This is a genomic window from Bacillus aerolatus (genome assembly GCF_009183655.1).
GTDB classification, from domain to species: Bacteria; Bacillota; Bacilli; order Bacillales; family Domibacillaceae; genus Pseudobacillus; species Pseudobacillus aerolatus.
Map to the genome: position 1 here is coordinate 115,344 of NZ_WEIO01000003.1, position 57,671 is coordinate 173,014.

A 57,671-nucleotide genomic window follows, 5' to 3' on the forward strand; every position below is an offset into this window, starting at 1 on the left:
ATTATCCGGTTTCTTAACTTCTTAGAAAAAGACTTACAGCAAAACTACCGGGATGATATGCTGTTTTTTCAATAAATGAAAAGGACGAATATAGATGACTGTTTTCAAAAAAAGGACTGTTTGTCTTCTTCTCATTCTGCTGCTTATGGCATCGGCTCTAGTTAGCCATACAAGCGCAGCAAGCCTATTCAAGGATGTACGAACTGACCACTGGGCTTATCCATCCATTGAATGGGCGGTCAAAAAAGGATTAGTAAAAGGCTACTCAAACGGCACATACGCGCCGCAGCGTGCTTTAACCGAAGCAGAATTTATTACAATGCTGATCCGCTATGATTGTACAAATAAAAAACTAGGCCACTCACAAGGAACTCCCGATGAGCATTGGGCTTCTGACAACTATCGTTATTTAAAGAGTAAAAACATCCCTCTGGCGGGCTATTCAAATATAAAACTTCGTGATCAACCGATAACGAGAGGGCAAGTCGCGCGAATTGTGGCTGCCTTTGAAGGTATTGATCTAAGCGAGCCTTATGCCGTTCAATACATGTATATTCAAAATTTATCAAGTGGAATGACCGGCAAGAAGGATTATAACGATTATGGCGTGAACCGCTCATTAACCCGTGGGGAAGCAGCCGTTTTTCTTAACCGTCTGTCTAAACGCGGCAATTGCCAGATGATTGGCTTAAGCGCTCCAGCCGATGGACGGGATGACGATCGATATGAGCTGCCTTTGAATTTCTTCGGGAATAAAACCATTGTATTTCCAACACCGGAAAACTTGGATCAGCCGCCAGCAGCACTAAAGCCTATTGATTCACGTCTAGAAGAAGTCGATATTGAAAAAGAAACGTTGATTGCGAATGGGATGGATTCCACGTTTATTACTCTGAAGCTGAAAGACTGTTACGGGAACCCAATCTCATATGATGAGCTTCTTTATTTTCAAGTTTCTTCAAACGCGGGAACTATTTCTAAAGAAGACTGGGCAGAAGGATATTGGAACGAGAAAGCATACTCACAGACAGATGGCCCGGAGCTGACAGTTAAAGTGACTGCTCCAAAATCGAGTACGGTTCAACAAGATACCATTTCTTTTCAAATAAGCGAATATGACGAAAGCAAGATTAATATGGCGTGCTTCCGGCAGCCAGTCACTGTTCCATTGACCTATGTACCGAAGGCAGAACTTCAAGTAAAAACAGACAGTAACTCCTTGTCGGCAGACGGTGTGACAACGACTCAAGTAACGGCAACAATCGTCCGCCCCGGCGGTCAAGCGATCACAGATTTTAATGGAAGAGTCCGCTTTCGCTCAGCCCAAGGAGCTTATTTGTCTGCCCAGGAAGCCAACTTTTTTAATGGAACAGCCAGTACAACCTTAACAGCAATTTCGGCCTCTCATCCCGTGACGGATGAAATTTTTGCTGAAATTGTGCAAGTCGATTCCCGTTACAAGGTGGATATCGACTCCGTTCTTGGTAAAAGCCATAGCAGTGAAGTTGTCTATGATCCGGGCCTCAAGGTAGATAACAGCTGTCCGAGAGACGACCTAGAAGTGGCGTTCATTATCGATTCCTCCGGGAGCATGAAACGAAATGATGCCGAGCGGCTGCGAGTATCGAAGTCAGAAGAATTTATTTCAACTTTAAATGCACCGAGGAACATTGCCGCTCACTTTAACTCGAGAGGATATCTTCTAAGCGGACCAGACCTTCCAGCACCGGTTAGTACAACATTTAAATACGTCTTCCAATCAGGCGGGACAAATATTGGTGAGGGATTGGAGAAGGCATTTAATCAATTTTCCAGCCAAGGTCCAAAGGTCGCGATTCTTTTAACAGATGGCCAATCAAGCGAACGCAAAGCACTCGAGATGATAGATAAAGCCAATGATAACAATATTAAAATTTATACAATTGGACTCGGAGATAAAAAACGGTTAAACGAAGCCCTGTTACAAAGAATGGCCAGCGAAACGGGCGGACAATATTTCCACGTTCAAGAAAACATTAATATCGGTACAGCTTACCAATCTATCCTTAACGACATCTCATGCGGCATTCCGTACCCGAGCTGTGCACAATCCAGTTACGTATTCTCTGCACCTGCAATAGAACTAACAAGCACAAACTTCTATATGAACACGTATATAAATAAAAACTGCGGAGAAATAGCTAAAGTAGTCGTACGCTTCCATGCAGCCGGTGGCGACATTGATTATGAACTCATCCCCCGTGGACAAAACTATTACGCACTAAAAAAAGGAAGATATGAAATTTCAAAGCTTGATTTGTTTAAAGAAGGCACCTTCCTCGCCTACGACACAGCAGGAAGACTCGTCGGACAAAGACTCATTTCTATGCGGGATAAATAAAAACAGCCTTCAGACTTGAATTGAGTCTGAAGGCTGTTTCGTTTTATAAAAAGGCAGTGTGCATATTATGTTTGTTCACGATTCCTAGTTGTTATTCGATTGTATATATACATCATACTTAATTCTATACCATATTTAACACCCCCTTTCTTACGGGGAGCGCCAACCGTCCATCCGCTTTATGTAGTTGCTAGTTTAATTTTATTAGTTCAATTCCGGAAAATCTATGAAATAAAAGAAGAGAGCCCATCACTTTGCTTAAATGGCTCTCTATCTCTAGTTGGATTTCTACAAAATCTATCAAGCTTCGGGGGAGTGACACCCTATCCAATGCGCAGCCGAGGGGTTTTGTGTATGGATTATGCTTCCGTGTCGAACGCTGCCTTTTCAATAGGAAGCACCAATTACTCATTCTCTTTATATATCGGGGAATGATAGGCTTCCTCCTTAAAATACACCTATCAAAATAACAAAAAAGAAGAGCTATTCACTTATTATGTGATTGCTCTTCTTTTTTGTTACTATTCTGTTGAGATATATCAAGAAGTAACAGCCACTATGATTATTTCCGCACTCACCTTACCGATCTTACTGAAATATTTCCTTCTGAGTCAACTTCAATTACGATAGAATACTCGTTCTCCACTTCTTCTGCCTTAACCCTTACACCTAAGATCCGATAAGCGTTGATTTCACCTTTATCTGTTCCTTCACTTTTGAAATGAATTTTCCACTCACCGTTTTCTTCTTTTACTTCACTGCTGATGGTCACGCCGTCAATTGTTACAGTTTCCGACCAATTTCCGTAATCTTGTAAGCGAACTCGAATATTTTCAGAAGTAATTTTCAAGTCTTCCAAGCCAGTAATCTTTGCTTCTGTATCCGGATTAGCCTCAGCATCTACGACTTGGAAGCTTCTCCAAATGATTTGACTAGGACGCGAATTTTCAAAATCAACTCGATTGTTCGTGCTATATATATCATAGAATACATCCTTTATAGCTTCAGGAATAGTGACCTCATAACGATTCGGTATAATATTTCCATTTTCATCTTTCTCTTCTTTTAAAATGAACTCTACATCGTGGCCAATATTTGAGCCAGAAACTCGTTTTAGCATATGAAGTAATGTATTTAGTTCTTTTATATTCGTATTCTCCGCTTCAAATGTCAGCTTACCGAGTCCTGTAGTTTTCAGATTTTGGATAACAACAGGCACTTGAATCTTATAAATTCCCTTCGACTGGCCGTTTTCAGCGGTAACAATCAAACGATCGCCGTGCTCAATGATTCCACTGCCTTTTACTTTTCCATCTGCGCTTTGTACTTGATAAGATTGCACAGAACTATCTGCTGACTGAATGCTTTCCATTAATTGATCCACAGACACACCGGATTTTAGGCGAATGGTTCTATTAACAGGATAATGATCAATATACCGAATATACGAATTATCTACTTTTGGATGAAATTTTGTTTCACTGCTTGTTGTGTCAGCACTTGTCGAAGTAGGAATCACAACAGCTACTATTTCATTCCCCACATAATAATTTCCAACTCCAACATTAATAACAGCATATTCTTTAATCGATTCCCCGCTTGTATTTAAACGATTTAAAATTAACTTCCCCGAGGCATCTACGCTAAGGTACTTAGCGGCTCCTGTCACATAACTATAGTCCTCACCCTTTTGCATTTCGTTGCCCAAGTCGCTTACTTTCACTTTTAAATTTTCAGACTTTTCCTTATAAAGTAAATCAGAAATCGAAAGACCGATCGTAGGATCAGTTATTTCTACTTCTTTCTTCACCTGTCCGATAAATTCCTCGGCTGCCTTCTTGTTGAATAAATAGTCAGCGTAATCTACTCTATATTCCAAGTGTTCCTTTTCAGTGAACTCACTGCTCAGTGATTGTACGAGTGCTCTCGCAGCATCAATTTCTTCCTGAGTAAGCCCCTCTTTTAACCTTTCTTCCGATTCTTCATAATCATACCAGTCTTCTTTATACAAACCGTCAACTGCTTCTCTTGCCTTTTTATACGCATCTACTTTATCTTTTAATTCAACATTGACAGCTGCAACAAGTTTCGAAATATCTGCGCGAGTATTCAAGGAATCCTGCTGTTTAATGACTTCTTCCCGGTATCTCTTCATGCTGATCGAATCTTGTTCTGTTATATTTCTATGATTCTCTTTTATACTTCCGTCTTCCCTTTTTATTTCCTCTATTTCATAAGCAGCTCTCGGTAAATACCAGCCCAATTTATCTCCCATTTCATTTGCTGCATACTTAATCATGAATACATCCAGGCTTTCATAATTTTCCGGTGTATGTTCACCTTCTTTTATCGTTTCGTACAGTCTTCCCGAGAATTGCCAATCTATTTCCACAAGAAATTCATTTAGCTTAGCAGGATCAAAATCATCGCCATAACTTAACTCCACTGCCGGAATTCCGTCTATCCAATTCCATTTAACGTCCGAGAAATCATATATTTTCGTAGCTTTGTCCACATTGAACAAGTAAACATTTTGGAACATTTGCTGTACTGTCTTGCCTTCAGGATTCATGAGTGACTTTATGGTTAATGTCTTTTTCTCTTCATCCACAAGCATATCTACTCCGTACCAATGCCATACTTCGTTGATATCAACGAGGTCGACAATTTCATTCTTGTCATTCACTTGATACATAAATATTTCATGGTTGCTCCATAAAATAAATTCTTCATCAGCTTTATACTCTTTGGCATTGGCCGGTACTTGTTCCCCAACTTTAGGCTTTTTAAATTCGTGCATATTATTTCTGTTCACTGTTAAATATTTAACTTTATGCGCACCCGGGTTTTTAACATTTAATTTCACATAACCAAACCGTTCAGTGCTTAGTAAACCAGCATCAAAGAAATCTTCTGTTTCATTTCCCGGTGGTGTTGGATTACTGTCACCGCCCCCTGTTCCAGGAGTTGTTGTACTACCGCCACCTCCAGCTGAATTCGGAGGTGTCACAGGCTCCGCCGGCTTATAGTCTGGATTCTTCGTGCCTCCGACCTGTTCTACCCGGTCTTTCACCTGATCGTAATTCTGTACCACATCCTCTGCTTTTTTCCCCTCTGGAACAGTGATGTTTGTAATCTTCGCATTATCGCCAATCGTTACTTTTGAGTTTTCATTTTTCGATTCAAGGTTTTTAATTTGGCCCTTAGTGTCGAGTGTGACTGTTTTGTCAGTGTTGATAATCACATTCTCGATATTTCCTTTGCCGGTCACTTTAATGTCATCGTTTGATTCGATGATGATGTCTTTAATGGTGACGTTCAGTTCCACGAGCGTCACGCCTTTTTTAATGTCGACTTTCGGAATGATGACGTCCGGATCAGCAAAAATATTAGCGTTCGCATGTAAGGATACAGACGTAACTTTTGTGCTGCCCATTGCTGAGAAATAGACATCTTCCTTGGCGATTTCAATCGTTGCAATCGTTGAATCTTTAAAAATGATCGTAATCTTCGTTTTTGGGTTTTCCGCAGCCGCCCGGTAAGAAGCAGCTTTTGCCGCCGCTTGATCTGCCACACGCGTGTTGCCTTTCACCGTCAACTTTTCGGAGATAAAACTGTTTTGCACTTTTTCCGTCAACGCCAAATCGCCATTAATAGTCAAGTTTTTCACTTCGTAATAATCGCCCTGCACTGAAACGGAACCATCAATCACAGCCCCGCCTGCGTCAAGCAGTGCATTCGCCGAAGCCGATCCACTGCTGTTGAGCGTAAGTGATGTAATCTTTTCAATAGCACCGTTTTTGCTTTCAAATGCAATGACGGCTCCCTTTAAAGCTGCACTGTTCTTTGCAGTGAACAACCCTTTCAAAGAAGCAGACACCTGATACGTTTCTCCATTGATCGTTACAATGCCATCTTTGACAGATTCAACTGTAAATGACTTTTCTTTGACTTTCTCAGTCGCTTTCTTGGCACGACTCGCAAAAGCAACAAGCTCACCACGTGTCACTTTCGCATCCGGCGCAAAACTGTCTTTCGTTTTTCCAAACGTCACTTCGTTTTGCACTAATGCCTGAACGTATGTATAGTACCACTTTTCTTTTTTAACATCTTTAAATGCAACAGCTGTTGCTACACCGCTTTTCAACTTAAACGCTTCGCCGATCAAGCGTGAAGCTTCCGCACGCGTTAATGTCTGATCTGGACGGAATGTCTTGTCTGTAAAGCCGCTCATTACTTTGTTTTGAACGAGCGCTGCCACCGCTTCGTAATACCATTTTCCTTTTTTAATATCTTTCAAGCCTGGATCTTTCAAAGATTTCATATCCAACTCTAAAATGTCGGCCACCATTTTCGCTGCCTGTCCACGTGTAACTGACTCCTGCGGGCGGAAAGTCCCGTCCGTAAATCCATTAATCTTCCCTTGGTTATAAAGATCTAATATTTCCGGATACAAGACGTTGCCTTTCTTGACGTCAGTAAAGAACTTTTCCGAAGCTGCATCAACAGTCGGCGCTGCTGAGCTAACCGCTACTGCCGTTGCAGCGGCCGTTAAAAATAAATGAGACTTGTTTAACTTTTTCATTTGGACCTCCCTAATACTAAAGTTTTAAGTTTGTTTTCCACTCTAATAGAAATAGGTAAATAGAATTAAACGCAACTTAATATTACCATTTAATCTAATTTTTCAATAGACTTTCGGCTAATAAAGGTGGTGTTTTCTGAAAGTTAGATAAACCAGATTACCGGGCTCCAACCAAAACGTTGCAAATAAGTTTACTTATCGTCGTTCTCTACATACCGGCGGTAATTTAAGAGGCTTTTACCTTTTGGCTGTCGGACAAGTCAGTGCGAGTTACAAATGGATAGGGCGAAGAATTGGCGTGTGTGTAATAGTGGTAGCTGTTGCTTCCATTTTAGTGAACATTGGTTTTCTTGTGCTAATCGGATTCCGATGGATATATGAAGGTCTTGGGGAGCTAGAACAGGAGAGCTTTAAAATCGCTGTTAAAAAACATAGCCTAGGTGCTGACATTTGCAATTGTAATAATCGCTGCAGTATTTGTTGAAAATGGTCATAACTGTGGATATAGAACATTCTTTAAACTTTAACAGAAGATGACAGTGATTGGTCACTGTACAAAAAGCATAAATGGAAATCGGAAAATCAATATATGTATACTGTTGAAGGAGATGAAATATTAAAAATAGCAGCTGCCTTTCTATGAGACTCCCTAGTGTCATTCATATACTTTAGTACGTCCATTTTAAACTCTAAAGAATAATCTGTATACCTTGGGATTAGCCCTTCCACTCCATGTAACTCATATAACCCAACCCATTTCATAATAAATCGATGATCGACCCCGTTTCCTCTTCCAGCAGCCCGTAGAATTTAAACTCTTCAAGGTATCCTTTGACGACAGCTAATTTTGTTCCTAATGAATATTTCTCCATAAAAAACTGCACCTCCAATTGTTAGTTGTGTCTAACAATTGGGGTGCAGTTCACTAGTGGCTCTTTGCTTTTTCAGATTTTATTGCTTTAGAGCAATAAAAATCCATAAACTTTATTAATTATTCAGTTTCTGAACCAGTAGTTGGAGCTGGTGTTTCTGGAACTGGAGTAGCCGGGACATCAACTGTAATAGATGTTGTAGCAACAATGTTATCGTTTTTGTCTTTCAAAGTATAAACTAATATACCTTTATCTCCTGCAACAGTAGTTGTTCCAGTAATAGCATTAGTAGCTGTTTTTAGGTTTGCACTAGAGTTAGAAGTTGCTTTGATTTCAAGAGCGCCTAAATCTACATCTTCTCCGTTAAATGTGCCATTTCCATCTTTATCAAGGTAAAGATCGCCGGAATTTGAGTTGTCTTTGATACGCACTTGTCCAACTGAAGCTGGAGAAAGCGTAATACCTTTTACAACATCATCAGAGTTTTCTCTTTCAGTTACTTCTAGGGCATCCAAGAAGTTAAGTGTTTCACCTACATAGTTAACTGTTCCACGATTAACCCAGTCAACTTTAGTGATTTTCGGTGCATTATCAACAACAGCTACTGTTACTTTTCCAACATATGAACCGTCGCCTTTGTAAACAGCGATATCAGTAGAACCAGCTTTTACAGCAGATACTTCAATTGTATTGCCATTAATTGCTGCACTAACAATTTTGTTGTCGAATTTCAATGAGTATCCAGTTAAAGGAGCCACACCGTTCTTAACGTTTTCGGAAGTATAGTTAACCAATTCTAATTCTAAAGCAGCATCATCAGTGCTGTCTTTAACAATAGTAAAATCTTCAGATTGGCTATTTTCTGTTAATTCAAGAACTTGTTTCGCAACATTATTTACTTTTGTTACTTCAAAGCCAAGATTACCAAGGAATTTGTCATCTTTTTTGAAGTATACAGTTCCTGAACCAAGTTTAGATCCTACAGTTAAAGCAACTTCTCCTTTACCTTCATTATCGAAGTTAGTTAAAGAAGATGAAGTAAAGTAATCAGCCGGTGCTACAACAGTAACCTCTGCATCTCCAACAATTGGATCACCATATTGGTCTACAGCTGTAACTTTAACTGTGCGTTGTCCACCAGTAAGTAATTTCACAGGTGAAACTTCAGGAGTAACTTTTGTAACTTTACGCTCTGCAGCAGCAACTGTCATATTGATTTCTTTAGTCAAAGTACCATAAGTTACAGTTACTTTTGCTGTGCCTGGTGCCTCAGCAGTTAGCACTCCGTTATTTACAGAAATTACAGACGAGTTAGAAGACTGAACTTTATATCCAGTTTCAACTTCTGTTTTATCAGAGCCAGAAGCAATCGTAACTTCTGAAACTTCAGCAGTATCTCCAACCACTAGTGTAGCGCTTTTTTGAACAAAAGAAGCTGCCGTAGTATTTGTTAATTCCACTTCACTAATTGCAGATGCTGCGTTGTCTAGATTAACAATTGTAATTGTCGCTCTTTCAGAAACAAGTACGGAACCCGCTTTAGAAACAGTCGCTTGTACTTGATATTTAAGAGCTCCGTTTGGAAGATCACCAAAGTCAGCTTTAAGTTCACCAGTGCTTGCATTAATAGTACCTGTTGGAGCAGCTGTACCATTCTCATTGAAAGCAGCAAATTGTACTGTATAGCCATTAGCAGTTAAATAGTTATAATCCGCTTTTTCGTTATTTACTAAAAGGGAAACTTTTTGCCCTGGAGTATCATTGTCAAATGTTCCATTTTCCACATTCACAGTATTAACAGTGTATGTGTAAGTGAATTTAAATTCTTTTACATCTTCATTGATTGTTGTTTTCACAACTGTTTCTTGGTTTGGAACAAGGTTAGCAGTAAGTTTTACTGTTGCTTTTGTTCCATCATCATTTGCAGAAATTGTTGCAACAGAGTTTCCAGCAACGCTGATATTTTCAGCTTTTAGGTTTTGAAGATCTGTACCAGTGAACTCAAGTGTTTGAGCTCCTGTAGCTTTAACAGCAGTAACTGTTGGGGCTACTACTTCTGCAGTTTCAAGTTTGTGTACGAAAATCGCGAACTCACCGCGTTTAATTGCATCAGCTGTACCGAAAGATGTTGGTGTTTTACCTTTAGTAACGTCAGCTGCTACAAGGGCTTTAACTGCTGCATCGTAACGTGAAGATACGTCAGTGAAGCTGTGAGAAGCTGTTCCAGTAAGGTTGTAGGCTTTAGCAAGAATTAATGCCATTTCGCCACGAGTCAGTTGGTCAGCAGAACCATATGAAGTTTCTGATTTACCGTTTACAATCCCGGCTGCTTTAAGAGCATTAACCGCACCTTGAGCACGCTCAGGAACGTCAGTAAAACCTGAAGCTGGAGCTTTTTCTGTGTCTAATTTAAGAGCTTTCGCAAGCATAACAGCTGCGTCTACACGTTTAATTTCAAGAGCAACACCGAATTGAGTTTCAGTTGTACCTTGTGCAATTCCGTTGTTTACAAGGTAATCAACTGCTTCTTTGTAACGATCAGATACATCTGTGAAAGATGCTGCAAATGCAGGTGTTACTGCTGTTGCTACTAATGTAGCTGTTGCTGCTGTAGCAACGAATTTACGATAAGACTTTGGTTGGTAAGCCATGTAATAGTTCCTCCTGTTTTGTAAAGTAATCTTTTAATTTATGAAACCAAACAGCAACGCAACGAAGCCGCTTGTTTCTTACATCGGTTCTTGTTGAGAAATCTTTAGTGCTAATCTTCACAAATATTATGTAACATTTGGGCCGATTGCCAGATTTAAACTCAAGTTCCATTCTATCAAAATGCTACTTTTTTTCAACTCTTTTTTGTTATTTCCATATTTTAATATATTCGTTATATTTGACATGCATATGAAAATAGTTTGACGCTTTTTCGTTAATTAAATAGATAATATTAACAAATGTCCCGCTAAAAACCATAGCTTTCTCATTATATACCAACCGATCAGGAAATTCAAAGTGTTTTTACCAATTATTTTTGTCATTTCCATGTTATTTTTGTAGAAAACAAGGGCAGAAGATTTGGTTTTCATGGGATTTTCATTCCAAACTTCGCACAAAAAAACCCAGAAAGATGTCTTCTGAGTTACTTTTATTTCATCTATAAAGGGGTTATAACCTTTTATATAAGCTGCGTGTCGCTTCTTCCAGCTGTTCCAGTGAATAGCGCTGAGAAGAATAGAAATATAACTTTTCACCCATTTGGGCGAGCCTTCCTTCCCCACGAAGGTGGATCGCCTGGCGAAGAGCCTTCGCATAAGCTGATGCGTCTCCGACCGGCACAATCCAGCCTGTTTCTTCGTTTTGCACTAACTCCCTCACTCCGCCGACATCCGTCGTGACTATTGGCACGTGCTGATTAGCCGCTTCGAGGAGAGCGAGCGGGAAGCTTTCGCTGTAGGAAGCAAGCAAGGCGAGATCAGATGCCGCATATATTTGATCGACGTCTGACCGGAAACCGAGAAAGTGGACGTGGCTGTTTAATTGCCGATTAGCCGCTTCCTTTTCCAGCTCCTCTTTGATCGGTCCATCTCCTACGAGCAATAAATGCGGGCGTTTTTCTTCTTCGATTTGCTTCATCGCTTCGAATACAATCGTATGGCCTTTAATCGGGTGGAGCCTGGCGACCATCGACATGACGAAGTCTTCCGGTTTGAGGACGAATTCGCTGCGGTTGATTGGCTCGGCTTTTTCTTTCGTAAAATGAATGCCGTTGTAAACGGTCTGAATCTTGTTGCCGCTGACGCCAAGCTTCATTAAGTTTTGCTTAAACCGCTCCGACACAGCGAAGTAGCCGTCCATTTTTTTGACGGCGTACATGCTGAGTGACGTAAAAACTTTGCCTTTGATACCGGATTTGACGAAATCGAGTGATGGATCGCTGTGAACCGTTGTTACCCAGCGAATGCCCGTTTTCTTTTTTAAGTAAATGCTGAATAAATTGGCGCGCGGGCCGTGTGTATGTAAAATATCAAAGTTTTCTTCTTTGATGAATTGAACGATTTTTTTTAAGATCGATAAGTCGTAGCGCGAGCTTTGCGAGAACACTTCGGTGCGGATGCCTTTTTCCCGTGCTTCTTCTGCAAACGGACCTTCCTGCATGAGAGCCAGCACGACTTCTTCTTTGGAAAACTGTTCAAGCAGCGTGATGACGTGCTTGCGCGAGCCGCCTGTTTCGCCGCCGCTGATTAAGTGAAGTACTTTCACGTTTACACCTCTCTACATAGAAAGAGGCTGTCCCAAGTGCCAGGCTCCTCCTCCACTATGTTGTGGTTTTCCTGAATATAGCGGGGAGGTGCCTGGCACTTCCATGAGACAGCCAGCCTTCTTTATTTTTGTAATAAGATTTTCAATAAAAATTTCGGCAGCGCCATTTGCCGTTTGATCCGCTTCGGATCTGTCAGTAAGCGGTACAGCCACTCCAGACCGAATTTGCGGTAAAAAGCAGGCGCTCTTTTTACCTTGCCGGAATAGACGTCAAAGCTGCCGCCGACCCCTTGGAATACTTTCACGTTCGGCAAGTTGGCCATGTTATCTTTAATCCATAGCTCCTGACGCGGACTGCCGAGCGCGACGAATAGGAGAGCCGCTCCCGATTCACGAATTTGCTCCACGAGTGCTTCCTGGTCTTGGACATAACCGTTCGCATAGCCGGCGACGCGGAGATTCGGAATTTTTGCTTCCAGTTTTTCTTTTGCCGTGCGGACGACGTCTTCTTTCGCCCCGTAGAAAAAGACACCGTGCCCTTCGTCAGCTGCAAACTGCAGAAGCCGCCCCATCATATCGACTCCTGTCACACGTTCGCGGATGCCGCCTTTTTTTAACTTGGAGGCAATGATCATGCCGACGCCGTCCGGTATTTGATACGTGGAGTTGTTGACGAGCTCTTTCACGAGCGGGTCGCGGCCGGCGGTGATTACTTTCTCAGGGTTAACCGCAATGACTGTCGACTGCTCCCCGGCTGCTATTCTTTTTTTCAAATCGGCGATGATTTCTTCGTATGTGTACGGCGAGACGGAGACGCCTAAATATTGTTCTTTTTCCATTACAGTCATCCTTAGCTGTTAATCCGTTTGACCGCAATGGCTTCGAGACCGGTGACGTCGCCAATGCGATAGACGGTGAGTCCCTCTTCTTGCTCCAGGTTCGTGCAGTTTTTCGTATCGAAGACGACCGGCGTTTCCATTTCGGATACTAAGACATTTTTATTGATCATTTTAAATTCATTGTGATCTGTTAACACGACGACGAGGTTCGCTCCTTTGACCGCTTCTTCAAATGAAACGAGCGGGAACGGCACTCTTTCGTCGCGGACGTGCGGATCGTGAACGCGGACGTTATACCGCGGGTTCGCGAGCACCTTTTCCACGATATCAATTGCCGGGCTTTCGCGGACGTCGTCAATGTTGCCTTTGTACGTTAAGCCAAACAAGGCAATTTTCGGTTCTTTCAGCTCGGCCGTCAGCTTAATGATTTGTTCGATGACAAAGTCAGGCATTGAGTTGTTAATGTCACGGGACAGCTGAATCATCAGCGCTTCTTCCGGTGCTTTTTCGACGATGAAATACGGATCCACCGCGAGACAGTGGCCGCCGACGCCTGGTCCCGGCTGGTGAATGTTCACGCGCGGATGCTTGTTGGCCAGTTCAATGACTTTATGGGCATCGACGCCGAGACGGGCAGAAATTTTCGCGAGTTCGTTCGCAAGCGCAATGTTGACGTCACGGAATGTATTTTCCATAAGCTTCGACATTTCCGCTGTGACGGCTTCTGTTTCAACAACGTCACCTGTGACGATTTGACGGTACACGTCCGCTGCTTTCGTCGCCGCTTCTGGTGTAAGCCCGCCGACGATGCGCGTGTTTTCCACGAGTTCGATTAAAATGCGGCCCGGCAAAACGCGTTCCGGACAGTGGGCAATCGCCACATCTTCTTTCGGGTTAAAGCCGGCTGCTTCGATGATCGGTGCGACGATATCATCGATCGTGCGCGGCGGGATCGTTGATTCAACGATAACGACGTTGCCTTTTTTCAAATAAGGGACAACCGCTTCTGTCGCACTTTTGACATAATCAACGTTTGCCGTGCAGTCTTCGTGAATCGGTGTCGGCACAGAAATAAGGAACACATCCGCTTCTTCCGGCTCGAGTGACGCACGCAGTTTGCCTGATGCGACGACTTGTTTAACAACTTCCGGAAGACCGACTTCTTCTATTGTAACTTCACCTTTATTTAAACGTTCAACAACTTGTTTATTCACATCTACTCCAACAACTGAGAAACCGGCGCGGGCAAAAATGGCCGCTGTCGGCAAACCAATATATCCTAAGCCTATTACGCAAATTTTTTGCATGTAAAAAAATCCTTTCTAGTATGCGGGTATGGTTGAATTTCTTTGCTTTCCATAGTATAGCAAATTCACTTTCCGCTTGCACTAATTTCGTTGAATGTGCCTTGTATCAATGATAAAATGAAACTTCCATCAGTGAACGTTTTCCCCACTGATGGTTAGTTAGATTTATCGGGCGTTTACTGGCAGTTGATCCTCCACGATTGATCGGGGTCTTACTGCCAGTTAAAGCGGGGCAAAATGTACTTTAGCTTTTTAAGCATTTGAATTGCGAGGAGGATACCTGTTTGAAGGTTGTTGTTTCGGGATTTTATGGATTAGGCAATACTGGTGATGAAGCGATCCTGGAAGCGATTGTAGATAATTTGAAAAATGAAATTGATGGCGTCGATATTACGGTATTTTCGTTGTCGCCGGAACAGACGGCGAAAGATCATAATGTGAAGACGGTGTACCGCGGCTGGCGCCATGACAATAAAGGCAAAATCCGGGCGCTGCGTGAAGCGGACTTGCTTATAAGCGGCGGCGGCGGACTGCTGCAAGATACATATCCGACGAAGTTTTTATTCGGCCCGCTTCCTTACTACTTGCTGATCGCCTTTTTAGCTAAATTGTGCGGCGCAAAAGTAATGTTCTTTTCTCAAGGCATTGGTCCGGTGACGTCGACATGGGGCAAAATTTTAATGAAGGTGTTCGCTAACCGCGCTGATTTTGTGACGGTGCGTGACCAGTATTCGAAAGATTATTTGCATAACCTTGGTGTGAAGCGGCCGGAGACTGTGGTGACGGCTGATATTGTGTTTGCTTTTCAGAAAAAAGAAGATGACACGTGCATGAAGAGCTTGCCGCTTAACGGTGATGAAAAGTTAGTGGCGGTGTCGACACGTCCGTGGTTTGAACATGATGATTATTATGAAAAGCTTGCGGGTGTGCTTGATGAACTGATTGCGACAGATGGCATTACGCCGGTGTTTGTGCCGATGGAAGGCCATCATGACGTCGATGCTTCGAAGCGCGTGATGAAGCATATGAAACGGGCGGACGATTGTTTCCTGCTCGGCGGTGACTATACGCCGAACCAATATTTGAACTTTATCGGCGCATGCGACATGACGATCGGCTTGCGATTGCATTCATTGATTTTCTCAGCGCTGACGGCGGTACCGCATATTGGCATCAGTTACGATAAAAAAGTCGAGAGCTTGCTGAAGCGTTCCGGCATGTGGGACTATTCTTTTCCTCTCGAAGCGTTTGATCCAGAGATAATGAAAGAGAACGCCCGCTACGTGCTTGCCCACCGCGACGAACTGAGCAAAGTCGTCGCCGGCAATGCCGCGAAGATGCGCAAGGACGCCTTAGAGAATATTGAACTATTAAAGAAAAAATTTATGTGAAGCGAGGTTCTTTTCAATGAAGATTTTGCTTGCGACAGTGTACCATTTTCCGCACGTTGGCGGCTTATCGGTACATATGGCGACGCTGAAAGCTGGTTTGGAAGCGCGCGGCCACGAAGTTGATACGCTGTCTTTTACCGATATTCCTGAATTTGAACAAAAAGCGAAAGTGCGCGGCCCCGGCTTTTTAATGAATAAAATGTCAAAAGGAAAAGGCTTCGTCTACGGCTTGAAGACGCGTAAAAAAATGCTGCAAAAGCTGATGGAAGCAGCGAAGCATAAAAATTACGACATCGTGAACGCCCAGGAAGTGTACGCGACATTCGCGGCGCTCGATGCCGGACTTCCGGTTGTGTCGACTGTGCATGGCTACTTAACGTACGAAGCTTTGAGTGCCGGCAACATTTTAAAAGACAGTCCGGAAGAACAGTTTTTAATGGAAGAAGAAGTGAAAGCATACCGCAGCACGCGGGCGATCATTACCGTTGATACGCGTATTAAAGATTACGTGCAGCGTGAAGCCGGCATTACCGGCACAGCAATCCGTAACTTTATTAACGTCGACGACTTCCGTCCGGACAGCGAAAACAAAGCGGCGTACCGGAAAAAGCACGGCGTCGATGCCGATGCACCCGTTTTCTTCGTCCCGCGCCGCTTAACGAAGAAAAACGGCGTGATCTATCCGATTTTATCCCTGCCGGCTGTGCTCGAGAAGCATCCGAACGCGCAGTTGATCTTTGCCGGAACAGGCGAAGCAATGGACGAAATGAAACGGTTGATCGCAGAACACAAGTTGGAAAAGAATGTTCACTTACTTGGTGCCATCCCGCATGATGTCATTAAAGAATATTACGCTTTGGCTGATGTCGTCTTAGTGCCAAGCATTCACTCCGCCGGCGTGGAAGAAGCGACTTCGATTTCTGCACTCGAAGCGATGGGTTCTGGCCAACCGCTTATCGCCTGCGCTGTAGGTGGATTGAAAGAAATCGTCGATCATAATGTAGATGGGTTGTTAGTTGAAGAGAAGAACGTAGAAGAATTGTCTGCGGCTATGACTGAGTTATTGGATAACCCGGAAAAAGGCAGACAACTTGCCGAGCGGGCTCGTGCGAAGATTGAAGCCGAGTACTCACATTTGGCTGCGGCTGAGAAATATGAAGAGATTTACTTGAAAGCGAAATGATGATCCCCCTGTCGCCTTTGGCGGCGGGGGTTTTTGTTGTTTGGCTGGGGACTAGGAGCTGGGAGTGTGCATATTCAAGTCGTTTTCGCGCATAAACCGAGCGTAGCCGTGCAGAAAATCTAGTTAACCGTTTACAACTTCTCTCGAGCCGCGCATAAGCTTGGGTGGTGCGCATATTTTGACTATCTCCGTGCATAATGTTTCGGTGCCCGTGCAGAAATTAGGATTATCCGCGCACAAAATACTCCCGCCTCACCGCTCTTAATTAAAACATCCGGTCAATGGAATTGGCCGGATGCAGTGTATCTATTATTTGGTTATCGGGCGGTGTGCATATTCAAGTCGTTTTCGCGCATAAATCGAGCGTAGCCGTGCAGAAAATCTAGTTACCCGTTCACAACTTCCCTCGAGCCGCGCATAAGCTTGGGTGGTGCGCATATTTTGACTATCTCCGTGCATAATGTTTCGGTGCCCGTGCAGAAATTAGGATTATCCGCGCACAAATTGCTACCATCCCAACGCTCTTAATTAAAACATCCGGTCAATGGAATTGGCCGGATGCAGTGTATCTATTATTTTATCGTTGGCAATTGATACGTGCGGTTTTTTTGACTTCCGGAATGCTGTAACTTTAAAGTTCTTAGTAAATGGGTTGCTATGGAGCGGGAGTCAATTTGCAAGTACTCGCGAAATGTCCGGTTTGTCATTGTGTTGTTGTGCAACAGGGCATAGTCAGTAAGTGCCTGAATGTGGGCATCACTTGAGCGGTGATTACAGCGAAGACAGTGCCATTTTCCTTTCATTCGCTTCATCGGGATGTGTTGACAGGCCGGACATTGGGCACCTTTTAGCAGTTCGGCTTCGGAAATTTGAAATTGTTTGAGGAGATCAGGATTATGAGGAACGTGTTGGGTGACGAGTTGGTGAGCAGCTTTTTTCAGATCTTTCGTCTTTAGTATGCTAGTTTGGTGCAGTTGGTGGAGGCGTTCGATTTTGTAAGGTACAGTTGCAGCATGGATGACTTTTTGTAGTACTTCTTTATGTTCGGGGTCAGTAGTAATTTTCGTGGTTGGAAAGCTGATGACAACAAATGGAGCGATGGGTATATCGGTAATTTTACGATTGGCAAGCCACGATGTGAGCTGGCGCTTTTGACGGCGGATTTGCAATAAAGGGTCCGAAAAAATGTCTTCGCTGTCTTCTTGGGTACGTAGAAGCTGATGGAAGAACTGGTCAAAATATAGCGTGCCGGCAATATTTTTCGTTTCGAGAATAACTGCCATGTTGGCGCAAAGGATCAGTGTGTCGATTTGAAAAAAGTGGCCATTTGCGCCAGGCAGTCTCAATCCATGAAAAATCATGTGCTGGCCCTCTTCCAGAAACGTCAAATGATAGTCAAGCGCCTCCTCACCACGGTGCCCCGCCCAACTTTTTGCCAACTCCGCTTCGACATCCGGCCGCTTTGCGTGTAGCTCTGGCAGACGCCTAGCCAATGCTTCCAGCTTATGAATCTTTAATGGAACTTCCCGCTTTTTTACTATCAATGGATCTGCTCCCTTCCTATATAAATGGCTCCGGAAGATACTCTCTCCCGGAGCTTTATTTAAAATTTGATCGCCTGCGACAATGTGCTTGCCGTTTGGAGCGTGTCAAAGTTCAAGCCAAGCTGTACAGCAGTTTGGGCGATCTCGGGACGGATGCCTGATAATGTGGATTTAACACCGATCAAGTCGAGCGCATCGATGAGTTGGAACAGCTGATAAGCAACCATTGTGTCGATCATGACAACTCCTGAAATATCAATGAGCAAATGATCGACCCGCTGTTTAGCGCACTGCTTTAATGTATTTTCCAATATAAATTTGGCACGCATTGTATCAATGTCACCGACTAAAGGTAGGAGTGCAGTCCCGCTTTTTAACGTAATGACTGGTGAGCTTAGCTCGTTGATCATTTCGCGCTGTGCCTCCATTAATTTCTCTGAATAATTTTCCATTTCCTCCGTAACTTTCAAAATAACTTTGTCAAACGCCTTAATAATGACATCTTTCCATTTATCGATGCGTTTCTGATGGATTTCCTCTCTATTTTCATCAGAGAACTCTTCAATATAGTACATATATTGTGCTCGGACTCTCATGAACTCGCGAATAATAAAATGGAGCGGTGTATTTAAATGTTCCGGGCATCTTGATATTTCGCAAATCCACACATCAAATTTCTCATAAAACACAGACTCTTCTTCAATCAAAACGTTACACAAAAACTTGTGGAACTCAAGATTTTGTTCCTTTAAATCTTTAATCACTTTCGGGTCTTTCGAAGCGTACACACCTGAAGGATCGCTTTTGTCCAGTGATTCATACCACTGGTCCGTCAACAACTCCGCCCGGTCTATTAAAAAAGCATGCATCTTTTTATTTAGTTCCATTTCTTCTCCTCCTACTTCGCCCACTTATCTATTATTCATTATACACCTAGCCTGCAAGCGAGTTGGGAATATTTTCATCGATGAAGTTATTTTAACGAACAAGAATGTTAGTCGGCCTGTTCGCTTCGGGAAATACAAAAGAAGTTTTGCAATTTGCTAGATTTGCGCACCGACTCATCTGTTTTCTGCGCGGAGACTCCAAGCTTGTGCACGCCACCTCCCGAGAAGATCCTAATGACAGCCGGCTGGCGCCGGTTTTCGAAAAAACGGGGCGCGCACCGGCGTATCTCAGCTTTTGCGTATGATAAGCGTGCCAGCTTGGCTTGTGCGCGGCTAACCGCCATTTGTGCGCGAACTTTTGTCGATTGTGCACGGGTTTGCCGAATTTATGCACGAATCCCCCGGTTATGCACCGACTCACCTATTTTCTGCGCAGAGATTCCAAATTTATGCACGCCGCTTCCCCCTCGCTCCTAGGGAACACACCCTTAACTTCCCACCTATTTTACGGTATTATTAAGTATTGAGTTTTTCATTCCAGACTTATATTGAGGTGGGTTTTGTGTCGTTGAAGAAGACGGCTCTCTGGCTCGGATTGCTTGCGCTTGTTGTGAAGTTTTCCGGCTTTTTGAGAGAGAGTATTATTGCACGGGAGTTTGGGGCAAGTGATTATACGGATGGATATTTGCTGGCGTTTTCGTTTATTACGCTTGTGATTGCGATGATTGCCGGCGGGTTTAATAATGTGTTTTTGCCGCTGTATGTGAAAAATCGCAAGGATGCTCCGGAGAAAACGGAGCGGAATGCGAGTGCGATTATGAATGTGACGGTGCTGCTGTTTATCGGCGTATCTATTCTCGGGTGGGTGCTGGCACCGTTCTTCGTTCCGCTCATTTACGGAAATATGAATCCGGCCACAGAAGAAACGGCTGTGGCGATTACGCGCTTTTTCTTCCTATTTATGAGTGCGATTGCGCTGAACGGAATTTTGGATTCTTATTTACAAGGGCGGCGAATTTTCGTACCGTCGCAAATATCGAAGCTTTCAGCGACGCTCATGGGTGCGATATTCGCTCTGCTTTTTTCCGATCAGTGGGGCATTAACAGTTTGGCGTACGGATTTATTTTCGGAACCGTGCTCGGCATTTTGATTCAGCTGTTCTTTTTACTGAAAAAAGACTGGCGCTGGAGTCCGGCGCTGAAAGTAGAAGAAGACTTTCGCCGCGCATTTATTGTGCTGCTCATTCCTTCTTTGCTGAATTCAGTAGTTGGCCAGATTAATATGTTCGTCAACAAAGCGTTTGCGGCTAATACGGTCGAAGGTGCGGTGACCTATTTAAACAACGCCTCCTTAATTACGAGCATTCCGCATACGATTTATGGCACGACGATTGCGGTCATTATTTTTACGTTATTATCCGAACAAGTTGATCAGCCGAAAAAGTTCCAAGAAACGTTTTTCATGGGCATGCAAATTTCCTTGTTAACGCTGGCGCCGATTGCGGCTGGATTATTCCTTGTCGGCCAGGAAGCGATCGCGTTCATTTTCCAGCGCGGGAAATTTACAGCGGACGATACGTACAACACGTATTTGGCACTTATGTTTTATTTGCCGATCATCGTTGCTCAAGGGCTGCAATACATCGTGTCGAAGTCGATGTATGCCCGCGGGAAAACGAACATTGTTTTTCGCATCAGTGTGACGACGATTGCTTTGAACGTGCTGCTAAACTGGCTATTCGTCGGGCCGTTCGGCTACCCGGGTCTCGCACTGACAAGTTCGTTCGTTTCTATTTACTATTTAACCGTCAGTACGATTTTCGTGTATAAAGATTTTGAGAAAAAAGAAGCGACGCGGCTGTTCGGTTTGATTGGGCGTGTTGTGATTGTTACAGCAGTCATGGTCATTCCCCTTTACTTCTTGAAAAAATTCACGCCGATTTCCGATTTGTATTCACTTTGGCAGCTGCTCATTATCGTTCCGCTCGGCGTTCTGTTATACACATCCGGCTTGTTCCTCTTTTATAAAGAAGGATTCCGTCAGCTGTTGAACCTTGTGAAAAGAAAAGCGCGGGCGTAAGGCAGGTGAAAGAAAATGAAATACTGGATGTTCATGATGCTGGCGGCTGTTTTTCTGTTGGCAGGCTGTACGGAAGAGGATAATGGCAGCAAAACAGCCGCCAGAGAAACGGTGTCGCTCGGGAAAACAGCGCTTCATCTGGAACAGGATTTACGTTTACTAAAAAAGAAAGAGTCGAGTTTGTCTTCCTTTTATAAAGACGTTCTTTATACGTATGAATGGAAAAATCAAGGGCAGTTGAAAATCAAGGTGCGCACGATCAACAACGGCGACCGCTTCGTCATGATGCAGCTGAAAAATATATCTACTGAGCCGCTTACATTGAAAGCGGACGTGCCGCAGCCGGAAGCAACCGATTATTATTTTATCGACTGGCATAAAGAAACGGAGCCGCGGGAGCATGATCCGGTCATCGGCATCGATGCAACAACACCTCCGTCTGGCTTGCTGCGCTACTCGGCGGACGGGCGCTTTCTATATGAAGCAGTCGTGAGCAAGCAATATCACTCCAAGAGACTGACTAAGCTCTATGACAACGGTCAGCAGAGCACGATTCGCGATCTGACTACAGAAATGGAAGCGCTGAAGCATGACGAGTCTGGATTTTCTTTTACACTCGAAGCGCCGCCAAAACAAATTGCGGAGCAGTGGTTTTTGCTCGCGGGCGAACCTCTTTTTAAACATGCCGATCATTTAAGCAATTGGATCGATTTTCAGCACAATCATTTTAAAGAGGTAAATAACTGGTTCACTGTGAGCGGCGCGTTGAAAAAGCTTCCTTGGTCGACCGAGCCATTTACGAAAAACGGCTACGGCCGCCATCTCGGCACGCTCGTGGAAAAAGAAGCGATTGATCGCTATTTTAAATTGAAAGACCGCTATTTTTATAATTTAATGGCGCAGTCGGTCGCCAACTTAATGGAATACCGCCATCAGAAAAACCATCCGATTTGGAAAACGGAATATACGAGCACATGGCTGAAGCAGAAATATGAAATTACTTCTCCTTACCTCGATACACGGCATAATGAACTGATTGCTTTATACTTATACCGAATTGGCAAGGAATTTGATGAAAAAGAATTGATGAACGCCTTGCCTACTTACAGCGACTACTTGCTGAACTTAATTGCGATTGATAACATCGTGCCGACCGAAAAAGGCTTTCTTCCGGCCGATTATTACTCGCCGCATCAAGGCAAGCAATTCATCCATACATCGCTCAACCACGCGCTCGGTGAAGCAAATTTGCTGATCGATGCGTACGAAGCGACGGGACAGAAAAAATACTTGCTCGCCGCCCGCGAGATCCGGCTCGGCATCGAATCACTCGGCACGAAATGGATCCGCCCAAACGGCGACCTTTGGTATCAAGTGAACCGCGACCTCACCTTCGACGGCAATGACTACGAGCAGCTCACACTCGACGACCTTGAGCGTCACGAGAAAAAATGGCAAGCACTCGGCGGCAACAAAAGCCCGGTGCTCCAAAAACTAATCGAAAGCAAGAAGAAAGCCATCCGCTAGCGGATGGCTTTTCGTTGTGGAGCGGGGTAACTGTTGCAGTCGGTTGGGGGATTATAGACAGCTGGCATACATTTGCAGGCAGTTAAGAACTAATTACAGTCGGCTGACGCCGATTTACAATCAAAACCGCTGCGTTTGTGCGCGGCCTACTAGTTTTTATGCACAGGCTTTTGTCGATTATGCGCGGCTGGCGGTGATTTATGCATGGGCCAAGGGCTTATGCGCGAATTCTATGAGTTTGTGCGCCGCTTTACTCGATTTATGCACGACAATCATTAATTTGTGCACCGACTTGAAGCATTTGTGCACGGCCTCAGATCCCGGCGCCCATCAAAAACCCCTCCAGGCACGGCCTGAAGGGGTCTACTAATCAACTTATTTCGCAATCGGCAACGGAGTCACGTATTGGGAATATACGTATGCTTCGTTGTATGCCAATTCGTCTGAGATGACTTTTTGCCAGCCTGAGACTGGGTTGCCGAGCATAGCAACTGGCATGCCAGCTTCTCTGTAGGCGAATTGGATGGTGCCGTTTGGCAGGGAGCGAACGTTTAAGTTTTCTACATTCGTCAAGCCAATTTGGTATTGGCCGAAGTCTTTTTGGCCGAGGGCTTTGTCGATCCGGTACATGTGACCGGCAACTTTAGCTCCCCAGTCAATGTCAGACGCGTACCTTACATTAATGCCGACGCCTTTGTTTCCTGGTGCGGCTCCGTTAGCAATCGTCTGTTTCCAGGCAGTAGCCGGATTCGGAATGACGTAACGGTCGTTTAAGTAGCCGTCAGCTAAATGGTATACACTGTCTTCTGGAGTCGGAAATGACTTTCCTTCTTCCGGTTTGCTGTCATAAACGGCAATTCCGAACAGGTTGTTGTTTTTATACGCATGCCCGCTTGTGCCGTAGTCACTTTCATGGATGGCCATGCCCAACATCATGAGTGCGTTAATGCGCTTTTCTGCTTCAACCTTTTTAAGGGTTGCGCCCAGGCCTAGCAGTTTGCTCTTTTTCGTCGCGTCTTTATATTTTGCAAGACCTGTTGCTTCTCTTTCAGCGAGTGCTTGGTTAATGTAGCTGTCCAGTTCATCCGCTGTATAGTTCGTTGTTGACCGTGCAGATAAAAACTGGAAGTACTGATAAGCGGTTCCGGCTACGCGGCCTCGGTCATTATAAAACGTGGCATTGTCCCAGCTGTAGTACTTGTTTCCTGCAGTCATAAAATCTGGTGCCGGTCCAGCAAGAAATGAAGCGTATCTATTCGCTGAATACAAATAAATATGATAATACAATTCTCCATTTTTCACGTTGTAGTAGCTGCGTCCTGGTGCGCCTTCAAAAGGAACTAAAATGCTGTCTTCGTGTTTCATGTAAAATTCTTTTCCACCAAGAGAAACTTTCACAAAGTTTTCGTTCGATGTAATATATTTCACTTCATTGTTGAATCCGGCAGATGTAGGCATGTACGCTTTTAATGTCTTTAACGTCGAGTCACTAAACAGGGTGACTGTCGCTTTCGTACTGCCGGCAAACACCATGCCTCCGTTTGTTTTCATGTGAATGATTTTGTTGTTTTTCAAGATCAATTCTTGACCACGGCTGTCCATTGCCTGCTTTGCAGTTTCGTACGTGCTGTATGACAGAGACGAATAAGTCAGCTTGCCCGTTGAATCGATGTCAGCTAATTGGTAAGGCTTCGCTGGCTCTGGCTGCGGCTGTGGTTCCGGCTCTTCTTTCGGCGGTTCAGGTTCTGTCACAGGCGGTCCAACCGGATCCGGAGATGATTCTCCGTTTGCTTTCGCCGCTTCCAGCAGGCGGTAAATGAATGCCGCTGCGTGGTCGCGTCTGGCATTTTCCGCCGGGTTAAATATTGTGCTAGAGTAGCCTTGAATAATTCCAAGAGAGACCGCTTTACCGATGGCGATTTTATGGGCAGAGCTGAGTCCTTCCACGTCGGCAAAGCCGGATGGTTTATACTCAACGTCCATGCCTAAATAATCAAACGCATTGCTAATCATCAGTGCCATATCCTGTCTCGTAATTAAAGCATCCGGATGGAAACGGCCGTCTGATCCGCCGTTGACAATTTTCGCGGCTGCCGCTGCATTCACGCCAGGTGCCAGCTTTAACGTTGACGGCACGTCTTTAAAAGTGGACGGCCCTTCTGGCAATTTCAGCGCACGCGTTAAGAAAGTGGCGAATTCTGCGCGAGTGACATTTTGTCTCGGCTTGAGATCACCGTTGGCGTAGCCTTGCATGACTCCCGCCTCGACCATCGCCTTCATTTGATCTTCTAATGTCACTGCTGCTGCTTTCGTGTTTAAAGGCGAAAAAAGTGGGAATAACAAAACAAATGACATAAGTAGCGCAACAATTTTCTTTTGATTCAATGTGGTACTCCTTTCGAGAACAAAATTTCCTTTTTTACACTCTTTTATTCTATCGGATGAAGCGCGGGAATTTAATAGATAAAAAGGATAATTTTTATTAAGATTTTATTAAAAAAGTAGCCTCGGAACAATTTCCAAGGCTACTGATTCTATTATTTATTATTTTGCGTTCATAGAGTTATAGATTGCTGTCGTGAATACTTCACGAGTGGCACGGTGGTCACCGTAGTATTTATCTGTTTTGAATACGCCTACTTTGTCGATAGCGCTCATTGTAATGATTGGCTCATATGCCCAGTACTGATTGCCAACGTCTGCATAAGAGTTAGACGCTGCTGCTGCGTTACCCAATTTTAAATCAAACGCTCTTTGAACGATGACAGCCATTTCCGTACGGCTCATGTATTCATCAGGACGGAATGTTTTGTCCGGGAAGCCGTTGATGATGCCCGCTTCGCGAATCGCAGCAATGTCTACTGCAAAACGGTTGGATTTTGGCACGTCTTTAAAGTGGCTCATAACGACCGGTTTGCGATCAAGTACACGGTTAATAATCGCTGCCGCTTGTCCACGTGTAACCGGCTGATCCGGTCTGAACGTGTAATCATCAAATCCTTGGATGACGTTTTTATCAGTTAAAGCAGTGATTGCTTCATATGTTGCGTCTGTTTTTTCGACATCTTTAAAGCCGTCAAAATGCTCGACTACGCGTTTCGCACCCGCGTATTTTGGACCCCAGTAAGAGTCGTTCATTGAAACAAGGGCAATCCCTTTGCTGCTTGTTGCATTCAATACCATGTTGTTTCCTGCATAAATACCGACATGTGAAATTCCTTGTCTGTATGTGTTTTTATAGAAAATTAAGTCTCCAGGAACTAATTCGCTTTTTGAAACTGATGTCCCAATTTTATATTGCTGGTCTGTCGTTCTTGGGATGGAGACTCCTTCATTTTTATATACATATTGAGTAAACCCTGAACAGTCAAATCCGCGCGGCGTTGTGCCTCCCCATACGTAAGGAACACCCATGAATTTTTTTCCGAAGTCTATCATTGATTCTCCAATTGATGCCGCTTGTACTTGTGTATGTGAAAGTGTAGGTATTGCGACTGGTGCCGTTGTCATTAACATAAAAGAAGCTAATCCACTTGCTACAATCTTTTTAAATTTACTCACGGTAAACCCCCTGAAATATTGAAAAAATTTCTCTCTATTTTTTCTCGATGAAGCTATTGTAGCAAAAATAAACCTACTATTCTTTTACGTTTGCATTACATTCACGTTTCGCTATGTAACTTACAAAAAGACCGACATTACAACATTTCCAACCTTCCCATACATTGGAAAATACACAGATTGATATAATCCGCCCGTTTTTCATCGAATAATACATAATGGTGTAACATTGAAACAAAACAGTAATATAACAGAATTTACTGAAAATTAATTTTGGATAATGATGAGATTTGTTGAAATGTGTTTCTGTAAAAGCAGGATGGTCCTGATTCTGACAGATTTGGCCTGTAATACTCCGTTTCCAGTCAATAAACGAGTTTCCTCGCAAAGAAGGCTGCCCGCTTCATACGGGCAGCCTTCTTTTTTAGTTTGATCTTAGTTGTTCGTTTACTGTCTTCGCCAGGAAAGCGGAGAAGCTGGCACGATTAATTGTCGTATATGGACGGAATGTGCCGTCTTCGTAGCCGCTGACGATGTTTTTGGCAGTGAGGCCGTTAATGTATTGATAGCCGGTCACTTTTGAGTTGATATCTTTAAAGGAGCCGTTTGTCTGGCCGGCAATGTTATAAGCTCTGGCAATCAGGATCGCCATTTCTGCCCGGGTAACTTGTTCGTTCGGACGGAAAGTGTTGTCCGTAAATCCGGAAATAACTTTCTTTTCGGCGAGTGCTTCGACATAGCCAGACGCACTGACAGCAGCGGTGACGTCTTTAAATCGTGTGCTGCGCTTCGTGCCATCCACGCCGAGTGCCTGACCGAGCAAAACAGCCGCTTCGCTTCTTAATATTGAACGTTCCGGCCGCATTTCGCCGTTCGTGTACCCTTTCATTATGCCTTCGTAATATAAAAACGTGACGAAGCGGTTATACCATTTATTCAAGACAACGTCTTTTAACGCTGGCGCTGCATTGTTCACTTTGAGCGAAACAAAATCGTTGCTTTCTTTGCCTTCAACGACGGGATGAACGTAATAATTAATCGTTCCTTGTGTAGCATAGTCGGTTAATTCTGCAGCGGTCGCATGTTTAGCGATTAACGAGTCGAAACGGTACACGTTGTACGTTGTAAACTTTGCAGCCGCTTCGCTTGTGTCAATCGTGATCTTTCCTTTCCCGTCTGCTTCGTATGAGAGCGTGACACCGTGGTCAACCGGATTTTTATCTGTCTGTGCGAGGCCATAGCCAAAATAATCGTCCTTCCCTGCTGCGCCGAGATCAACGGCGTTTTTTTGCAGGAGCGTGCGGATTTGTTTGTTCGTCATTTCCGGATACTTTTCTTTGTACAAAGCGGCAAGACCGACGACATAAGGTGAAGCCATCGACGTGCCGGAAAGAGTTTCATAGCCGCTTGCCTTTAAAGCAGTTGGATATGTACTGTAAACTTTTTCCCCCGGGGCGGTAAGTTCCACTTCTTTGCCGATCGAGGAAAGTGGACCGTGCATTCTTTTTTCATTGATAGAAGCAACAGCGATGACTTCGTCAAATTTTGCCGGGTATTGAACTGATGACGGCTCTCCCGTTAACGGCGGACCTTCATTCCCTGCCGCTGCTACAACGAGAATGCCGCTGTCGTAGGCGCGCTTAATCATCCGCCTGAGATTGCTGTCTTCATATGGTGAAGTAATACTAATGTTGATGACATCGAGCTTATTTTTAATCGCCCATTCTACTCCCGCCATTATCGTTGATGTCGTGCCTTCGCCGAACTTGTCAAGCACTTTAACGGAATAAACTTGGGCGTCAGGCGCTACACCAACGACACCGATCGAGTTGTTCTTAGCAGCGATGACGCCGGCTACGTGGGTACCGTGGCCGTTATCGTCGTTGTAGGAGTTTTTGCAGCCATCCATGCGGAGAATGGTCATCAAGCATGCGCCGCCGGCCACTTTCAGGTCTGGATGTTTCGTATCAATTCCGGAATCCAGAATACCAATTTTTACTCCTTTGCCAGTCAGTGCACTTGGCACGCGCTTGTCTACTTCAACAGCTTTATAGCCCCATGGAACCGTTTGAGCGCTTTTTTGTACGGGTTTGTCATATTCGATCGACTGAACGCCCGGGTGGATCTCCAAAAGTTTCTTCTGGGCATCTGTCAGTTCGACAGCGGCGGCCGGTAATTCGTCAAATATGTAGTTAATATCCTTCGTATATTCTTCTAATAAACTACGATCTACTTCTTCATAAAATGAAATGACAGCTCTTTTTTGTTCGAGCGAGTTTGCATGTGCAGCTGTAGGGGAAATATGAAGAAAGAGAAGCGCAGCAAACATAAGAAGAAAATATTTAATCGTTTTACTCAAAGCGACCACCTCTCTTTTTACAGAAAATAAAATAAAGGAGACAGCAAGCTGCCTCCTTTCTATTGTAACTTTTATTTTATTAGAATTCTATTTTACTATTTACCTATTTTGCTACATCATACAAGGCATCGACTTCGTAGCCTTTAGCTTTGTAATAATCCAAAGTCCCGTAGTAAATCGCTTTTGCTGCTGCGTTTCTCCAGTAGTCGGAACGAAGCTTGTCATTGTCGCCTTTATTGTCGATAAAACCGAGTTCTGTCAAAACCGCTGGCATCGTATTTTCACGGATGACGTGGAAGTTGCCGTGCTTCACGCCGCGGTTCGATAAATTCAACGCCGTGAGCAGACGGTTTTGAATTTTCGTTGCAAGCAATTTGCTGTCATCCACGTTCGGATTGCTGTAAGCAGCATTATAGAAATATGTTTCAATGCCGTTCGCCGAGCCGTTGAACGCGTTCGCATGAATGCTGATAAATGCATCGGCACCAACCGATTTCGCATAGTCGACACGGCCGCTTAAGCTGACATATTTGTCTGTTGAACGTGTCATTCTCACTTGGAATGGCGTTTGCTTAAACAGGTTGTTTACTTTTAACCCTGTATCAAGCACGACGTCCTTTTCTCTAATTCCGTAACCAGCCGCACCAGGATCGCTTCCGCCATGGCCTGGATCAAGGACAATCACTTCTTTGGCGATGCGCGGATCGACGTTGCCGGCATTATTCGCTTCAGCTGTGTTACGCAAATAAGCACCATGCACAAACCCTTCAATAGAACCATATTTAATATAGTTCCATGAACCTACTTTATAGGCACTTAACACTTGCTGGTCTTGCTTAACTGCTCCCACTTTCGGATATACGTCACTCGGACCTGTACGGATATTTAAGCTATCTACATTAATCCAGCGGGCGTCCTTAAAGCTGACTGTATTCTCTTTTAGACGGAAGTCAGGGTTAATTGCGCGCGCCAAAAAGACTGAGAAATCAGCACGGATAATTAATTCTTCCGCACCGAAAGAGCCGTCTAGTTTCCCTTGGGCAATGCCGCGGGATTTCAGCGCATTGGCTGCACCAGACAGCTTGTTGTCATAGGCATATCCAAATGCTTTACTGATCATGACAGCCATTTCGCCGCGTGTTACTTCTTGATAAGGGTGGAATGACTTGTCACTGTATCCAGAAAGAATTCCTTTTTCAGCAGCAGATTGTATGTAGCCTGAGGCAAACATACCGGAGCCTACATCCTTGAATGTTGTAACACGTTTTGTGCCATCAAGTTGAAGAGCACGGCCGATAAATGTAGCTGCTTCTGCGCGGGTCACTCTTTTATTCGGGCTGAATTCTGCAGCGGAAGCACCTTTGGCAATACCGCCGTCAGCTAAATAATAAATCTCCTTCATTGCGCGGTGGGAAGCCCCCACATCTGTGAAATTTGTTGCAGCCTGGGCTGTATGTTTAACTCCGAATAGAGGAATGGCCAATACAAATGACAAAAGAACCAAAATTACTCCTTTTTTCATACCTCTACCTCCCTTCTTATTTTTTTCCATTTTAACATATCGGTTTGAAAACAAACGTGAATCTCCGAAACTACTTTTTAAATTTTATTGAACAATATTACTAATCAATTAAATAAATGTATATTAACCCTAAAATTGCCATAAATACGTAATGACTGTAATCTAATTGAAAAGAGTCTAAATATTCGAATTCTTGCTCTTTTTGTCGTTTTCTCTCTTTTTTTAATTGTCCAGTTCGAGAGACTGAACAGGCGCTTCCGCTTTTCTATTGTCCAGCTCCAGGCGCCTAACCCCTCGAGGTCAAATAACCTTTCCCAATGAAGTCAAAAAAGCGACTTCTTTGGGAAAAGAACATTTGCTTGTTGGGGCTGAACAGGCGCTTCCGCTTTTCTTATTTCACCTTTTTTCTCTTCTCTTTTTGTTCTATAATGAAAGGATACGAAATTTTGCGGGGATCGCTCGGTGCAGACGGAGCTTCTTTCGATTGCCCTTCCCCTGTTCACTATAAAAAAGACCCGGTGCGGCCGGGTTAATCGATCAAACGGAGGTTTGCCCAAATGCCTGTTCATTCAGAAGCACTGAAAAGCCAGCTAGATTCTTTCGGAGCAAAGTTAAAGGCGGGATTAAACCCGGCTCTTCCCAGTGACAAACTCATTATGGAAAACGGGTTTCGTCTGTATTCCGTTGGGCGGGCAACGGTACAGCAAACAGACAGTGGGTTAATTGCCGGTTCGGTGGAACAGCCCGATGGCTCATCATTTAATGTGCATCTCGACCTTTCCTTCCCTTCTTCCAGCACATGCACTTGTCCGGCAGAGCATTGGTGTGCCCATCAAACGGCCCTTTTCTTTGAAGCGTCCCGGGATTTTATGGAGCCAGTGTACGACTTTCTGAATGACTGGGTGACTACGCCGCAAAATCCGGCAGCCATTCCTGGTGTCATGCGGGCGAGTGATTTGCTGAAAACGAGAACGGCTACGGACGATGGGCCCGATATGTGGATGAAGAAAATAACAAACACGGCACAAGAGCGGTTAGCCGCCCGTTCTGTTCATAAAAATCCGTATATTATCGAGTATGAAGGCAGAAATTTATATGAAGATTTATTAAAGCAGCGGCCTGCGAAACGGGAATGGCAGCCGCTCTATGAACTATATGTAAGCTTCGGCTTGCTCACTTATATGACAGACTTATTTAACGAGACGCAAATTTCCCGGGAATTATTACACCGGGCTTGTTCATCTTTCTTATTTTATTTAGTAGAAGAAGCTTCAGGTGCTGCCGAAGACATCGGCGTGCATGCCCTGCCATTTGAGTTTGATCAATACATTGGTTATTTGCGCCGGGAAACGGCTGCGCTGTTAACACCTGAGAAAAAAGTATTTATCGGGCAGCGAATCGACCTGTACCGCCATTTATGGACATCTCTTTTCAAACGGGAAGCGTGGCGTAAAGAAGAGCGGATGAGACTGCAAACACTTATAGAAGAAAAACATGATCTCGCTTTGTCGATCGGTTATTTGCATCAACTTTATTTAGCGAATGAGCTTGAAGCTTTTGCTGCAGCGGCGAAAAGCATGCCGGACACAGGAGTAGATTTGTACTTGTTCTGGCTGATGGAAGCATTCAGCGCCAAACAATATGAAAAAGCACGGATGCTCGTCAAGATCGCCGATGAAAAGCTGGAAGGCTATATGCAGCAGCTGGAAAAGGGCGACAGCATGCAGAGCCGCCGGTTTGCCCACTGGTTTTTAACGTATATTGATACAGACTGGCTCATGGAAAAAGAGCCGCTCCTTTATAAAAGCCTGCTTGAGCGGATGCTGCCATACAGCTACACAGATTTAAGCTTATATTTCATTCAAATAGACCAATATCGGGAATGGGTGGAGCTGCAGCTGTGGATGGACAGAGAGCTGCCGGAGCTTGACCGGAGCGGGCTGAAGGAAGCAGTGAAGCATGCGCCTGAGGAAGTATTGCCGCTCTTCCATCATGGCATTCTCCGCTTGATTGATGAGCGCAACCGCGCGAGCTATAAAAAAGCGGTCCGTTACTTGAAACGGCTGCGAACGCTGTATAAAAAGTTAAAACGGGTTGATCGTTGGGAACTGTATATAAATGACTTGCTGGAAGAAAAAAAACGGCTGCGGGCTTTCCAGGAAGAATGTAGAAAGGGTCAATTAACGGATGCTTAAAACAAGAACGATCATGATTCAAATGGAATGGACAGAAGATAAGCAATTTTTTCTTTGGGCAACAACGGCGGAAGACACCCCTATTCCACCAGCCGTGTGGGTGAAGCAGCTGTTTCTCGGTCATGAAGAAAGCTTTTACGGCTCCCAGCTGCGGGACGTTTATTATAATGGCAAAGATGGCGTTCTTTTGTCCGCCTGGCAATGGGTAACTTTATTTAAAAGCGAGCAGTTCAACCGCTTTATCCGCTGGGAATGGGATGAACTCGGAGACTTCAGCCTTGCTGCCGCTCCAACTGTGTACGACGCGGTGACAGATGGCAGTTTTTTGCCGGAATTTAAAGAAGAAGGATTGTCTTTTCAAGTACCGGAGGCTGTCTGGGAAGAGTTCTCTTCTGATTTCTGGGACGATTCCGTCGTTCATATGAGCAACCGCGAGCTTGTTGCTTCTCTTTTTCAAACGTGTGCGGAACAAGCATTTGCAGAAGCAGGAGCGGTTCGTACACAAGTCAGCCGGTTAGCAGGGGGAAAGCTGACGCCGGAAGAACTGAACCGTTATTTCGATGCAGCCCGCTGGCGGGAGTGGCTCGGTTCGGAAAAAAGCGCCGCTCCGTTTGCAACCGGGCTCCGGCTGACAGAACCGGCAGAAGACAATGGCGAGTGGACGCTTGAAACGGTGCTGATCAATCAGAAAAACAGTGAAAAAGTGTATCCGCTGAACGGGAAGGTCCTGAAAAGCTGGATGCCGTTCCTTGCAGAAGCAGAAGCCGAACAGGCGCGCTGGCTGCGGCTGTTTCCATGGCTTGAACAAGAAGGTTCACTTCGTTCTAAGCTGCCAGAAGAACAAGCGTTTATATTTTTAACGGAAGCAAGTGAAAAACTGATTCAGCTAGGCATCCCCATTCTGCTCCCGTCATGGTGGGAATCGATCCGGAACGCATCTTTGTCGCTGTCCGCCAAAGTATCATCAGCGGGCGCAACCCGCCGCCCTTCTTTCGTCGGCCTGCAGGCAATTCTCGACTTTAACTGGCGGCTGTCGATGAACGGCGCCGATTTGTCGGAAGAAGAATTTGCGGAGCTGGCTGCGAGTAACCGCCGCCTCGTAAAAGTGAACGGCGAGTGGATCCAGCTCGACCCTGAAATGGTGCGTAAAATTCAAGGATTAATGAAAAAAGCGAAAAAAGAAGGACTGCGCCTCCAGGACTTGCTGGAACAGGAACTCGCTCCTGAAGAAGAGCCGGTGGATGACTGGACTGATCCGCGGTTGTTTGCCCATATTCAAATTGAACTGAACCGTTCGTTCAAAAAAATGATTGCCCAGCTAAAAGACGTCTCCTCTCTTCCGCTCGTGCCGGCTCCGGCTAATTTGCATGCGGAACTTAGGCCGTACCAGCAATTCGGCATGAGCTGGCTGCTATTTTTGCGCTCGTGCGGTTTCGGTGCTGTGCTGGCCGATGATATGGGGCTCGGAAAAACGATTCAGCTCATTTCTTACTTGCAGCATGTGAAAAAGCGGGAGCAGCCGAAAGCAGCCGCATTGATCATTTGTCCGACCTCTGTGCTCGGCAACTGGCAAAAAGAGCTGGAACGCTTCTCTCCCGACTTGCGGGTGGAGCTTCATTACGGAAGCAGCCGGAAGCAAGGAGATGACTTTCAAAAATCGGCCCGGGAAGCGGATGTGATCTTAACAACGTACGGCCTTTCCCATCTCGACTTTGAGACGATCTCATCAATTGAGTGGAGCACCGTCGCACTAGATGAAGCGCAAAACATTAAAAATGCGCAGACGAAGCAATCAAGAGCGATCCGCAAATTAAAAGGCGGCCATCACATCGCTTTGACCGGCACACCGATGGAAAATCGGCTCGCTGAACTTTGGGCGATTTTTGATTTTACGAACCACGGCTATTTAAACAGCTTGCAGCACTTTCAAAAACATTACATTGTGCCGATCGAGAAAGACGGCATGAAAGAAAAAATTGAAAAGCTGCAAGCAAAAATTCGCCCGTTCTTGCTGCGACGGACGAAAAAAGATCCGGAAGTAGAATTAAACCTCCCGGACAAACTTGAACAAAAAGAATATTGTCCGCTCACAACAGAACAGGCGGTGCTTTATGAACAGCTCGTTAACGAAACGATGGAAGAGATCGGAAAGCTGGCTGCTTTCGAGCGCCGCGGGCTGATTTTACAAATGCTGAACAAAATTAAGCAACTGTGCAACCATCCTGCTCTTTATTTAAAGGAGCAAGAACCGGCGCATATTATCGAACGCTCCGAGAAAATGAACAAACTGATGGAGCTGGTCGGCAATATTATCGATCGTGAAGAGGCATGCTTAATTTTTACCCAATACATTGGAATGGGCGAAATGATCCGGCAGGAAATCGAAAAACGATTCGCGGCCACCGTTCCTTTTTTAAACGGCAGCACGTCTAAAGAACAGCGCGACCGCCTCGTTACCCAATTTCAAGACGGTCACTTCCCTGTCTTTTTGCTGTCGCTGAAAGCGGGCGGCACCGGGCTGAACTTAACGGCTGCGAACCACGTCATCCACTTTGACCGCTGGTGGAATCCGGCTGTTGAGAATCAAGCGACGGACCGGGCTTACCGAATCGGGCAAAATCGATTCGTCCACGTTCACAAAATGATTACGACAGGGACGCTCGAAGAAAAAATTGATTTAATGCTTGAAAAAAAACAAGCGCTCAACGACGAAATCATCAGCAGCGACCAGTGGATTACAGAAATGAACGACCACGAACTAAAAGAACTGCTGCAACTAGGAAAAGCGTAAGCGCCTTGACCAGCCCCGACAAGCATAAGACGAACTGGTGAAATGGCGTTTTTCAGCCATGCAGCCAGTTTGGCTTATGACCTCGAGGGGTTAGGCGCTGAAGCTAGACAATAGGAAAAGCGTAAGTGCCTGTCCAGCCCCGACAAGCAAATGTTCTTTCCCCAGAGAAGTCGCTCTTTGACTTCATTGGGGAAAGGTTATTTGACCTCGAGGGGCTAGGCACTGAAGCTGGACAACTGGAAAAGCGTAAGCGCCTTGACTAACCCCGACAAGCAAATGTTCTTTCATCTTCTTATCAATATAAAATAGCCCATACGAAAGAGCCGGTTCAGAGGATGAGCCGGCTCTTTTCATGAGGCAGTCTTTCGTGGTTTCGTTACTTGTGGAGCCTGTTCGGCTAAAAGGAGTGGACAAGCGCAGGATGTACTAAGTATCTTTTAACACGGGATGGTCGATTGTTGAGCAGATGGCTGAGGATGTTCCCGAAGTTGTTGTTGTTCCCATTTCTTTAATGTTTCTTCTACTACGCGAAGTCTGGCAAGTGTTTTCCCAAGGCAATAAGTAACTTCTTCCAGTCTTTTTTCTAATTCTTCGTTTATCATACTTTGTTTCGCCCTCTTCTTCCCTTCTTTTTATGGAATCGTTAAAATCGGCAGCAGCTCAGAAGAATCAGAGCGCTTCTTATCCATAAACCGAACCGTATGAACGCTCACTTCCGTTACATATATTTTTTTGCCTTCTTTATCTTCATAGTTCCGTGTCTGGATCGTGCCGAGCACGCCGACGAGTGATCCTTTTTGACAGTACTTTGCCGTGTTTTCCGCCGATTTATTCCAGACGGTACAGTAAATAAAATCGGTTTCCGCCACTCCTTGCTGATTCCGATACGGCCGGTTAACCGCTATCGTCATATTTAAAAATGGCCGGCCGTCAGCTGTATATTTCACTTCAGGATCTTTCGTCAACCTGCCAACGAGCGTCACTTGGTTAATCAATCGGCTCCCTCCTTTCCGTAAAGATGAGTTCATCATAATTGAGGAAAGAACGAGAGTAAAATTGACATTTTTCTTCAATTCATGCCAAATTCTACAAATAACTATTGTTTCTGCATAGAAACTGTCAGATTAGCGCTGGAATTGTTAAAAACCTACTGATCCAAGTTTGTATAGTTCTTCTGAGGAACGTGCTATACTTTTTATTGGAAGCAATTGAAAAGGAAGGGAGTTCAACCTGCATGAAAACCTTTAAAATTGCCGGCTTTTATTTCGCCGGGCAAAACGACGCCCAAGAAATCAAGGTAATGGATGGACTGATTATTAATAGAGAAGACGACAAGCGGTCCTGGCTCATTGAACTATTCGTTGATTCCGCGTATGAAGGCATACTCCGAGAACACGAAAATCATGAAGACGACTTAAAAGTCCAAGTGATCATCACTCACCCGGACAACGATCCCGCTCTCTTCTCCGCAAGAATGAGAGAATTAAACAAACTTGAAAACGGTATCAGCGTCCTCTTCGAAGGAAAACTTATGCAAATGCGCACCGAATACGCCAAGCAAGTACTTTCCGACCTCGTCCAGGAAGGCCTCGAGGGAGACGATCTCATCGACACATTCAGCACATACTTAAAGAAGCGGATCAACACCCCGTCCGTAAAGAGGACATGATGAACGTCCGGCTTTGTATTTTGGGGCCGGATGTTTTTTTATGGAGCGCGACGAATGGGCGGTGTGCAGGATCCAGGGCCGGCGTACATAGTGCTCTGGCCTCGCCAGCATGCATAGCACAATTTCATTCGGCCCGTACACAAATCACTCATGCTGGCACACAAACTCATGAGGCCCGCGCATAGGCCCCTCTGCCTGACTCAACACAGCCATCCAAATAAAAAAAGCAGTTCCTATTTTCGGAGCTGCTCTTTAGTGAATGATGCCGGATTCGAGATCGTCACGGCCTGTGTCAATTTTGTATTGGAGTTTTTGGATTATATATTGAATGTCCTGCTTACGGTAGTCGCGAACTGGCAATTCTTTTTCATAGGCATGGTAGTAAAGAAGGGCAGCCAGGGATAATTCAAATTCGTCTGCCGGCGTCAGTTGCTCTTCTTTTTTTTTAGTTGTTCGCTTAAAAAATCGATATAAAATTTCGCTTCCGCTCTGCAAGAAAAGTCAAAATCGGTACCCATTTCTTTTTGCAATGCTTCCAACTCCTCCAGCTGGCCGGACGTTGGTTCTTCCGAAAAAATTCTTTCGATGACTTCATTAATTTTTGCGGCTAATTCTTCGTGAAATGCCGGGCTCGTTTTGATCTCTTCATCGACTTTGTCATACCATGACGCACTCGTATGAATGTATGTTCTCCATTCATCAAGAAAGTCTTCAAAACGATACGTTTTTTCGTCCCATAAAATTCTAGCCATATATTGTTCAAATGCTGTCTTAATTGATCGAGTGATACTTATTTTTATACCTTGAGATAAGTTGCTTAACATTGACAATAAGTACCTCCTAGAAAGTCCTGATGAAACTTTGTAAAAATGATAACATCTAATACTTTAACATACTTATACAGGAGTTGACAAAGTTTTTTCCCAATGAAAAAAACAGGGAGCGGCCCCTGTTTTTTCATCTCGCATTGACTGGAATAAGTGCAACAAACCCTCAGCAGTAAAAAGTGGCTGAGGGAAGTTTTCTTTATTGGTCTTTATTGTTATCATCATTCATGTCGTTTTGGTCTTCAACCGGCTCTTCTCCTGGCGTGTTTTCATCTTCAGCAACGTCACCGTCTCCCGGTTCATTTGTGTCATCTGTCATGTTGTCATCCGTACCATTCATATCGTTTTGTACGTCATTCTCGGCGTCGTTCATATCATTTTGCACGTCATTCTCAGCGTCGTTCACATCATCGTTTACGTCTTGCTCTTCTTCTGTCACTGGACCTTCGTTGTCTGCAGGATCATTATCATTATTACCGCACCCCATGAGCAGCATAGCTGCCAAGGCAGATCCCCCGACGATTTGTAAAAGTCTTTTGTTCATTCAAAATAACATCCTTTCTTTGTTGGCATCCATTTCCTCTACTATCCTTTCCGTTTGCAGGAAAAATATACACAAAAAAAAACCGCCTCAAAAGAGACAGTTATTTTAAAGCAAATGTAATTTCAGCTTCACAGGCAAGTTCACCGTTTACTGTAGCAACGGCTTTGCCTTTTCCGACCGGACCGCGCAAACGAGTCATTTCCACTTCGAGGCGGAGCTGGTCGCCAGGTACTACTTGGCGTTTGAAGCGACAGCCGTCAATTCCGGCAAAAAAGGCGAGCTTGCCGCGATTTTCCTCTTTGATCAGCATCGCGACCGCTCCTACTTGAGCAAGCGCTTCAACGATTAAAACGCCGGGCATAACCGGATAATCCGGAAAATGGCCATTAAAAAACTCTTCGTTAGCCGTTACGTTTTTAATGCCAACCGCTTTTTTTCCTTCTTCTAATTCAAGGATTTGATCGATAAGCAGAAAAGGATAGCGATGCGGAATGATTTCTTTAATTTGCTGAATGTCCAACATTTTTTTCCCACCTTATAATAAACTTTTATAAAGGACTTCCATTAAGTGTATCCACGTTCGGGGCAGGAAAATTTCAAACGGATTTCCATGCCCGATAATGCTGTAGCCAACAATGGCCCCCGCTGTCGCAAAGAGCCCGATTAGAAATAAATTGACAATGAATCGGCCAAGGGGTGTCAGCCGTGTTCGTTTTTTCTTTCTTTGCAAGTCTTGCGTCAAAATGTCTCGTCCCCTCTAGCGTACGCCGTTTATAAGCCCCATCATTTGGTCAGCCAGCGAGATCGAGCGGGATTGAAATTGATAGGAACGCTGTACGTTCGTCAACTCAGCCATTTCTTTCGCAAAATCGACATTTGATTTTTCAAGCGCGCTTTGCTGCATCGCAATATCTGTACGCCCGGCAGCTGTTATCTCTTGTAGAATTTCGTTTTCGGGAACAGCCGGATCATCAGGAAGAGTCAATAAATTCGATCCTGCCTGAGTTAAAAATTGCGGCCGCCTCAATTCGACAACGCCCAGGTTAAACGTTTGACCGCCGATACGCAGCCTGCCTCCGTCTTCAAGTGTGATGTCTCCGTTGTTTGAATTGAACGTAATCGGCTGGTTGTCCTCTCCAAGCACTGGCCGGCCTTCTGTCGTCACGAGCATCACTTCATTCGCATTAACCGGCGTTACCGCAAAAGCACCGTCGCGAGTATAGTGAATCTTCCCCTGGCCATTTTCTTGTACAAGCACTTTGAAAAATTGGTTTTCTTTCGTAAAAGCGAAGTCCAGCTTGCGCCCGGTCGGCTGCACACTTCCTTGCGCGCCTGTCATTTGTGTCTGGCCAATTTTCGCGCCAGTTCCGATGCGGATGCCGCTTGGCGTCAAACGGCCAACCTCTTCGTTTGCCCGAAGCATGTTCGTCACGTTCTGATTCATCAAGTCCGTAAAAGAAGCTTCCCGGCGCTTATACCCATTTGTATCGAGGTTCGCGATGTTGTTGCTGAGTATATCCAGTTTCTGCTGCAGTTGGCTTAATGTGTTTACAGATGTAATCAACGTTTGGTTCATTCCATATCCTCCCGGGAAGATTAATTCACTCGGCCAACTTCATTGGCGGCTTTTTCCATGCTGCGATCATAAGCAGTCAATACTTTTTGGTTTGCTTCAAATGTTCGGTAAGCCGACATCATATCTGTCATTGTCCGGGCTGCGTCTGTGTTTGAGCCTTCTAGAAAGCCTTGCTGCATCCGAAATTGTACATCGTTTCGGGCAGCGGCATCAGGAAGTTCACCGTTTTCCAAACGAAACAGACCGTCCCCTTCTTTAATGAGGAGATTCGGGTTTTCCGCAAAAGCCACGCCAATCCGGCCGGCTGGTGTTCCGTCTTCCGTGATCTGGCCGTTTTCGTCAATAGCGATATGTTCTGAAGTCAGCTGAATCCGATTTCCAGCTGGATCAAGAACGTAATGACCGCTCGCGGTCGTCATAAATCCGGCGGCATCCAGTGTGAAGTTCCCGTTGCGTGTATAGCGCTGAATGCCGTCCTGAGCTTGTATTTTAAAGAAAACCATTCCTCTTTGTCCAGTATCTTCGTTCACAGGCATATTTACATCGAAAAGAGCCGCATCTGTCTTCAGACCTGTTTCGCGTAAATCTCCTTGTGTAAAATTAGGCATTGTTTCCTGCACGTACACACCTGTGTTCAAAGCACCGATGCGCGGCTCAAACGGGAGATTCAGCTTTTTCCGAGCCGGCACGGACACTTTATCCATCCGCTGCAACAGCATTTCCGGGAAAGCCCGCAAGGAAGACTGATCCGCTTTATAGCCTGGTGTATTAGCATTTGACATATTATTAGAAAGAATCTCCGTGCGGCGCTGCTGCGCAATCATGCCTGAAGCTGCTGTGTAAAATCCGCGAAACATATACCCACCCCGTTTAAATTAGCTTTGTTTTTGATAATTTATCCATATTATCGAGCATTAAACCCGTGCCTACGGCTACACTATCCATTGGATTTTCTGCGATTAAAACCGGTACTTTCAGCTCTTCAGCGAGCAGTTGGTCAATGCCGTGGAGCAGCGCGCCGCCGCCTGTTAGAATAACGCCGCGGTCGATGATGTCGGCGGACAATTCCGGCGGCGTTTGTTCTAGTACATCTTTTGCTGCTTTCAGGATGACAGCGATCGATTCTCTAAGCACTCCTTCAATTTCTGCCGAATTCACGCTTAAAAGGCGCGGAAGCCCGGTTACCATGTCGCGTCCGCGGATTTCCATTTCTTCGTTGCGTCCGCCCGGGTATACACTACCAATCGTAATTTTAATGTTTTCAGCTGTTCGTTCACCGATGAGCAGCTTATACTCTTTTTTAATGTAATTTAAAATTTCATTGTTAAAGTTGTCTCCGGCCACTTTAATGGAAGCCGCTGTGACGATAGATCCCATAGATAGAACAGCCACATCCGTCGTGCCGCCGCCAATATCAACAACCATGTTGCCGCTCGGTTCGAATATATCCATGCCTGCTCCGATCGCTGCCACTTTCGGTTCTTCTTCTAAATAAACAGTTTTTCCGCCGCTTTTTTCTGCTGCTTCACGAATCGCTTTTTGCTCGACACTCGTAATGTTCGTCGGGCAGCAAATCAAAATGCGCGGCTTGGAAAGCAAGCCTTTTAAGTTCAATTTATTAATAAAGTGTTTCAACATCGACTCAGTCACATCAAAGTCCGCAATGACCCCATCTTTTAACGGACGGATCGCAACGATGTTGCCCGGCGTTCTGCCGACCATACGATACGCTTCTTCGCCGACAGCCAGGACTTTATTCGTATTTTTATCAATCGCCACGACAGATGGCTCATTTAACACAATCCCTTGGCCTTTCACATGAATCAACACGTTTGCTGTCCCTAAATCAATTCCAATGTCTTTTGAAATCATCAGAGCAGCCCCCCTTTTTTTATAAGTAGTTTTTATTTATTTATAGTTTTTTATGTCTTTTTTCATATAAAACAGGTAGAGTTCCCAATTTTTTATTTTATCATATTTTAGGTAAAAAAAGCCGGGCTAATTGTGAATTTTCTTATTCACCAGAAAGGTTCACATACGATTATTTTATCGTTTCCTAAACAACAAAAAAATCCGCCTCTCCAGGCAGATTTCCTTTTTATAGGGACACTCACACTTCCGCGCCCGAACCGCTTGCTTTTTTTAAAGCTGCTGAATACTTCTTCTTTGTCGCTTCCCCTCCACGAAGATGGCGAATGGATTTATGGTAATCCAAAATTTCTTTTACCTGCTGAGCAAGCTCCGGGTTAATTTCCGGCAGCCGCTCCGTCAAATCCTTATGCACCGTGCTTTTTGACACGCCAAACTCTTTAGCAAGCACCCGCACTGTTTTTCTCGTCTCCACGATATACTCTCCGATCCTGATTGTCCTCTCCTTGATGTAATCGTGCACACCGCTCGCCTCCCTCATTGGATGTGAGACATGTGAAATGAGACTCGCTTTCGCTTGGATGAAATAATATAAATCCGCATGCAACGGCGCCTGCACACGGAAAGAAAGCTCTCACTTTCTTTTCTTCCGCAACTAGACTGCTCTCATTATCAACAGGTATTTTTTCGTCTAACGACCCCTCACCTCAAACAATCCCTTTTTCTTTTTACAGGTTTTATTATTACTATATTGGCGGCAGTGGGAAATTATGTACGGGAAAGGAAATAAATGAGGTAACACCCGATTTTGACTGAATATCGGCGCCAGCCGACTGTAATTGGGGAGGTGACGGCACTGAATGGAAAGTGTTCGCGGGTGGATGCTCGTGCACAAATCTAAGGAGTCCGCGCACATTCCTCCCGGCGTTGTGCATAAATACTTGAGATCCGTGCACAAACGCCAAAAAAAAGCAGCCCATTATGAGCTGCTTTTGTCTTCTAGTTCGTTTTCAATGGTGCTGCTGTTTTGTTCTTGTTCAGATGGGCTTTCTTCGGTTTGTTCAGTAGACTCTTCTGTTGCTTTGTCAGTTGATTCTTCGTTTTGTTCAGCGGACTCTTCCGTTGCTTTGTCGGCTGATTCCTTTGTTTGTGCCGGCTGGATGGATTCTTCGATCGCTGCCACTGTTTTGTCGATGCAGTTGAGCGGGTTGATCGCTACATTGTCTTTGCGCACTTCGAAGTGCAGGTGGACACCAGCTTTTTCGTTGAAGAGGCTTTTTCCAGCTTTAGCAATGACGTCGCCTTGGGATACTTGATCTCCTTCGGCCACTTGAATATCTTTAACTGATTGATAGTTTGTAACGAATCCATCGGCATGTTCAATGACAATGACGTTGCCAAGTAAGGCGTCGTTTTCTTGTACTTTTGTCACTTTGCCGCTTAAGGCTGCTGTCACATCGAATGTTTTGCCGCCTTTTGCTGTGTAAGCAATACCTGTGTTCGGATGGTACGTATTATTGTAGACTACGAGAGCAGCTTCTTGCTGTTTTTCAGATGCTTTTTCATCGTAAAAGCCTGTTTTGACTACTGCTTCATCTGCGTTTTTCATAGGCAAAGCCATTTGCTCCACAGATGAATTGACTTCTTCCGCTGGCTGATTAAACTGTCCTTCGATTGCACCTTCTTGTGACTCCTGCCCTTGCTCGTTGTTTGTATCCGCCATTTGGTACCAGATAATTCCTGAAATTAAGATGGCGGCACTCATTAAGTAGACAGCAGGAAACATCCAGCGGTTCTTAAAGATTTTCTTCATTTTTTGAGAAGTGTTTTTCTTTTCTCCCTCTCTCATGTTCATCACCTCAGCAACCAGTGTGAACACTTTTCAATGAATCTATACATCCAATTGGAAAAATTTTAGTTTTTGCAAAAATCGTTATAAATATGCCACAAAGCAGAAATTAAGAGCGAGGAAAATCGTGATAGAATGGGATAAATCTTATAATTTAGTAAGGCGGTGCGTTTAATTGAAACGTTTGGCAAGAAGCTTGTCCACCATTGCTCCTCTTTTATATATGGCAGCGGTATGGATTATGTCCAGCATGCCTGATAATGCGGTTATCGAGCTTCCCCAAAGAAATGTGGACCGCTTTTTGAAAGAATCACTGCATTTAATTGAATTTGCCATTTTATATAGTTTGATTGTGAATGCATTTTTGGCAAACGGCCGTTTTACGAATGCCGCTCATGTGACTGCCGCTCTGATTGCCTGTTTTTACGGGCTGATTGACGAAATCCACCAGGCGTTTGTTCCATCCCGTTCGGCGACAGTCATTGATGCTTTGAAGGATATTACAGGTGTTCTCATTTGTTATTTTATTGTTCAATATACTTATTTTTCGCGCCCATACAGCCGGATCAGCAAATTAATGCATAAGTTCAGCCTATGGGCGAGCTCATAACTCTTTGTTGTTGCTATAACAACGAGGAGTTATTTTTTTGCCGTCACTTTTTCTTTCACGAAGCTCTCGGCATCTTCTATTTTCGTTTGCTGATAGTAATGCGCAATAATTTGTTTATGGTTTTTACCTTCTTTCGCCATGCCATTCGCCCCGTACTGGCTCATGCCCACGCCATGCCCGTATCCTTTCGTCGTGATGATCACATTGCCTCCTTTTAGCACCCAGTTAAAGTCAGAAGAAGGGAGACCTAGTTTTTCGCGCACTTCTCTTCCTGAAAATTCTTTTCCGCCGATTTCCACTGCAGCAATCCGCTTACCGGATGTTCGCGCCGTAATTGTTCCTGCTTCAGTACCGGCTTTCACTGACACTCCGAGTTTTTTCTCAAATTCAGCGAGCGGCAGCACTTTTTTCGAACTGTACTTAGGCGATGTTTCATCCCACGGACTTGTGACGCTTTTTAAATAAGGAAGCGGTTCGTTCCAATAATCTTCTGAGTTCTCTGTGTAGCCGTTGCTTGTTGAGAAAAAAGAGGCAGTGATGGGTGTGCCATCGTATGTAATGATCTGCCCTGCTGTTTCTTTTACTGCCGCATCAATTTTCTTCGCTTTCCAGTTGAAATCACTTCCCCAAATTTTCTTCAGTTCTTCTTTCGTTTTGAACACTTGATGGTTCACCGTGTCGGTTACGTGCGCCTCGCCGCCGTTTGTTGTTTTGCCATTCATCATCTGCTTAACGATAAATGTTCGGGCTGTTAAAGCCTGAGCTTTCAACGCTTCTTTTTCAAACTCGGCTGGCATTTCCGCTGCTACAACTCCAGCGACATATTCTTCAAGCGGGAAGGTTTCGGTTTGCTTCGATGTTGCACGAAACACGGCTACTTCTAAAGCGGGCTCCTGCAGGGCAGACTCGGGTGTCTGCTTTTTCGGTTTGTCCGCTGTTTCTTCTTCTGATGAAAAAAGAATAACTAGCAGTGAAGGAACAATAATGGCAATCGCGGTGAGAACAGCAAGTAGAAATGAGATTGAGTGTCGTTTTTTCATCGAAAAGAAGCCTCCATCTGTAAGATTGAGCGGTCAATAACTGCTCACTTCTAAGAATATGGCAGGCGCCGGTTTGATATGCCACTTTTCCATTCGCCATAAAAATCCAGAATCTACTAATAAAAAAAGGCTGTTCCAAAAAAGAGCCGGGCGCCTCCCTACTGCTATATAGTATAAAACGACAGGTAATATACTATCTTTTAGCGTGTATAGGAGGAGCCGGGCACTTATGGAACAGCCTCTTTCATTTATGCATTCATATCAGTGATTATTTTTTGGGATGGTTTTACTGACGCTTTTGTTTCTTCTTTCACGCGCGTAATGTCTGCGCCAATTGCTGCCAGTTTGATGTGGAAGTCTACGTATCCGCGATCGAGATGCTTCAGCTCTGTCACACGTGTATAGCCTTCTCCAACTAAGCCGGCTAAAATTAAGGCAGCAGCTGCACGCAAGTCTGTTGCCGCGACTTCAGCGCCTTGAATATCTGCTGGTCCGTTAACAATAACGGAACGGCCTTCTATTTTAATATTGGCGTTCATGCGGCGGAATTCTTCCACGTGCATGAAGCGATTTTCAAATACAGTTTCGGTAATCATGCCCGTGCCATCGGCTTTTAACAGAAGAGCCATCATTTGCGACTGCATGTCTGTCGGGAATCCCGGGTGAGGCATTGTTTTAATATCGACAGCCTTCAGTTTTTCCGGACCGATGACGCGCACGCCATTTTCTTCTTCGATCACTTGAACGCCCATTTCTTTCAGCTTGGCGATTAAAGAAGACATGTGCTCAGGCACGGCTCCTTGAACGAGTACATTGCCGCCGGTGATCGCAGCCGCAGTCATAAATGTTCCTGCTTCGATACGGTCAGGAATGATGGCGTGGTCTGCTCCTTGGAGTTCCTTTACGCCTTCGATCCGAATCGTTTCTGTACCGGCACCAACGACTTTGCCGCCCATTTTATTTAACAAATTCGCAAGGTCGACAATTTCAGGTTCTTTAGCGGAGTTTTCAAGCACCGTTGTACCGTCGGCTAAAGCAGCAGCCATCATAATATTCTCTGTCGCGCCTACACTTGGAAAATCAAGATAGATTTTCGCACCTTTTAACCGGTCTGTCACTTCTGCTTCAATAAAACCGTTTTCTACCCGTACGACCGCACCCATTGCTTCAAATCCTTTTAAATGCTGGTCGATTGGGCGTGAACCAATGGCACATCCGCCTGGCAGTGCTACTCTCGCTTTTCCTGTACGGGCAAGTAATGAGCCCATAACAAGAACAGATGCTCTCATTTTGCGCACATATTCAAATGGCGCTTCCACGAATAGTTCTTCAGATGCGTCTACAGTTACTGTATTGTTTTCAAAATGTACTTGACAGTTTAAGTGGCGAAGTACTTCATTTATTGTATATACATCAGAGAGAGTCGGCACATCCCGAATCACGCTCTTTCCTTTACTGGCTAATAATGTAGCGGCGATTACTGGCAGAACTGAGTTTTTTGCACCTTCTACTTTTACAGTTCCGCTTAGTTTTTGTCCGCCGCGGACGATAATTTTATCCAAGGTTTTCCCCTCCGCGTCCAATTTATATATTAATATTCAATCGTAATGATGGGCGTGCCGATCACAAAGTTTGTCCCGGCGCCTTCTTGTTTTTTTCTTAATCCAACTTGCACGTTCATTTCATTATCCGGTAATAGAAGGCTGCTACTAAATTGATCTGAGAAAGCAGTGAGAGAATAAAAATCTTTTTCAGAAACAACTTCTTTTTTTTCAGCTTCCCAGCCTGATAGTAAATGAGAAAGTTGATTTGGCAAAACTTCTTCAAGCTTATCATCAAACTTCCCTTTGATACAAGTGAAAACCTGTGGTGTACTGTGGAAAATGTGTGAATACGCAGACTCAAAATCCTTTGCTAGAAATTCCCTCATCTCTTCTTCATCCGTTGCAGTAACAGAGTAAAGCACATAAGCAACACTGCCGGCTGTGCCGGAAGAGACAATTTTAACTTGCTGCTGGACTGTTCCGTGTGAGTGTACAGCAGTAAACATGACATTCTCCTTTTTATCGGTAAATAGAACCTTCCAATCGGATAAATATGTTTGCAGAAAACGAGCCGCATCCTCTGACTCTTCTTCTGTCAATTGTTCCCGAGTATGTAAAGCCCATTCTTCGATCGTTCCCTCCACATCTTTAACACTGTCAGTCAACAGCAATAACGGGTCGCTTTTATTTCCTGCATTCGTGTTATTCCCAAATAAAAAGACAATGAAACAAAACAGTAAAATATATTTAAGATTGTTTACTAGATTCATTGAAATCATCTCCCTTATGACCAGTGTGACCCGGCACAAGAAAGATAAACAGGGAAAAACACGACAAATTAAGCGCTTTGTCGACAGTGTGTCATTTGTTCAAATGTTCACTTACCATTATATAATATAAGCAGGTAATATAAAACTCCCTAAAGAAATAATATACAAATTTGAAAAAAATACAAGCATGAAAGAAGAACTATTTTCGTTTCCTGTTTTATAATCATTGGAATAAAAGCGGCAATTGGCGGGACCACAAGAAGTAATCAAGGAAGAAATTGCTGACCGCAGAACCGATCGCAATAGATAGTAAGACGAATAACAAACGTGCCTGGAACACATGATTCGCTTTTAGTAGTTGGTCCAGGCGAACAGCTTGCAGCGCCCAGAATGATAAACCGATAAAAATAATATGTGACAAGATACTGACCAATGCATCCTGCCCGAAATTTGCCATCATTAACATCCCTCCATTAGAAAAGCGGAAACGCCTTGATCAGCCCCGACAAGCAAATGTTCTTTCCCCAAAGAAGTCCGCCCTTTGACTTCTTTGGGGAAAGGTTATTTGACCTCGAGGGGCTAGGCGTTGCAGCTAGACAACTTGAAAAGCGCAAGGCGCCTGCCTATTAAAGAACGCAGACTAAATTCGCCACTTCCTGTGACAACGTCTGCATGACCCGCTTCCTGCGGGCCTCAAGCATAAGACGAGCCGGCTGGAAGGTTGTTCTTTAACCTTCTGGACGGATTGGCTTATGACCTCGAGCCGATGGCGCCTGGAGCTAGACAACTTGAAAAGCGCAAGCGGCCGTTCAGACTCGGCAGACATAAGACGGACCGCCGAAGTGGCACTCTTTGCCACACAGGCGTGACGGCTTATGTCCGAGAGTCTGGCCGCTGGAGCTAGACAATTGTCTAACTTCAAAAAGTTAGCTTTCTTGTAAGTTGAAAAACCTCCCGTTTCCGGAAGGTTTTTCATTATTGCCCTTTGCCTTCATAAACGTCAATACGGTTAATTGCCCGTTTCAATGCTAATTCAGCACGTTTAAAATCTATATTGTCTTGTTTGTTACTCAGCAGGCTTTCAGCTCTTAATTTTGCTTCTTTTGCCCGTGCAATATCAATATTTTCCGCTGTTTCAGCCGCTTGTGCTAATATCGTCACCTGATCTGGACGGACTTCTAAAAATCCGCCGCTGATCGCGACCAAATCAGGTTTTCCAGCGCCTTTGCTTAAGCGGACAGCGCCAACTTGTAAAGGAGCGACCATCGGAATGTGTCCCGGCAAAATACCGAGCTCACCGCTCTGAGCTTTGGCACTGACCATTTCAACATCCGATTCGTACGCCGGGCCATCAGGAGTGACGATACTGACTTTAAATGTCTTCATTGTTTAACCCCCTGGTCCCTTATTATACCTCTACGCCCATTTCTTTTGCTTTAGCCACTACTTCTTCGATGCTGCCGACTAAGCGGAATGCATCCTCTGGAAGCGTATCGTATTTGCCATCAAGAATTTCTTTAAATCCACGAACTGTTTCTTGAACAGGCACGTAAGAACCAGGCTGTCCAGTAAACTGTTCAGCTACGTGGAAGTTTTGAGATAAGAAGAACTGGATACGGCGCGCACGTGATACAGTCAGCTTATCATCTTCTGAAAGCTCATCCATACCGAGGATCGCGATAATATCTTGAAGTTCTCTATAGCGCTGCAATGTTTGCTGCACTTGGCGGGCTACACTGTAATGTTCTTCGCCGACGATTTCCGGAGAAAGAGCACGTGATGTAGAAGCCAATGGATCTACCGCAGGGTAAATACCCATCTCTGAAAGTTTACGCTCAAGGTTTGTTGTTGCATCTAAGTGGGCGAATGTTGTAGCAGGTGCCGGATCCGTATAGTCATCGGCTGGTACGTAAATCGCTTGGATAGATGTAACGGAACCCACGCTAGTGGAAGTGATCCGCTCTTGTAATTGACCCATTTCTGTTGCAAGTGTCGGCTGGTAACCAACGGCAGAAGGCATACGGCCTAAAAGGGCGGAAACCTCAGAACCTGCTTGTGTGAAACGGAAGATGTTATCGATAAAGAAAAGAACGTCCTGGCCTTGCTCATCACGGAAATATTCCGCCATTGTCAAACCTGTTAAAGCAACACGCATACGCGCACCAGGCGGCTCGTTCATTTGTCCGAATACCATTGCTGTCTTCTTAATAACGCCAGAATCGCTCATCTCGTAGAAAAGGTCATTTCCTTCACGAGTACGCTCTCCTACACCGGCGAATACGGAAATACCGCCGTGCTCTTGAGCGATGTTGTTGATCAATTCTTGGATAAGAACGGTTTTACCTACACCCGCACCACCGAAAAGACCGATTTTACCACCTTTAATGTATGGAGCAAGCAAGTCTACTACTTTAATTCCTGTTTCCAGAATTTCAACCTCTGTAGAAAGTTGTTCGAATGTAGGTGCTTGACGGTGAATCGCATTGCGCTGTGCCTCAGCAGGAATAGCTTCATTCAAGTCGATTGTTTCACCAAGTACGTTAAATACACGTCCAAGCGTCAGATCTCCTACTGGTACAGAGATTGGCTGGCCCATGTCTAATACTTCTGTGTTACGCTGCAAGCCGTCTGTTGAAGCCATGGCGATTGTCCGCACTGTGTCATCACCTAAGTGAATCGCTACTTCCAATGTTAATTCAACAGCGTCTTTACCAGCTTGTGCACCGATTTGCACTTTTAACGCGTTATAGATCTCAGGAAGTTGACCGCTTTCGAACTTTACGTCAACGACCGGACCCATAACTTGAAGAACGCGTCCTTTGTTCATCTCTTTCCCTCCTATCAGTTTTGTAAAAATATATCATTATGATCAGGTATATTTATTGTCCAGCTGCAACGGCCAGACTCTCGGTCATAAGCCGTCACGCCTGTGTGGCAAAGAGCGCCACTTCGGCGGTCCGTCTTATGCCTGCCGAGTCTAAACGGCCGCTTCCGCTATTCTAGTGCCGCTACTCCGCCGACAATCTCTGTGATTTCTTGTGTGATTGCTGCTTGGCGTGCGCGGTTGTATTGTAATGTTAATGAGTCGATTAGTTCTTTCGCGTTGTCTGTTGCGCTTCTCATGGCGGACATCCGGGCGGCGTGTTCACTTGCTTTGCCGTCGAGGAGTGCCCCGTAAATCAAGCTTTCTGCGTATTGTGGAAGAAGAACTTCCATAATCTCTTCTGGTGCCGGCTCGAACTCATAAGAAGTGAGCTTGCTGGACGAAGCGATGTCTGTTAATGGCAGCACTTTCTTTTCTGTGACATCTTGCTGGATCGCACTGACAAAGTGGTTGTAGTACATGTACAATTCATCGTACATTCCTTCCGCAAAGAAGTTGACCGCTTTAGTAGCGATATCTTTAATGTCAGAGAAAGAAGGCTGGTCAGGCAGGCCTGCAATGTCCAGTGCCACGTTCATTCCCCGGTTAAGGAAGTAGTCGCGGCCCATCCGTCCAATGGCGATGATGACATACTCATCTTTAGACGTGTGACGCTCTTTAATTTTATTATGAACAAGGCGAAGAATACTGCTGTTATAAGCTCCCGCCAAACCGCGGTCTGAGGTAATGACCAAATACCCGGTTTTTTTAACGGGGCGGGAGACTAGCATCGGATGTGTTACATCTTTGCTGCCAAGAGCAATGGATGCGACCACTTCCTGAATTTTTTCCATGTAAGGAACGAATGCTTTTGCATTTGTTTCTGCACGGTTTAATTTAGAAGCGGAAACCATTTCCATCGCTTTTGTGATCTGGCTCGTCTTTTTAGTAGAAGTAATCCGAGTCTTTATGTCGCGTAACGATGCCACTGGTTCTCACCACCCTTTTTTATGTTAGAAATTGACTTAGAAAGAGGGAAGGATCATTGACAAGTCAGCAATCCACTCCCACTTTTTAAACACCTGGAAAATTATTCAGATTTCGCGAACGTCTTTTTGAACTCGTTGATGGCTGCTTTCATTTCGTCATCGGAAGCAAGTTCTTTCGTTGTGCGAATATGATCTAACACATTTGTATGGTTGTGGTCTAACCAGCTTAATAGCTCATCTTCAAAGCGGCGTACATCTCCTACTGGAATATCATCTAAAAGGCCGCGTGTTAACGCATAAAGAATGACTACTTGCTTTTCAACTTTAAGTGGTTTATTTAAGTCCTGCTTCAAGACTTCAACTGTACGTGCTCCACGATTTAATTTTGCCTGAGTCGCTTTGTCAAGGTCGGAACCGAATTGCGCAAACGCTTCAAGTTCACGGTAAGCCGCTAAGTCTAGACGAAGTGTACCGGCTACTTTTTTCATCGCTTTAATTTGAGCGGATCCACCAACACGAGATACAGAAAGACCGGCGTTGATCGCAGGGCGTACACCTGAGAAGAACAAGTCAGACTGCAGGAAGATTTGTCCGTCAGTGATAGAGATAACGTTCGTTGGAATGTAGGCAGAGATGTCTCCTGCTTGTGTTTCAACGAATGGCAGAGCGGTAATGGAACCTGCTCCTAACGTATCATTTAATTTAGCTGCACGCTCGAGTAAACGGGAGTGCAAGTAGAAAACGTCACCAGGGTAAGCTTCACGGCCTGGAGGACGGCGTAATAATAAGGAAAGTTCGCGGTAAGCTGCTGCTTGCTTGGATAAATCATCATATACGATCAAGACATGTTTGCCGTTGAACATAAATTCTTCACCCATTGTTACTCCTGTATATGGAGCAAGGAAAAGCATTGGCGCCGGTTGTGACGCTGAAGCTGTAACAACGATTGTGTAATCAAGCGCACCGTGTTTACGGAGAGTTTCAACTGTTCCGCGCACTGTGGATTCTTTTTGTCCAATTGCAACGTAAATACATACCATGTCCTGGTCTTTTTGGTTAATGATCGTATCGACTGCGACAGTTGTTTTACCTGTTTGGCGGTCTCCGATAATTAACTCACGCTGACCGCGTCCGATTGGTACGAGCGCGTCAATCGCTTTAATCCCTGTTTGCAATGGTTCATGAACAGATTTACGGTCCATAACGCCAGTTGCCGGGCTTTCGATAGGACGAGTTTTTGTTGTGTTGATTGGGCCAAGACCGTCTACCGGCTGTCCAAGAGAGTTAACAACGCGTCCGATTAGTTCTTCACCAACAGGCACTTCCATGATGCGGCCAGTACGGCGGACTTCATCGCCTTCACGGATTTCTGTGTAAGGTCCGAGAATGACGATACCTACGTTGTTTTCTTCCAAGTTTTGTGCCATACCCATGACACCGTTTGAGAACTCAAGAAGTTCTCCAGCCATGACATTGTCGAGGCCATGAGCACGAGCGATACCGTCACCGATTTGGATAACTGTACCGACATCGCTTACTGTAATATCTGACTGGAAGTTCTCAATCTGCTTTTTAATCAGCGCACTGATTTCTTCAGCTTTGATGCTCATGAATTTCACCCCTCATATATTAGTAATAGTTGTATTCGAATGGAAGGCGTCCATGCAGACGCTTCCGCTTTTCTTTTGTCCAGCTTCGCCTCCTTGGAGCTCGAGGTCATAAGCCAATCTGGCTGTGTGGCTGAAGAACGCCACTTCACCAGCTTGTCTTATGATTGTCGCTCCAGAGCAGTCGGCTCCGCTTTTCTTTTGTCCAGCTGCAGCGGCCAGACTCTCGGTCATAAGCCGGCACGCCTGTGTGGCAAAAAGCGCCACTTCGGCGGTCCGTCTTATGCCTGCCGAGTCTGTACGGCCGCTTCCGCTTTTCTTTACTTAGCTACGAGCTGCTTTTCTAAACGATTCAGCTTGCCGCGCAGGCTGCCGTCAAAGATGCGGTTGCCGATGCGGACTTTCAAGCCGCCGAGCAAAGCAGGGTCGACGATATTTGTGATTCTTAAAGCCTGTTTGCCGACTTTGCCGGCGAACTGGGCAGAGATTTGTGTGGTTTCCGCTTCTGTCAAAGGACGGACCGATTCAACTGTAGCATCGGCAATTCCGCGCTCTGCGTTTGCTAACTCTATGTAAGCATCCGCCACATCTGTAATGTATTCTTCACGATGACGCTCGGTTAAAATCATTAATGTGTTGACTACATACGTTGAAGCTTCGGAAAAAGCGGACTTCAACAATTCTTTTTTCTCTTGAATCGTTAGCTTTGGTGATTCAAGCAAAAGAAGCAATTCTTTGTTTTCTTGGAAAACTGTTTTTACTACACGCAGTTCTTCTTCAATCAGTTGGAGCTGCTGATGTTCTTTGGCAATTTCTAAAAGAGCTAGCGCATAGCGTTTCGCCACTGCGGAGTTACTCATCGCTCTTCCCCTGCCTCTTGGATATACTCGTTAATTAATTTTTCTTGATCTGCTGCGCTCAAATCTTTTTCAATTACTTTAGAAGCAATCAAAACAGATAAGGAAGCGACTTGCTCGCGAAGGGCTGCCATTGCTTGTTCTGTCTGCTGTTCGATTTCCATCTTAGCAGACTCTTTCAAGCGTTCAGCTTCTGCACGAGCGGCAGCAATGATTTCTGTTTTCTGGTTATCGCCAATTTTCTTGGCGTTCTCAATAATTCCTTGAGCTTCTTGACGAGATGCTTTTAACTCTGCACGAGTTTCTTCTAATAATTTATTAGCTTCGATCCGGCTTTTTTCTGCCGCTTCAATTTCTGAGGCAATATGGTCTTCACGCTGCTGCATCATTCCCATAAGAGGGCCCCAGGCAAATTTCTTGATCAGTGCTAGTAAAATGATGAACATGATTAATTGGAACAAAATGTCCCCGCCGTTAAAGCCGGCTGACGCTCCAAGTACAAATGCGTTTGCTAACACGCCCACTTCACTCCTTTCAAGAGTTTCCACCCCTCCCCTTTTCGGGAAGAGCCTATATAAAAAGAATGGCTTTGCTTGTTAATCTTCGAACATAAAGCAATGGCGAAGGTTCGCTTGGAATGATCTTCGCCATTGGACCAAAAATCCCTGATATGTCTAGCTGCAGGCGCTAGCGCCTTCCGCTTTTCTAAAATTATTGTCCTTGTACCATGAACGCGATAACAACGGCGATGATAGGAATCGCCTCTACTAATGCTACCCCGATGAACATTGTTGTTTGAAGCATACCACGTGCTTCTGGTTGACGAGCGATACCTTCAACTGTTTTTGATACGATAAGACCGTTACCGATACCTGCACCAAGTGCGGCTAAACCGATTGCGATTGCTGCTGCTAAAAGACCCATTTTAAAATTTCCTCCTTTTAATGTATGAATAATGTATTTGTTTAAAAATAGGTTTGTCCATTAAATGAACGGGGTATATTTTAATGGTCCTGGTTCACTTTGTGAGCCAAATAAACCATCGTTAACATAGTGAAGATAAATGCCTGAATCCCACCGACAAACACGGAGAATCCTTGCCACGCCAATGTTGGGATGACTGCGGCTAAGTGTCCGCCGACTCCTGTAGCGAGACTTCCTGCCAGCAATCCAAGTAGGATTTCACCGGCAAAGATGTTACCGTAAAGACGAAGACCAAGAGTGAGTGTGTTGGCGAATTCCTCCACAATCTTCAACGGGAATAAGAATCCCATTGGACGGAAATAGTCCTTTCCGTACTCTTTAAAGCCTTTCATTTTGATTGCGTAATAATGCGATAATGCGACAACCATGACTGCAAGTGTTAAAGTAATGACTGGATCTGCTGTCGGCGATTTCCACCATAGATAGTCATCAACGACAACCGAAAATGGCAAGCCTATAAAGTTGGACACCGCGATATAAAGAAATAACGTGAGTCCGAGAACGTGGAAACGGCCTCCTGTTTTCCAGTCCATGTTGCTTTTGACGATACCTTTCACAAAATCCATGATCCACTCAAAAAAGTTCTGCAGCCCAGTAGGCTTCATCGCCAGTTTTCTTGTAGAAATAACTGCAATTAAAAACACAATAAGGCTGGCAATAGTGATCATAAGCATATTCGCTAAGTTGAAAGTTAATGTAAAACCGTCAAATACTTCCCAATCAATCGTTGGATTTTTGTGATGCAACTGTTTTCACCTCTCTTCCCCGGTTTTTCTCTTTATTAAAAAATGAATAAAAAAATCTATCATAATGACAATGTAAGATGCCATTAATCCCAAAACTGTACTGATAATGTTGAAATGCTCCGGATAGCGAAGGGCAATGATGGCAGCGACGCCGGCCGATGCCATACGTGACATGGTGCCAAGCGACTGAACTTTCTTGCCGCGATCAAGTGCAGTGTTGAAACGGTGCATCCGTTTCACCATTAACCAGTGGTTGAAAAAGCTGATAGCTGTTCCAAGGATGAGGCCGCCGAAAATCGCCTTATAAGGCGTAATTCCCCAGCAGAAAACAAAGATGGCGAGCAAAAAGAATATGTACTTTCGATGTCTAGAAAGCGAGTGCTGGAGTTCCCCCATAATTGATTAATCCTCCGAATTGAAGTGGCTGACTGTACGGAGCATAGAAAAAATGCCCACAGTTATTCCTAAGAGCAGTCCGACGATTAAACAAAGTGGTTCGGTGTTCCATTTTTCGTCAAGCCAGCGCCCGGCAAAGATCCCGATTAAGATCGATCCTGTCAGCTGTGCCAAAATCGCACTGTATAAAGACATCGCCTTAAACGCATTTTTACGGCTTTTCATCTGAAAACACTCCTGCTCCACCGCGGGTTTTACCTCAAAAAAAAAGCGTTTACACCCTGTCAATATTGTATTGCTCCTTACCCTTTGTAAGCATACAATAGGGGTATTTCAATGTCAACGTGTACAAAGAAAAACATCAGAAATTGTAACACACATTTCACAAATTGATCAAAATTTTTGTCTTGCTATAAGATTCTCTTATTATGAGCACAGATAAGCTGTTCATTTCACTTCCTTTTTCACAAAATGTTGGGGCGTTCGACAAATTGTGACTAAGCGCAAGCGACAGCCCCCTCCCCTCTTCATCAAAAACAGACAAAAAAGGAGCTCCCCTCAGGTGGTGTTGTGCGTATCCCGGAGTTTCTCGTGCACAAACCAGGCGTGAGTGTGCAGAAATTCAGTTAACTTGCACACAACACCTTGCGGCTGGTGCATAAGCCGGTTTGCTATGCACCTTTCGGTGATTCTCGTTCAGAATCCCTTAATAGCTGTGCAGAATTTCCAGAAATCAGTGCATAAAGCCCCCTCCCCTCTTCATCAGTTTGCACATAAAAAAACGATCTCAAACTTTGTTTGAGATCGCTTTTTGGCATTAGAACCGGTCTGGCTTTTCGTTCGTGGCTTCGAAATAATAACGGATCGCTTCGCAAATTCGCCGGGATGCTTCTCCATCGCCGTACGGATTGGACGCTTTAGACATCTTTTCATATTCTGTTTTGTCAGTCAGCAGTTCCGTCGCGAGCTTGTAAATTGTTTCTTCATCCACACCAGCGAGCTTTAATGTGCCCGCTTTAATTCCTTCCGGACGTTCAGTCGTGTCGCGGAGGACAAGAACCGGGACGCCGAGGGAAGGTGCTTCTTCTTGTACGCCGCCGGAATCCGTTAAAATTAAATGAGCTCTCGCGGCGAAGTTATGGAAATCGATGACATCAAGCGGCTCAATTAGGTGTATGCGCGGGTCACTACCGAGTATTTCATCAGCAATTTCGCGGACAACCGGATTCATGTGCATTGGATACACAACTTGAATGTCGTCGTTTTCTTCAACTAACCGTTTAATCGCACGGAACATGCTGCGCATCGGCTCGCCAAGGTTTTCACGGCGGTGTGCAGTCATCAGCACGAGACGGTCGCTGCCGATGCGGTCGAGCACTTCATGGCTGTAGCTGTCTTTCACGGTCGTCTTCAAGGCATCGATCGCTGTATTTCCGGTTACGAAAATTGTTTCTGCTTTTTTTCCTTCATTAAGTAAGTTCGCCTCTGCTTCGTCTGTAGGCGAAAAGTGAAGGTCGGCGATTATCCCTGTTAACTGGCGGTTCATTTCTTCCGGAAACGGTGAATATTTATTCCACGTCCGCAGTCCCGCTTCTACGTGGCCAACGGCAATTTGATTGTAGAAAGCAGCGAGGCTAGCAATAAATGTTGT

Annotated in this window: 50 protein-coding genes (2 of these 50 cut by a window edge); 11 read left to right on the forward strand and 39 right to left on the reverse strand. The window is 44.7% G+C overall.

Features of this window, described 5'->3' with window-relative positions:
• Window positions 1-75, forward strand: the 3' end of a protein-coding gene (locus F9802_RS06650) for an S-layer homology domain-containing protein (protein WP_191991790.1). Its footprint begins 1,356 nt before the window's first position; the window shows 75 of its 1,431 coding nt (coding positions 1,357-1,431); its start codon lies beyond the left edge, outside the window; the stop codon is at window positions 73-75.
• Window positions 76-94: 19 nt separating this feature from the next.
• Complete coding sequence (locus F9802_RS06655) at window positions 95-2,380, forward strand: S-layer homology domain-containing protein (RefSeq protein ID WP_152150391.1); 2,286 nt, start codon at window positions 95-97, stop codon at window positions 2,378-2,380.
• 574 nt (window positions 2,381-2,954) lie between these two features.
• Here the strand turns inward: F9802_RS06655 and F9802_RS06660 are convergent.
• The 6 genes from F9802_RS06660 to F9802_RS06685 all read right to left on the reverse strand — a co-directional run bounded on the left by F9802_RS06660 (window position 2,955) and on the right by F9802_RS06685 (window position 14,240).
• On the reverse strand, window positions 2,955-6,965 hold the full coding sequence (locus F9802_RS06660; RefSeq protein WP_152150392.1) for an S-layer homology domain-containing protein: 4,011 nt from the start codon (window positions 6,963-6,965) through the stop codon (window positions 2,955-2,957).
• 422 nt (window positions 6,966-7,387) lie between these two features.
• On the reverse strand, window positions 7,388-7,624 hold the full coding sequence (locus tag F9802_RS20210; protein ID WP_152150393.1) for a transposase: 237 nt from the start codon (window positions 7,622-7,624) through the stop codon (window positions 7,388-7,390).
• 332 nt (window positions 7,625-7,956) lie between these two features.
• On the reverse strand, window positions 7,957-10,488 hold the full coding sequence (locus F9802_RS06670; protein ID WP_152150394.1) for an S-layer homology domain-containing protein: 2,532 nt from the start codon (window positions 10,486-10,488) through the stop codon (window positions 7,957-7,959).
• A 511-nt stretch (window positions 10,489-10,999) separates the two neighbouring features.
• Window positions 11,000-12,094: a glycosyltransferase family 4 protein gene (locus F9802_RS06675; RefSeq protein ID WP_152150395.1), complete on the reverse strand. Its 1,095-nt coding sequence runs from the start codon at window positions 12,092-12,094 to the stop codon at window positions 11,000-11,002.
• 122 nt (window positions 12,095-12,216) lie between these two features.
• On the reverse strand, window positions 12,217-12,933 hold the full coding sequence (locus F9802_RS06680) for a WecB/TagA/CpsF family glycosyltransferase (protein WP_152150396.1): 717 nt from the start codon (window positions 12,931-12,933) through the stop codon (window positions 12,217-12,219).
• An 11-nt stretch (window positions 12,934-12,944) separates the two neighbouring features.
• The gene (locus tag F9802_RS06685; RefSeq protein ID WP_152150397.1) at window positions 12,945-14,240 is read right to left on the reverse strand and encodes a nucleotide sugar dehydrogenase; all 1,296 of its coding nucleotides are present in this window, start codon (window positions 14,238-14,240) and stop codon (window positions 12,945-12,947) included.
• Between the two features lie 284 nt (window positions 14,241-14,524).
• Here F9802_RS06685 and csaB point away from each other — a divergent pair, with 284 nt between their 5' ends.
• Window positions 14,525-15,631 (forward strand): polysaccharide pyruvyl transferase CsaB, encoded by a 1,107-nt coding sequence (gene csaB, locus F9802_RS06690; protein WP_152150398.1) that lies wholly within the window; start codon window positions 14,525-14,527, stop codon window positions 15,629-15,631.
• A 16-nt stretch (window positions 15,632-15,647) separates the two neighbouring features.
• Window positions 15,648-16,814 (forward strand): glycosyltransferase family 4 protein, encoded by a 1,167-nt coding sequence (locus tag F9802_RS06695; protein ID WP_152150399.1) that lies wholly within the window; start codon window positions 15,648-15,650, stop codon window positions 16,812-16,814.
• Between the two features lie 572 nt (window positions 16,815-17,386).
• Here F9802_RS06695 and F9802_RS06700 read toward each other — a convergent pair.
• Window positions 17,387-18,358 (reverse strand): nuclease-related domain-containing protein, encoded by a 972-nt coding sequence (locus tag F9802_RS06700; RefSeq protein ID WP_191991791.1) that lies wholly within the window; start codon window positions 18,356-18,358, stop codon window positions 17,387-17,389.
• A 59-nt stretch (window positions 18,359-18,417) separates the two neighbouring features.
• Window positions 18,418-19,245: an STAS domain-containing protein gene (locus tag F9802_RS06705; protein ID WP_152150401.1), complete on the reverse strand. Its 828-nt coding sequence runs from the start codon at window positions 19,243-19,245 to the stop codon at window positions 18,418-18,420.
• A gap of 562 nt (window positions 19,246-19,807) precedes the next feature.
• Here F9802_RS06705 and murJ point away from each other — a divergent pair.
• Both murJ and F9802_RS06715 read left to right on the forward strand, forming a co-directional pair.
• A complete protein-coding gene (gene murJ, locus F9802_RS06710) occupies window positions 19,808-21,325 on the forward strand; it encodes a murein biosynthesis integral membrane protein MurJ (RefSeq protein WP_152150402.1) in 1,518 nt (505 codons plus the stop codon).
• Between the two features lie 15 nt (window positions 21,326-21,340).
• On the forward strand, window positions 21,341-22,852 hold the full coding sequence (locus F9802_RS06715; RefSeq protein WP_152150403.1) for a hypothetical protein: 1,512 nt from the start codon (window positions 21,341-21,343) through the stop codon (window positions 22,850-22,852).
• Window positions 22,853-23,227: 375 nt separating this feature from the next.
• Here F9802_RS06715 and F9802_RS06720 read toward each other — a convergent pair whose 3' ends face one another.
• The 4 genes from F9802_RS06720 to F9802_RS06735 form a co-directional block, all read right to left on the reverse strand.
• Window positions 23,228-25,237, reverse strand: coding sequence for an S-layer homology domain-containing protein (locus F9802_RS06720; RefSeq protein ID WP_152150404.1), 2,010 nt, complete (start codon window positions 25,235-25,237; stop codon window positions 23,228-23,230).
• Between the two features lie 159 nt (window positions 25,238-25,396).
• Window positions 25,397-26,413, reverse strand: a complete 1,017-nt coding sequence (locus tag F9802_RS06725) for a C40 family peptidase (protein ID WP_152150405.1) — start codon at window positions 26,411-26,413, stop codon at window positions 25,397-25,399.
• A 424-nt stretch (window positions 26,414-26,837) separates the two neighbouring features.
• Window positions 26,838-28,772, reverse strand: coding sequence for a S8 family peptidase (locus F9802_RS06730; RefSeq protein ID WP_152150406.1), 1,935 nt, complete (start codon window positions 28,770-28,772; stop codon window positions 26,838-26,840).
• 103 nt (window positions 28,773-28,875) lie between these two features.
• Entirely contained in the window at window positions 28,876-30,294 is a 1,419-nt protein-coding gene (locus tag F9802_RS06735; RefSeq protein ID WP_152150407.1) for an N-acetylmuramoyl-L-alanine amidase, read from the reverse strand.
• Window positions 30,295-30,851: 557 nt separating this feature from the next.
• Between F9802_RS06735 and F9802_RS06740 the strand changes: the two genes are divergently transcribed.
• Together F9802_RS06740 and F9802_RS06745 are read left to right on the forward strand one after the other, a co-directional pair.
• On the forward strand, window positions 30,852-32,489 hold the full coding sequence (locus F9802_RS06740; RefSeq protein ID WP_152150408.1) for a hypothetical protein: 1,638 nt from the start codon (window positions 30,852-30,854) through the stop codon (window positions 32,487-32,489).
• Window positions 32,482-35,280 (forward strand): DEAD/DEAH box helicase, encoded by a 2,799-nt coding sequence (locus F9802_RS06745; protein ID WP_152150409.1) that lies wholly within the window; start codon window positions 32,482-32,484, stop codon window positions 35,278-35,280. Before F9802_RS06740 ends, F9802_RS06745 begins: the two co-directional genes overlap by 8 nt.
• 437 nt (window positions 35,281-35,717) lie before the next feature.
• Here the strand turns inward: F9802_RS06745 and F9802_RS19565 are convergent, their stop codons facing one another.
• Both F9802_RS19565 and F9802_RS06750 read right to left on the reverse strand, forming a co-directional pair.
• A complete protein-coding gene (locus F9802_RS19565; RefSeq protein ID WP_191991792.1) occupies window positions 35,718-35,882 on the reverse strand; it encodes a hypothetical protein in 165 nt (54 codons plus the stop codon).
• Window positions 35,883-35,912: 30 nt separating this feature from the next.
• Window positions 35,913-36,275 carry a single-stranded DNA-binding protein gene (locus F9802_RS06750; protein WP_152150410.1) on the reverse strand — a complete coding sequence of 121 codons (363 nt, stop codon included), beginning with the start codon at window positions 36,273-36,275 and terminating at the stop codon, window positions 35,913-35,915.
• Between the two features lie 239 nt (window positions 36,276-36,514).
• On the opposite strand from F9802_RS06750, the gene F9802_RS06755 reads away from it, so the two are divergent.
• On the forward strand, window positions 36,515-36,949 hold the full coding sequence (locus F9802_RS06755) for a YwpF family protein (protein WP_152150411.1): 435 nt from the start codon (window positions 36,515-36,517) through the stop codon (window positions 36,947-36,949).
• A 425-nt stretch (window positions 36,950-37,374) separates the two neighbouring features.
• On the opposite strand, the gene F9802_RS06760 is transcribed toward F9802_RS06755, so the two are convergent.
• From F9802_RS06760 to F9802_RS06800, 9 genes are all read right to left on the reverse strand, one after another.
• Window positions 37,375-37,773, reverse strand: a complete 399-nt coding sequence (locus F9802_RS06760; RefSeq protein ID WP_152150657.1) for a hypothetical protein — start codon at window positions 37,771-37,773, stop codon at window positions 37,375-37,377.
• 202 nt (window positions 37,774-37,975) lie between these two features.
• Window positions 37,976-38,320 carry a hypothetical protein gene (locus F9802_RS06765; RefSeq protein ID WP_152150412.1) on the reverse strand — a complete coding sequence of 115 codons (345 nt, stop codon included), beginning with the start codon at window positions 38,318-38,320 and terminating at the stop codon, window positions 37,976-37,978.
• 100 nt (window positions 38,321-38,420) lie between these two features.
• On the reverse strand, window positions 38,421-38,843 hold the full coding sequence (gene fabZ, locus F9802_RS06770; RefSeq protein WP_152150413.1) for a 3-hydroxyacyl-ACP dehydratase FabZ: 423 nt from the start codon (window positions 38,841-38,843) through the stop codon (window positions 38,421-38,423).
• A gap of 12 nt (window positions 38,844-38,855) precedes the next feature.
• Window positions 38,856-39,062, reverse strand: coding sequence for a DNA-directed RNA polymerase subunit beta (locus tag F9802_RS06775; RefSeq protein ID WP_152150414.1), 207 nt, complete (start codon window positions 39,060-39,062; stop codon window positions 38,856-38,858).
• 15 nt (window positions 39,063-39,077) lie between these two features.
• On the reverse strand, window positions 39,078-39,896 hold the full coding sequence (locus tag F9802_RS06780) for a flagellar hook-basal body protein (RefSeq protein WP_152150415.1): 819 nt from the start codon (window positions 39,894-39,896) through the stop codon (window positions 39,078-39,080).
• A 20-nt stretch (window positions 39,897-39,916) separates the two neighbouring features.
• Window positions 39,917-40,753, reverse strand: coding sequence for a flagellar hook-basal body protein (locus F9802_RS06785; protein ID WP_152150416.1), 837 nt, complete (start codon window positions 40,751-40,753; stop codon window positions 39,917-39,919).
• A 13-nt stretch (window positions 40,754-40,766) separates the two neighbouring features.
• The gene (gene mreB, locus F9802_RS06790) at window positions 40,767-41,768 is read right to left on the reverse strand and encodes a rod shape-determining protein (RefSeq protein WP_152150417.1); all 1,002 of its coding nucleotides are present in this window, start codon (window positions 41,766-41,768) and stop codon (window positions 40,767-40,769) included.
• Window positions 41,769-42,006: 238 nt separating this feature from the next.
• Complete coding sequence (spoIIID, locus tag F9802_RS06795; RefSeq protein WP_152150418.1) at window positions 42,007-42,288, reverse strand: sporulation transcriptional regulator SpoIIID; 282 nt, start codon at window positions 42,286-42,288, stop codon at window positions 42,007-42,009.
• Window positions 42,289-42,744: 456 nt separating this feature from the next.
• Window positions 42,745-43,614 carry a M23 family metallopeptidase gene (locus F9802_RS06800; RefSeq protein ID WP_152150419.1) on the reverse strand — a complete coding sequence of 290 codons (870 nt, stop codon included), beginning with the start codon at window positions 43,612-43,614 and terminating at the stop codon, window positions 42,745-42,747.
• Between the two features lie 175 nt (window positions 43,615-43,789).
• Between F9802_RS06800 and F9802_RS06805 the strand changes: the two genes are divergently transcribed.
• Window positions 43,790-44,224 carry a VanZ family protein gene (locus F9802_RS06805; RefSeq protein WP_225435215.1) on the forward strand — a complete coding sequence of 145 codons (435 nt, stop codon included), beginning with the start codon at window positions 43,790-43,792 and terminating at the stop codon, window positions 44,222-44,224.
• 29 nt (window positions 44,225-44,253) lie between these two features.
• Here the strand turns inward: F9802_RS06805 and spoIID are convergent, their stop codons facing one another.
• From spoIID to F9802_RS06825, 4 genes are all read right to left on the reverse strand, one after another.
• On the reverse strand, window positions 44,254-45,264 hold the full coding sequence (gene spoIID / locus F9802_RS06810) for a stage II sporulation protein D (RefSeq protein ID WP_152150420.1): 1,011 nt from the start codon (window positions 45,262-45,264) through the stop codon (window positions 44,254-44,256).
• 248 nt (window positions 45,265-45,512) lie between these two features.
• Window positions 45,513-46,826, reverse strand: a complete 1,314-nt coding sequence (gene murA / locus F9802_RS06815) for a UDP-N-acetylglucosamine 1-carboxyvinyltransferase (protein ID WP_152150421.1) — start codon at window positions 46,824-46,826, stop codon at window positions 45,513-45,515.
• A gap of 29 nt (window positions 46,827-46,855) precedes the next feature.
• Complete coding sequence (locus F9802_RS06820) at window positions 46,856-47,578, reverse strand: YwmB family TATA-box binding protein (RefSeq protein WP_191991793.1); 723 nt, start codon at window positions 47,576-47,578, stop codon at window positions 46,856-46,858.
• Window positions 47,579-47,801: 223 nt separating this feature from the next.
• Entirely contained in the window at window positions 47,802-48,038 is a 237-nt protein-coding gene (locus F9802_RS06825; protein WP_152150423.1) for a DUF1146 family protein, read from the reverse strand.
• A gap of 261 nt (window positions 48,039-48,299) precedes the next feature.
• Here F9802_RS06825 and F9802_RS06830 point away from each other — a divergent pair, with 261 nt between their 5' ends.
• Window positions 48,300-48,482 (forward strand): hypothetical protein, encoded by a 183-nt coding sequence (locus tag F9802_RS06830; protein WP_152150424.1) that lies wholly within the window; start codon window positions 48,300-48,302, stop codon window positions 48,480-48,482.
• 71 nt (window positions 48,483-48,553) lie between these two features.
• On the opposite strand, the gene F9802_RS06835 is transcribed toward F9802_RS06830, so the two are convergent.
• The 12 genes from F9802_RS06835 to wecB all read right to left on the reverse strand — a co-directional run.
• On the reverse strand, window positions 48,554-48,964 hold the full coding sequence (locus tag F9802_RS06835) for a F0F1 ATP synthase subunit epsilon (RefSeq protein ID WP_152150425.1): 411 nt from the start codon (window positions 48,962-48,964) through the stop codon (window positions 48,554-48,556).
• Window positions 48,965-48,986: 22 nt separating this feature from the next.
• Window positions 48,987-50,405 (reverse strand): F0F1 ATP synthase subunit beta, encoded by a 1,419-nt coding sequence (gene atpD / locus F9802_RS06840; RefSeq protein ID WP_152150426.1) that lies wholly within the window; start codon window positions 50,403-50,405, stop codon window positions 48,987-48,989.
• Between the two features lie 167 nt (window positions 50,406-50,572).
• The gene (gene atpG, locus F9802_RS06845; protein ID WP_152150427.1) at window positions 50,573-51,430 is read right to left on the reverse strand and encodes an ATP synthase F1 subunit gamma; all 858 of its coding nucleotides are present in this window, start codon (window positions 51,428-51,430) and stop codon (window positions 50,573-50,575) included.
• A 101-nt stretch (window positions 51,431-51,531) separates the two neighbouring features.
• The gene (gene atpA, locus F9802_RS06850; RefSeq protein WP_152150428.1) at window positions 51,532-53,040 is read right to left on the reverse strand and encodes a F0F1 ATP synthase subunit alpha; all 1,509 of its coding nucleotides are present in this window, start codon (window positions 53,038-53,040) and stop codon (window positions 51,532-51,534) included.
• Between the two features lie 12 nt (window positions 53,041-53,052).
• Window positions 53,053-53,271, reverse strand: coding sequence for a hypothetical protein (locus F9802_RS06855; RefSeq protein WP_152150429.1), 219 nt, complete (start codon window positions 53,269-53,271; stop codon window positions 53,053-53,055).
• Window positions 53,272-53,357: 86 nt separating this feature from the next.
• Entirely contained in the window at window positions 53,358-53,897 is a 540-nt protein-coding gene (locus tag F9802_RS06860) for a F0F1 ATP synthase subunit delta (RefSeq protein ID WP_152150430.1), read from the reverse strand.
• The gene (atpF, locus tag F9802_RS06865) at window positions 53,894-54,412 is read right to left on the reverse strand and encodes a F0F1 ATP synthase subunit B (protein WP_152150431.1); all 519 of its coding nucleotides are present in this window, start codon (window positions 54,410-54,412) and stop codon (window positions 53,894-53,896) included. The genes F9802_RS06860 and atpF overlap by 4 nt, the downstream gene beginning before the upstream one ends.
• A gap of 193 nt (window positions 54,413-54,605) precedes the next feature.
• Complete coding sequence (gene atpE, locus F9802_RS06870) at window positions 54,606-54,818, reverse strand: F0F1 ATP synthase subunit C (RefSeq protein ID WP_053368380.1); 213 nt, start codon at window positions 54,816-54,818, stop codon at window positions 54,606-54,608.
• A gap of 80 nt (window positions 54,819-54,898) precedes the next feature.
• Complete coding sequence (atpB, locus tag F9802_RS06875; RefSeq protein WP_191991794.1) at window positions 54,899-55,624, reverse strand: F0F1 ATP synthase subunit A; 726 nt, start codon at window positions 55,622-55,624, stop codon at window positions 54,899-54,901.
• A 6-nt stretch (window positions 55,625-55,630) separates the two neighbouring features.
• Entirely contained in the window at window positions 55,631-56,020 is a 390-nt protein-coding gene (locus F9802_RS06880) for an ATP synthase subunit I (protein ID WP_152150432.1), read from the reverse strand.
• A 6-nt stretch (window positions 56,021-56,026) separates the two neighbouring features.
• Window positions 56,027-56,245 (reverse strand): AtpZ/AtpI family protein, encoded by a 219-nt coding sequence (locus F9802_RS06885; RefSeq protein WP_225435216.1) that lies wholly within the window; start codon window positions 56,243-56,245, stop codon window positions 56,027-56,029.
• 592 nt (window positions 56,246-56,837) lie between these two features.
• A protein-coding gene (gene wecB / locus F9802_RS06890; RefSeq protein WP_152150433.1) for a non-hydrolyzing UDP-N-acetylglucosamine 2-epimerase crosses the window boundary here: on the reverse strand, window positions 56,838-57,671 show its 3' portion. The gene runs 306 nt beyond the window's last position; only the last 834 of its 1,140 coding nucleotides appear in the window; its start codon lies beyond the right edge, outside the window; it ends in the stop codon at window positions 56,838-56,840.

What these genes read in the sequence shown, in the direction of transcription:
- F9802_RS06745 (WP_152150409.1), top strand. Translation starts at nt 32,482, where the DNA reads ATGCTTAAAACAAGAACGATCATGATTCAAATGGAATGGACAGAAGAT.
- F9802_RS06735 (WP_152150407.1), bottom strand. Translation starts at nt 30,294, where the DNA reads ATGAAAAAAGGAGTAATTTTGGTTCTTTTGTCATTTGTATTGGCCATT.
- F9802_RS06705 (WP_152150401.1), bottom strand. Translation starts at nt 19,245, where the DNA reads ATGGAACTAAATAAAAAGATGCATGCTTTTTTAATAGACCGGGCGGAG.
- atpE (WP_053368380.1), bottom strand. Translation starts at nt 54,818, where the DNA reads ATGGGTCTTTTAGCAGCAGCAATCGCAATCGGTTTAGCCGCACTTGGT.
- F9802_RS19565 (WP_191991792.1), bottom strand. Translation starts at nt 35,882, where the DNA reads ATGATAAACGAAGAATTAGAAAAAAGACTGGAAGAAGTTACTTATTGC.
- F9802_RS06760 (WP_152150657.1), bottom strand. Translation starts at nt 37,773, where the DNA reads ATGTTAAGCAACTTATCTCAAGGTATAAAAATAAGTATCACTCGATCA.
- F9802_RS20210 (WP_152150393.1), bottom strand. Translation starts at nt 7,624, where the DNA reads ATGACACTAGGGAGTCTCATAGAAAGGCAGCTGCTATTTTTAATATTT.
- F9802_RS06885 (WP_225435216.1), bottom strand. Translation starts at nt 56,245, where the DNA reads ATGAAAAGCCGTAAAAATGCGTTTAAGGCGATGTCTTTATACAGTGCG.
- F9802_RS06715 (WP_152150403.1), top strand. Translation starts at nt 21,341, where the DNA reads ATGAAATACTGGATGTTCATGATGCTGGCGGCTGTTTTTCTGTTGGCA.
- F9802_RS06855 (WP_152150429.1), bottom strand. Translation starts at nt 53,271, where the DNA reads ATGACCGAGAGTCTGGCCGCTGCAGCTGGACAAAAGAAAAGCGGAGCC.
- F9802_RS06660 (WP_152150392.1), bottom strand. Translation starts at nt 6,965, where the DNA reads ATGAAAAAGTTAAACAAGTCTCATTTATTTTTAACGGCCGCTGCAACG.
- F9802_RS06655 (WP_152150391.1), top strand. Translation starts at nt 95, where the DNA reads ATGACTGTTTTCAAAAAAAGGACTGTTTGTCTTCTTCTCATTCTGCTG.
- F9802_RS06800 (WP_152150419.1), bottom strand. Translation starts at nt 43,614, where the DNA reads ATGAGAGAGGGAGAAAAGAAAAACACTTCTCAAAAAATGAAGAAAATC.
- spoIID (WP_152150420.1), bottom strand. Translation starts at nt 45,264, where the DNA reads ATGAAAAAACGACACTCAATCTCATTTCTACTTGCTGTTCTCACCGCG.
- fabZ (WP_152150413.1), bottom strand. Translation starts at nt 38,843, where the DNA reads ATGTTGGACATTCAGCAAATTAAAGAAATCATTCCGCATCGCTATCCT.
- F9802_RS06680 (WP_152150396.1), bottom strand. Translation starts at nt 12,933, where the DNA reads ATGGAAAAAGAACAATATTTAGGCGTCTCCGTCTCGCCGTACACATAC.
- F9802_RS06880 (WP_152150432.1), bottom strand. Translation starts at nt 56,020, where the DNA reads ATGGGGGAACTCCAGCACTCGCTTTCTAGACATCGAAAGTACATATTC.
- F9802_RS06820 (WP_191991793.1), bottom strand. Translation starts at nt 47,578, where the DNA reads ATGAATCTAGTAAACAATCTTAAATATATTTTACTGTTTTGTTTCATT.
- F9802_RS06670 (WP_152150394.1), bottom strand. Translation starts at nt 10,488, where the DNA reads ATGGCTTACCAACCAAAGTCTTATCGTAAATTCGTTGCTACAGCAGCA.
- F9802_RS06765 (WP_152150412.1), bottom strand. Translation starts at nt 38,320, where the DNA reads ATGAACAAAAGACTTTTACAAATCGTCGGGGGATCTGCCTTGGCAGCT.
- F9802_RS06835 (WP_152150425.1), bottom strand. Translation starts at nt 48,964, where the DNA reads ATGAAGACATTTAAAGTCAGTATCGTCACTCCTGATGGCCCGGCGTAC.
- F9802_RS06740 (WP_152150408.1), top strand. Translation starts at nt 30,852, where the DNA reads ATGCCTGTTCATTCAGAAGCACTGAAAAGCCAGCTAGATTCTTTCGGA.
- atpD (WP_152150426.1), bottom strand. Translation starts at nt 50,405, where the DNA reads ATGAACAAAGGACGCGTTCTTCAAGTTATGGGTCCGGTCGTTGACGTA.
- atpA (WP_152150428.1), bottom strand. Translation starts at nt 53,040, where the DNA reads ATGAGCATCAAAGCTGAAGAAATCAGTGCGCTGATTAAAAAGCAGATT.
- F9802_RS06825 (WP_152150423.1), bottom strand. Translation starts at nt 48,038, where the DNA reads ATGATGGCAAATTTCGGGCAGGATGCATTGGTCAGTATCTTGTCACAT.
- F9802_RS06780 (WP_152150415.1), bottom strand. Translation starts at nt 39,896, where the DNA reads ATGAACCAAACGTTGATTACATCTGTAAACACATTAAGCCAACTGCAG.
- F9802_RS06785 (WP_152150416.1), bottom strand. Translation starts at nt 40,753, where the DNA reads ATGTTTCGCGGATTTTACACAGCAGCTTCAGGCATGATTGCGCAGCAG.
- F9802_RS06685 (WP_152150397.1), bottom strand. Translation starts at nt 14,240, where the DNA reads ATGCAAAAAATTTGCGTAATAGGCTTAGGATATATTGGTTTGCCGACA.
- F9802_RS06695 (WP_152150399.1), top strand. Translation starts at nt 15,648, where the DNA reads ATGAAGATTTTGCTTGCGACAGTGTACCATTTTCCGCACGTTGGCGGC.
- F9802_RS06860 (WP_152150430.1), bottom strand. Translation starts at nt 53,897, where the DNA reads ATGAGTAACTCCGCAGTGGCGAAACGCTATGCGCTAGCTCTTTTAGAA.
- F9802_RS06755 (WP_152150411.1), top strand. Translation starts at nt 36,515, where the DNA reads ATGAAAACCTTTAAAATTGCCGGCTTTTATTTCGCCGGGCAAAACGAC.
- mreB (WP_152150417.1), bottom strand. Translation starts at nt 41,768, where the DNA reads ATGATTTCAAAAGACATTGGAATTGATTTAGGGACAGCAAACGTGTTG.